We start from the raw sequence: 57,671 nt of genomic DNA on the forward strand, positions 1-57,671 counted from the left end.
ACTCCCGCTTGCGCGTTCGTTTGGTCGTCAAATCCAATCCCAGATTAGCTTGTCTCATGCCCAAATCGTCGCAGTCGACGGCATATTTGGCAACTCAATTCCTGCATGATTTATGCAGACCTTCCCTAACTCGGCAAGGAAGAAAAATGACAGCGCACCCCTTCAGGCAATCACTGCTTCTTAAAGGCGTCACCCATGGCGCAGCGCCCATCCCTCTCGCTACTCGAATCGGAAATATGATTTTTTCTTCCGGTGTAATGGGCAAAGATCCCGCAACCGACAAGGTCGCGCCAGAACTAGATGCTCAAGTCCGTTTTGCGTTCCAGCATATGAAGCATCTGGTAGAACTTGGGGGAGGTACGCTCGCGAACATCGCCCACGTGACGGTGTTCGTGACAGACGACGGGCCGCGAAAGCTGATCAATGACGAGTGGATTCGATTGTTTCCCGATGAGAACGATCGTCCGGCCAGGCATATGCTCGTCTATGAACTCCAGCATGGCATGCAATTGCAGTTGGAGTTCATCGCCGTTCTCGGCGAAATCGAGGATTGAGGGGATGATTGATCAGCGATCGCCAAAAAACAGGAGTGGACCGCTGGGCGGCAGGCGATAGAAGACGCCCCCCGGCGCGCTAACCATCTTGCCCTTTCGGACGACCGGTTCTTACCTGAGCAAACTCGGATATGGCGTCGGTCGAGTGGCGCACGAGCGGCCTCCGTGATCAGCCCGATCTGGGTTTCGCATTTGCCAATAGTTCCAGCATCTGATGTGTCGTCCTCACGTCAGCGAAAACAGACGCGAGGCTGGTCAGAGCCCCGGTATGCTCGGCGTCCGTTAGGGCTGCCGTAGCATCAGACACAAAGAAAACCCGGTAGCCCTGCGTCGCTGCATCACGGGCCGTTGACTCGCAGCAGATGTTGGTTAGCGCACCTGCGATAACCACCGTGTCCACGTCGCGAGCCCGTAAGATATCCGGAAGGTCGCTCGATCCCGGTGCCATGGCACTAAAGAGGGATTTTGTCAGGCAGAGATCCTCCCGCCGCTTGCAAATACCGTGCGCAATGTGAGACTGTGTGCCGTTATCACCTAGCCTATCGAGCAGAAGCTGTGTTGTCGCCGCCGAGAGAAAGTGCCGGTAGTATGCACTCCGCTCCTCCACGTCCTTCGCATTCACACGATGCTTCGTGAAGATTATTGGAACGCTGGCTTGCCGCATCACCGCGGTCAAACGGTTGATGGTCGGCACAATCTCGATAGCAGATTCGACATTCGCACCGGTGGCGGAAAGAAAAAATTCCTGCATGTCGATAACGAGCATTGCCGTTTTTGCGGTGTCGATCCGCGAGAATGGATGCAGACGCCCTCGCGACTTCTCAATACGCCGTACGATGGCATCAGGAATACTAGAGGAATGCATCGGATTGCCTCCACTTATTAGAATTGGCTTGGGACATCAACGCTGATCCATTGTGCAGGACCAGGCGCATAACGATATATACGCCCGGCTTCTCTTCGCTACCGCGCTACTGCCGGCGACGCTTCACGCCTTTTTGTCTTCAGGTTCGAAGCGAGCAGATAAGACGCGGCAAAGGCGATGAAAGCGGGAACTGCACCGAGAAAGAGAATCTCGTGTGGCTGGAAGCGATTCTGCAGCAGCACACCACTGATAATTGGTCCGAGCGCTCCACCCAGACGTCCTATAGATACCGCCCATGCAATCCCGGTGGCACGGATTGCAGGCGGATATATGATGGTGGCAACACCGTTCAATGCTATCTGACCGCCCAGGACGCACAGACCGAGCGCAAGAATGGACGCCATCGCCCAGATCATCGATCCGCGGGCCAGTCCCAATGAAACGAAGGACAACCCGCCTACCGCAAAAAGCACCATGAAAAGAGGAAATGGCTTGCCCCACCTGTCAATAATCCGGCTATATGCGAGCGCCCCGACGATAGCGCCGGTCTGCAGTACCGCGCCGGCTGACACCGAAGACTGAACCCCGATGCCGGTCTCGTGGATGATGGTTGGCAACCATTGCTGGATACTGAAGAGCTCCAGCAGATTCATAAAAAATATTATCCAAAGCAAGAGCGTCTGGGCAATCCTGTCCCCAGAGAAAAGCTCTCGCACTGTGCCCTTGCGCTCTGGCGATGTTGCGGCGATGAACCGGATATGCTGATGGTTGACGAACATGTCAGGTCGGATCCGTCTCAATGCCTTCCTGATACGCTGTTCCGGAGCACCCGACGACAGGAGAAATTCAAACGATTCTGGCATCGCTACAATCAGCAGGAGCGCCAGTATCGCGGCGAGGGCTGCCCCAGTGTAGAAGATGGAGCGCCATCCATATGCTGCGATCAGCCAGCTCGCAAGGATTCCCCCCGCACCCGCACCGGCTGAATAACCTATCGTGACCATCGCAATTGCAAACACTCGCAAGCGGGTCGGAACAAACTCCGAAACCATGGTGTACGCAAGCGTAATACCGAGCCCGAGTCCAAATCCCGCGGCAAACCGGTAGGCGAGCAGTTCACTCGACCCGGCTGCACGACCCGAGAGGTATGTGAATATCGCAAAGATAACCACTTGGGCAATCAGTACAGGGCGACGTCCCACTCGATCGGCTAACGGGCCACCGACAAGCATGCCGAACATCCCACCTATCAGCGCGATGGAAAACACCCATCCGAGCAATGCCGGGGCGATGCCAAGCGCCACTCGCATAACCGGCGCCGCATAGGCGGCGGCAAGCGTATCGTACCCGTCAACTGCGCCGATCAACACGCAAAGAACAACAACCACATAGCGCATGAATGTCATGCTGCCATCCTTAATGGCAGCAACGTCAACCCGTGTCTCTTCCATATTTCCTCCTTTATCTCTGAGCGATATTTATTTATGTTCAAAACGGTCGCAATGCAGGCATCGTTACGCCCAACACCAGGTTTGCGAAAGCGCCTCTAACAGACTAGTCTGGTTTGGCTCAAGACATGAGATCCGATCTCGTAGCCACCGGCAACTCGCCATCAGGGCGCTGTCTCAGAATCGATTCATCCCTAGAACGACGTACGAACGCCGATTGCCGCAGCAAACTGATTGATACCCGGGCCTCCACTCGGCGCGGCGTTCTGCAAACCGAGTGTGCCTGCACTTGCGTTCAAGGTATAGCCGAGGTCAGCATAGATGGTGGTGCGTTTCGAAAGAAGATAGTTCGCCCCGATCTTAAACGAGTTGCCGCTTCTGTGACTATCTTGCCTGTCCTGCAGGCGAAGATAAGCGAAAGTAAGCGCCACATCAGCGGCGACACCATACTGCCCCGTAATAGCGATCCAATCCTGGCTTTCGCCTGTCGACGGATTTCGCAAAGCGGTAAATGCAGCACCGACTGCGGTCAAAGCCGAGAGACGATAGACGCCGCCGAGATTGAAAGAGCGTCGCACCAGATTGTCGGTGAGTCCAGACGGGTCGTTTGCGTCGAGGTAGGCAGCAGTAAGCGCGACTGGACCTGAAACATAGTTAAGCGAGGCCGACCGTTCTCTCTGGTTCTGGATGTCACCGGCTTTCCCCCCCTCGCTATACATCGCGCTTGCGGTAAGTCCGTGGATCCGAGGCGAAACGTACTTGACGGCATTATTCGCCCAATAGCATTGCCAGCCCGAAAAGCCACTCGCACCCTGCCAGCAAACAGTGTTCATAGAACCGAAATTAGAGAATCCAGACGCGTCGCTTGCGACAAGCGATAGTTGGAAAGGGGTATAGAGCCGTCCGAAGGTCACCTCTCCGTACCTGTCAGAGCTCAGACCTACGAGCGCACCGCGATCGAACAGCACAGATGATGTAGCAGCCGGCACGCCGCCATTTGTTCCCACGCCAGTCGTGTTCAGGAAACCCGTTTCGAGCTGGAATATCGCTTTGAAGCCACCGCCCAAGTCTTCAACACCTTTGAAGCCTAGCCGGTCGGACTGATCGATGCCAGAGCTTGTCGAGATCACATGCTGCCCTGTCTTATTTGCGCCCGTTTTATAGATCACCCCCGTATCGACGATGCCGTACAGGATCACGCTGGACTGCGAATACGCAACAAGCGGAGTCAGCGCAAAGAGCGACGCCGCCATGAGCTTTCTCAAAGCCATTCATGTCTCCAATTTTTTTATATGTAATGCGAAATAATATGAACAAATTACTGAGATTCGAAACACCTCGAAGCAGGCCACTGCAGATCCCTGCGGGTTCGTCCAGTCCGGGACATCCGGAAGCAATTGGCCCCCCCGGCTATCCGTCACACCGTGGTCCGCAACCGAAGCATAGATCAATTATTTGAAAAATGGAAATAGCTTCCATATAATTGAGTGCAGACCACTTTTCCCGAGCACGGGAGAAGCCGGACCCCAGAAGTCCTACCTCAGGAGATACCCTTATGTTGACCGCTTCAGACAACCGCTTGCTGACCCTCGTAGAAGGCGATGCGCCGATGGGGGCGATGCTTCGCTCTCACTATTGGGTGCCGGCGGCGATCTCGGAGAAACTTGTTTCTGACGGCGCTCCGCTCCGAGTACGTCTTGTCGGGCGCGACTACGTGGTTTTCAGATCGACGGACGGTCGAGTTGGCTGCTTTGACGAGCGCTGCCCCCATAGAAGCGCGTCCTTGGCGCTCGCAAGAAATGAGGACAACGCCTTGCGTTGCATTTTTCACGGCTGGAAGTTCAGTGTCGATGGCAAATGCGTTGAAGTCCCCACTGAAGTGAGTGACCAGAAGCGGTTTTGCGAGTCTGTACCGATCAAGGCGCATCCGACCCGCGAAGCGTCAGGAATTGTATGGGTGTGGTTGGGCGACAGCGACCCGGCCGTCTTCCCGTCCTTTGAGTTCATGGGACTACCTGAGTGTCAGCGGGTTCCGATGCGGCAGGCTCTTCACTACAACTGGCTGCAAGGCGTCGAAGGAACGATGGATTCCGCTCACGTAGGGGTGCTCCACACATCCTGGCTACGGGAGATTGCCCGTGGCAGTGGACACGCACACGCGGCCGGCGAGAATCGGGCACCTCGATATGAAATTGATGAGCAACCTTACGGGTTTCGCTATGCAGCCCACCGATCGCTTGAAGAGGGCGGCATCTATACCCGGGTGAATGTTTTTGTCATGCCGTGGTTCGGATTCATCTGCCCCGGCGACAAGCCTGACGGCGACCGCACTGCAATCTTCTCGGTGCCCGCCGATAACGAGCATTCCGTACATTGGATGGTGAAGTACAACCCCTACCGCGAACTCAGCTCTCCGTATCAGACGATGTTTTCAGATCCGGCCAACTGGCCGCCAGCGCCCGGAACGCCTGAAAATGTGTGGGGGCAAGATCGTGAATTGATGCGCCACGGCAGTTTCACCGGTTTCACTCATGTGACGACAGAGGATTTTGCAGTCGCGTCAAGCGCGGGTCCTATCGCAGACCGGACCAACGAATTTCTGAACTCGGGTGACCTCGCAATCGTGCGACTGCGCCGACAACTCTTGAATGCCGTTCGGGAGTTCGAAGACGGTAGGCAGCCAACCCTCGCCGATCACGCGGCGATCGACTACGGCAGCATTCGACCCGTAGCTGACAAGATCGCGAAAGAGTCCGACTGGCGCTCAATCACTGCCTAGCACTCGGGCGCTGGACGCTTGAACCGGCCGAGCGCCACCAAGAATTTCGATTGGTCGAGATCCTTTTCGCGCTTCGCCTTCACCACGATCTCATTAGAAAGGAAATTTCTCAGATGCCGGATGCGAAAACACACGTTCAGGCAACACCCAGAATCGCTTTGGTTCACGCACTGCGTGAGTCGATGGACCCATGCATCCAGGCCTTTGCGCGAGATTGGCCGGAAGCAAACATCGTGAGCCTGCTGGACGACTCACTTCCTCAGGACTTTGCCGACGGAGCCTCCGCCTCTGACCTTAATGGGCGCTTCGCGCGATTGACCGACTACGCTGCCACCGGAATGTCGACTGATAGCGCGCGAGTCAGCGGGATCCTCTTTACTTGCTCCGCTTTCGGGGAGTCAATCGAGCTCTCGAAGAAGCTTGTCCAGATACCGGTGCTCAGTCCGTTCGAAGCTGCGTTCGAAGAAGCCATCGCGATGAACTGCTCAGTGGGCCTCGTTGCTTCGTTTAGTCCCGCGCTTGCCGTCCTACACGCGGACTTCAAGCGAATCGCGACCTCAATGAACTACAAACCACGTGTTTCGGGGATTTCGGCGGATCGCGCACTCGATGCGCTTAAGGGAGGTCATCCCGAAGAACATGATCAGATGGTCGCCGAGGCGGCAACTTCTCTCAAGGATGCAGATGTGTTGATTCTTTGCCAGTTTTCTCTTGCACGAGCGACTGGCCTGACAGAGCAGGCAACTGGCAAGAAGGTGCTCAGCACGCCGGCCAGCGCCGTACGGCGGCTTCGTGATTTGACCGGTCGGTTTGTTTGAACCCGGTCACTTTCTGGACGTCGCCCGGTAGCGCAAATGTATGCGCCAAAAAAATGGAAATGACAGGCGTAAAGAAAGCGGCTGCCGGTGGATGAAGCGAGAGGAACGCTCTATCCGCTAGCAACACATGTAGCCGTTAATCAGTCAATCGGAGTATAGGAGGCTTTATGATCATCGACGTGCATGGACACGTTTGCGCATCTCCCCGGCTTTACAACTGGTTAGTGCTTCAGCTTGCAAGTCGCTCGACCTACGGTACGCCACCACCGACTTTCTCCGACGACGAGTTCCGCGATCTGCCGGATACGAAACGGAATATCGCGGCCCTTGACAAGGTTGGAACCGACATTCAGTTGCTCTCCCCGCGGCCCTTCTCGATGTTTCATGCAGAGAAGCCAGCGCGCATTGTTCATCGGTGGATAGGTGCGGTAAATTCATACATTGCCCAGAGTTGTCGTGTTCATCCGACCCGCTTCGCAGGAGTAGCAGGCCTCCCACAACCGACCGGGGAGCCGATTCAGACTTCGCTGCCAGAACTCGAGCGTTGCGTGAACGAATTTGGCTTTGTTGGATGCCTGCTGGATCCAGACCCGGGCGAAGGCGACAATTCAACGCCGACGCTTGGCGACGAGTATTGGTACCCGCTCTGGGAAAAGCTAGTGGAACTGAATATTCCAGCGCATATTCACTCCTCCGGAAATCGATATGGACGCGAGACCTATAGCCAGCACTTCATCAGCGAAGAAAGCCTGGCGATACTGTCTCTCGTCAATTCCCGGGTCTTCCTTGACTTCCCAGCGCTCAAGATTGTCGTCTCCCACGGCGGCGGCTCTGTTCCCTACCAAGTTGGACGCTGGCGTGCAGAACGCCTACATCCTGTCATGGCCAAAGACATTCCGCTGAAAGAGAGCTTCGATGAGAGCCTCAAGCGACTGTACTTCGATACGGTACTCCACTCAAAGGAAGCATTGCAGCTCCTGATCAATCTTGTGGGTCCCGAAAGGGTTATTTTTGGCACGGAAAATCCGGGCTCCGGAACCGCACCGAATCCTGACACAGGGCGGAACTTCGACGACATCAAACCGTTGCTCGAACTGGTGGTTGGCATTAGCCAAAGCGACCGCGAAAACATTTTGTCGGCTAACGCCTTGCGTGTCTATCCACGGCTTCAACGCGTTGTCGAGGCTGCCTGAAATTGTAAGCGCGTCGCGTCGTTCGCGTTATGAACGCGGCGCCCTACGGGCGCGACGAGGGGTTTGGGCACCGGGCCGAAAGTGGCCCGGCTGCGAACTATCTACAAGAACAGAAGAGAGTGAAATCATGAGATTGAAGGGAAAGACAGTCCTCGTAACGGGCTGCGGCTCTGCGGAGCCCGGCTGGGGAAATGGCAAAACAATCGCCGTGCTTTTCGCCAGGGAGGGCGCAAACGTCTTCGGTATTGACTTAAACTTGGAAAGTGCGAATGAAACTAAAACCCTGATCGAGTCCGAAGGAAACCAGATGTCAGTGGCCAGTTGCGACATGGTCGACACGATCGCGGTTGCCGGGATGGTCGATGCCTGCGTCGCAAAGTACGGCCGCATCGATGTACTCGTCAATAATGTGGGGAGGTCGGAGCCTGGCGGCCCAGTCGAGATGTCCGATGCGATCTGGGACTCGCAACTCGACATTAATCTGAAAAGCGCGTTCCTTGGCTGCAAGCACGTATTGCCGATAATGGAGCGCCAAGGCGCCGGGTCGATCATCAATATTTCATCGGTCGCAGGGCTGAGGTACGTGGGCAAACCACAGGTGGCCTACAGTGCTGCGAAAGCGGGGTTAATGCAATTCGCGAGGGTCACTGCCGTGCTCTATGCCTCGCGAGGAATTCGCATTAACAGCGTCATCCCAGGTCTCATGCAAACGCCGATGCTGCAGCGGCTCGCCGAGAAATATGCTGGGGGCGATGTTGAAGCCTTTGCGGCGACGCGCAATGCCCAGGTACCCGCGGGTCGGATGGGCGATGCATGGGACGTAGCAAAAGCCGCGCTTTTCCTTGCCTCCGACGATAGCTCATATATCACGGGAACAGAATTGCTAGTGGATGGCGGACTTACCGCAGCGACCCGTTAGTATGCGGCAACAACACGGCCAAGCTCGATATGGCCGTGACGGGGTCGCTGCTGCGCTCACTGCTCTGAAGGCGGACACAGCACGTGCGGCGAAACTGCCTCACGCACTTTCTTGAGCTATTCCTTCAAGCGGATAGATCTGCTGCTCCGCAAGCTCGGCCATTCGCCGGAGCGCCGGCCCCCAGCGGTCAACCAAAGCGTCTTTGGACAGGATTGCAGACGGAGCCGTGCAATTGATTGCGAAGTGATATCGCTTCATGCGCGTCAAAAAGGGGACGCTGACGGCATTGATCGAAGTCGCGTATTCGCTAATGTTGATACAAAACCCGTCTTTGTCGACCTGACGCCACGCACGCTTGATACGGCGGTTCAAATCCGGCCAAGCAGGGCTATTCGCAGCCTCCAAAGCGTCCATTGTCCGCAGCCGCTCATCTTTGTCCATGCCCCAGAGGCAGCACCAGCCGATACTCGTGCGTGCAACAGGAATTTTCAATCCGACAGATATGTTTCGGGTCATTGCCGCGACACCTCGAGCAACCTCCAGGTAGATCATGTCTTGCCCATCAAGGGCAGCGAGGCTGACCACACCCCCGCTTTCGGCGGCGAGTCGGGTCATCAGGGGACGCACTGCTGCAATCGCTCGTATGTTCGACAGGAACCCGTAGCCGAGATCCAGAACGCTGGAACCCAACTGATATCGTCCGAAACTCGGGATGTAATGGAGATACCCCAGCTTTTGTAACGTGAATGTGAGCCTCGAAATGGTCGAGTTCGGAATGCCCGTACGTTCCGCCAGTTCAGCATTGCCAAGATATACTTCGCCTTGGCGAAAAGCCCGCAGTACTGCAAGTCCGCGCGCTAGCGCTGTGCTCGTACCTGCTTCAAGTTCTTCATCCGCCGCTTCGCTTTCTGTAGCGACGCCGGCAGGAACTGTACGTTGCAACTTTGGGCGTGCCATGTTTAGGTATAGTAGTTCGTTCGACATCTTGAGATTCGGTCAGATTATATCGCACAGAAATCGTCCGAAACTCATACTGGGGTACACCACCTGGCTGCTTCGAGGTCTTCATCTACATGCCCTGTCGAGCTGCTGTGAACGATACCATCGCCTTTCATCCAGCCTGGTCATGTGCCCTCGCCACGCTGGAATCATCGGCGACCGGTTCGCCTGGTCGGCCACTGCAGCGTCGAGATCCTTGGGCAACTCTACACGGCATGCTGGCTCAGCCAGAGCCATCTGGCCCGGGTCACCCAATCCGAAAGCGCTTCGGAATAGCTGCGACTGGAGCGAGAACCATTGCTAGGCTCCCGACATTGCCGAACCATACCCATATATCCGGTGTTCGAGTCAAGCAACTTGGCGGAGCACTGAGGTTGGTCGGAAACAATCGATACCAACGTGATAGTCAGCGACCTGATTCAGATAGTAGCGCTGCGTCAGCGCAACGGGCGACAGGCAGTCGAGACGGGTCTACGTAAGTAGGGCGATTCCAAAGTAGTTCGATTTATTCGCTGACAACGCGTCCTGTCTGTTCAGACTTGATTCGGAGTATTGACGGAGAAATCCTGAATCAACAGGTTCGGCCCCACCAGCAGATTGTGTTCCGCTTGGTGGTCGCCTTGGGTTAGCGTTTCTGTTTGCAGCATTGCCCGGACTTTTCGCACACCCGTTTATGCGGTCAACCGGGCATAGTTGACGCCCGGGCCGCAACCGCGGCTGCTGAGGTCAAGCTACCTGGGTCGCCATCGCGGGGAGGAAAAATCCGGCTGAGCGCCGCGCAGGCAGAGTTCGCTGCCACGAAGCCGACACTGACGCCAGAACGCGCCGCCGCGAGCGGCAGGCCCTGCAGTTGCAAGCTGAGCTGCACCAGCCTAGCCCCACGCTGATCGTGTGACGGAACGCGATGACGCGTTTGAACCGGGACAACGCCCGGCTGCTCGCGGAAGGTCTCGCTGCGACCGCACGGACGAGAGAACTCGTGATGCTCGCCAATCGGCTACAGACCGCCCTTGAACGGGTGCGCGGCGCTATCCGTTTCGCTGAAGGGATACCTTCGGAGAAGTTAAGTGGCCGGCCGCGCCGATCGCAGGGAACGCGCGGCAGTTAGATTTGCGGAGCGCTGCTGGGTAGGACACCTTGAAGAGCGGAAGAGGAATCACGGCAAGTGACGACGACGGTATTGCTCGTAGGGGGTAGTGGGGGCTGACTGTTAGTTGCGTTTAACAACCCAACCACGAAGGGATACATGGGCCGGATCGTGCCCGGACTCATTTGACTTCGTAATCGGTCCGTACTCACTGCGACTGAAGCCCGAGATCACCCTCACTTATCCGATCAAGCCGATCTGCTACCTAAAAGCTAGACGGAAGATCGCCGATGCTATCCCGGGAAGCCAGCGGCCACGGCCAACCGCCAGAATGGGGAAGGCACCATTGTGCTTATGGACATGCGAGGTTAGGGGCGCTGGAGCAGATCCGCGCCCTGCTTAAGATCGTGGCAACACGTTGCTTGTGACAGCCTTCGCCAGAGCCGCTACCCCGACTGGCCATGATCCACCTAATCGCACGGGGAATACGCGGATACTGCAAAGTTAAGAAAACATCGATCGACGATTACGTCGTCCTGCAGTAGCAAATCGTCCCGGTCAAACTTGTTTAGAAGACCGCGGGGAACTCTGAACCCTGGAGTCAGTGACATGCTGCGTTTACTCAGAGTCCGTATGGCACGCGCACGCCGGGTTCATCCGCAGGAAAATCCTTCGTGTTGCGCGAAACCAGCAGCAGCGAATTTACCTGAGCTGATGCCCACACAATTGCATCGGGAAGCCGGATCCGCGTGTACTTGCGAATTTCAACCGCCCGGTTCGCGATCGCAGTGTCTAGTGCGATCACGTCGAATGATCCAAGCCACGCACGAATCGCCGTGTCGTCGTCCGGCGCTGTTCCAACGAGTACCTCCATCCAGGTAATCGTGCTGATCGCCTTGTACTCGTATCGTGAAAGCTCTTTTTTTGCTGAGCTGATGCCACCGAGATAGTCGATCAGAATGTTGGTGTCGAAAAGCGCCTTTACCATTCCGAGCGCAGCTCCTGTTGGTATTCGAGACCATCGACCTCTTTGCCCTTCCACAGGCCGAAAACGTCAGTCCCGAGGGCTGCCTTATGTTGCAAGATATACGCCTCGATCGCATCACGGATTACAGCGGCGCGTGGGCGTTGTTCAGCCTCCACGAGCACTGCCAACTCTTCAACCTGCGAGTCGGGCAAGTCAATCAGAATTCGACTCATTAGAATCTCCGTTTCATGATATACATATCGTATATCATGAAACGGAGATTCTGCAAGCAGAATTGCGGATTCGTGCGACCTCCAGATACCCTGTTACCGACGTCGTCCGCAACAGACTTAAAGGACCCGGCCGGAAATCAGATGCCCTGCACCATGATGGCGCCGAGGCACACCGGGTTAACTCGACGTGCTTAACTCCAGAGACGCTGCATAGCCCCGAGAAGGCCTCGAGTGCCGTGAGCTCTACGCCATTAGGTCGCAGGTCACGGCCAGCGCGCATTGGACTGCCTTTATGCAGTCCATTCTCGATTCCCGCTTACTGATGCAGACATCGAGAACTTGCCCCCAAGCTCTCGCACGACTAGCTGACGCGGCCCGTTGACGTGTAATACGTGCGCAACCAGGGCCTCGTACTCTGCGTCAACCTGACGTGCATGGCCTTCGCAAGCTTGAGAATCGCCCAGCACCAGTGGATAGCGCAGAACTTCCTCCAGCGGTAAACGCTTATAGGCCAGCAGCGGATGCCGCGCCGGTACCGCCACCATCAATGGATCGTCCCAGACGGGTTCAGCGATGATTCCATCGCCTGCATCGTCCGATTGCGCAAATCCCACGTCATACAGGTCGTTGCACAACCCTTTGATCTGTTGCGACAGTGGAACCTCAGACAGCCGTATCTCGATTTCCGGTTCCTCCTGACGGCACAACGCCAAGAAGGTGGAGAAGCGCGACGTCGTGATGCCGTCTGAGAGTGCGATCCGCAACTGGCCGTGAAATCCGTTGGCTACGGCTTTTACGCTGTCACGTGCCTGTTGCAAGGCAGTAAAGACACGTGGCACGTGCTCCATAAACAACTTTCCCGCACGAGTCAGGCGTGTGTTGCGCGTAGTGCGAACAAAAAGGTCAACGCCGAGGTCTTCTTCCAGCTCTTTGATCGCTCTCGATAGGGGGGGGACTGCTCGATATGCAGTCGCTCTGCCGCACGTGCGAAGTGAAGCTCTTCCGCGACCGCCATAAAACATCGTAGATGCCGGAATTCCATGGCGTCACCGAATAATCAGAGTTTGGAAATACAGCCTCGCTCAGGCTGTAAGGGCCGCTGCGACGATGAGTACGCAAAAAATGCCGACGGCGAGTTTTGGCTCCCAGTAATCCATGAAGAGGAAGGTAATTGCTAGCCAGGCAAATGCCACCGCAACAGACAAGACTAGCGCAGGGGTCTCGCTAAGCAGGCCGATGGCTCGCCAGGCCACCCAAAGTCCAAGCAACCCGAACGCCACCTGTCCTAACGAGAAGGCAGAGTTCAGCCCGTAATACAGCGTCGTCTCCACACTGGCAGCGCGTTTGCCTCGCAGGTACTGGGAAACTACATCAATGATGAAGTGCAACGTGCCGCTTAGGGCCAGCCAGCCATAGGCCGTATAGACAATGTATTTGTGCATGATTAGGTCTCAGGTAGGTCGGAGAGTACCCGCCGCCGCATCGTTGCAAGGGCTGACTCCATGAAATGACGATAATCGGTTTGAACGAACGATCTGATGAACCAACCATCTGGCCAAGCTCTGGGCCGAAATGAGTACGTCCATCGGACGTGCGTGTTTTGTTGATTTCCTGAGAACGCGAATTCACCGACGGCATAGGACGTGTAGCGGCCGATTTTATTGGTGAGGTTCCAGACCTCATACTGAAAGAGGTTCGGCATCTGATCCACGATAATTTCCTCGACCGCACTGTTGCCATCGGTGAATTCGATGCGCCTCCGATCTCCTGGTTTGGCCCACATCCCGGTTAGGGACTCGGTACGTGCCACCCCTGGTACCCCGGGCGTCCCGACGAGGTACGGGGCCACCTCAGGCGCACCGCTGGCAGCGAACCACCGCGTGAACACTGCAAGCGGTACCGGAAGATCGGATTCGACAGTCACGGACTCATAGCTCGCGCCAACCTCGACGGGCGGACGCGGCATGTCACGCTGCACCTGATTCCTCTGTTCGGCCGGAAGCCCTGAATCGACGCCGGCGAGCGTAGAGCATCCGGCCAGAAACGCGGAACCGATCATCGCTGCATTGACGAACCAGGTGTGGCCGTGGCACCGAGACATGGCAATCAATCTTGCGATGCGACAGGATTTGCAATCGGGGGCTTAGGTGCGGCCTCGCGGGTTCGGAAGAACCAAGCTGGATATTCCTTGGGCAATTCGCTTACCGCATTGAGTTGGGTCAGTTCGTCGGCCGAAAGGGTGATCTCGGTTGCGCCCACGTTGTCATCCAATTGTTCGATACGCTTGGCGCCGACGATCACACTACTGACCTGCGGCTGGTGTAGCAGCCAGGCGAGTGCTATCTGAGCTACCGTCGCGCCTTTGGACTGCGCGATGGTTTCAAGAACGTCGATCACGTCATACGCTTTCTCTACGTTGACCGGCGGGAAGTCAAAAGTCTTGCGGCGGCTGCCGTCTTGCGCTTCCTTGGCGCGACCGAATTTGCCGCTCAGCAATCCTCCAGCGAGCGGGCTCCACACGAGAAGGCCCAATTTTTCGGCTTTCGCGAGTGGCACGATTTCCCGCTCGACATCCCGTCCCGCGACGGTGTAGTAGTTCTGAGATGTGACGATCTTGGCGAGGTTGAGACGCTCCGATATCCCAAGCGCGCGGGCCATCTGCCAGGCTGCCCAGTTGGAGACACCTACATAACGGACGAGGCCCTGACGGACGAGTGTATCGAGAGCCGATAGGCTTTCCTCGATCGGCGTTGCTGTGTCGAAACCGTGAAGCTGATAGAGATCGATATGGTCGATCTGAAGCCGCTTCAGACTGCCCTTCACGCTATCGAGGATGTGAGCACGCGAATTGCCGTTGTCGTTAGGGCCAGCGCCCATAGGCCCGTAAACCTTAGTGGCGATGACCACATCCTCGCGCTTGACGCCAAGGTTCTTCAGCGATTGTCCGACCATCTCCTCCGCCGCACCTGTGGAGTAGATGTCTGCCGTGTCGATGAAGTTGATTCCATGCTCTAACGCGCGTCCAATTAGCCCTTGTGCCTCGACTTGCGAAAGTGCCCCCATGTTGGCCCATATGCCCTGTCCGCCGAAGGTCATGGTGCCAAGGCAGAGTTCCGAGACGAATAGGCCGGTGTTGCCGAGTGTGTTGTATTTCATGATGTCTTTTCTCCAAAAAAGTTCTGCGATTCGAACTCAGGCGGTTTTGGTTGAAACGCCTTGGCTGCGATGTTCACGAGAGATAGGAAAAGCGATTGCGGGTAGAAAGCTTGCCGGCTTTTAAGCCTGCCCTCCGCCACTGAGTAACAAATGTTGGCCACTTACAAAGGCTGCCAGATCACTGGCGAGATATTCGGCAGCGTTAGCAACGTCTTCGACCCGGCCCATGCGGCCCATTGGTCGGGAGGACTCGACGTAGTCTCGGAATTTCTGATCCACGCTATCCGTGAAAACGCCGGCACCTTCGATTGCCGTGGGAATAATCGAGTTGACGGCGACGCCCCGGTGACCAATCTCCATTGCCAGGACTTCGACGAGATGGCGAGCCGCCATCTTGCTGCCGCTATACAGCCCCGTTCCCGGCACCGGCATCGAAGTGCTGCTCGAACCGATGTAGATAATCCGGCCATGGTCGACGATGCGTCTGGCCGCCATTTGAAGGGTAAAGAAAGCGCCCTTCGTGTTGATTGCGAACAGCCTGTCGAAATCTTCTTCGGTGAAATCCACGATTGGCTGATCGACGATCTCGACGCCGGCGTTGGCAACGACGATGTCGATCACACCGAAATGGTCGATTGACGCATCAAAGAGACGCTCGATATCTGCGACCTTGGACACGTCGGCCTGGATTGCAATAGCAGCGGAGCCTGAGCGCTCAATTGCTGCCACTGTGTCTAGAGCGTTTTTCTCGTCGCGCGAATAGTTCACCACCACCTTGGCGCCCAGCGAGCCATATCGCTCAGCAATCGCGCGTCCAATGCCACGGGCTGCGCCGGTGATTAGTGCTACCTTGTTCTCAAGTGTTGTCATTATCTGCTTTCCTTCTAGGGACTTTCCGGAGCGCTGGCGCAATCCCGGGTGCATTTGCCATCCTGCCAAGTCAATCTGTGGCCACGGTCAGCCGTGATTGTGGCGTGGCGTCTGGATTACTGATCGTTATGCGTCTCAGGCAGAATCATGAGACGGCCTGTCGGGAAAACGGGTGCACATTGGAGAGATCCACACTATCCGCACCGAATGTCATCCCCGTCAGTTCTTCGGAGACATCCCAAAGCCGAGCGGCCATGTGTTGCAAGTGTTGCAGGCGACCGAGTGGCTTTTGCCGCTGACGTTGCAGCCAGGTTCGGCGAAGCGTTCGATGCGCACCGGGTCATCGTCGCAGGCCTCGCGTGCACGGTGCGACCCAAGCCCGTCGTCGCGCTGCATCGCGCGCTGGATCTCCAATTCGGTACGCGGCCCCAGCCATTCGGTCGCCAGCTACGATACGCAATAGCCCATTCCCTCGGCGATGTGGTCGCGGGGTCTCCTTACCACGTAGGACGACGTGCATGTGCGGGTTAAAGGTGTTCCGGTGATCGACGGCGACCCAGGAAACCCCGACGCCCTGGCAGTGGACAACCGCATCAGGTGCAGATTCAACGCCCCTAAATCGCCCGCCCATCACGACTCGCGCGCGGTCACACTCGCTCGGACACGCGGTGGATTTACTGGGCGACGACGTCAACTAGCCTTGAGGCGCCGCCCGTCAACCCAAGGTCGTTTCAATGAATCAGCCCATCCCGACGATCAGAGATACATGCCCCCCGATACCTCGATCCGCTGGGCAGTCACCCAGCGATTTGCATCCGAAAGCAGCGCGGCGATCATCGGTCCGATGTCCTCCGGAAGACCAGCCCGACCGAGTGCGGTACTTGCGGCCACAGCCTTGTTGAACTGGGGATTGTCCCGGACAAGGCCACCGCCGAAATCCGTCTCGATCGCGCCCGGCGCAACCACGTTGACGGTGATTCCGCGACTGGAGAGTTCCTTCGCCATGTAGCGCGTCAACACTTCGACGGCCCCCTTCAGCGACGCATACACGGCGCTACCGGGCCCCGTGAAGCGGGCCAGTCCGCTGGAAAGATTGACGACCCGGCCGCCGTCCGCAATCACGGGAAGAAGCTGTTGCGTCAGGAACAGCACGCCCTTGAAGTGAATATTGCAAAGCTGGTCGAAATCCGTCTCGGTGACCTGGCCGATCGGCGCGGGATGAAAGGTGCCTGCGTTGTTCACGAGAAAGTCGAAGTGCTCGCGCGACCATTCGCGCCGCAGCGCATCCTGCACCTCCGTAACAAACGTTCCGAACGACGCGATATTGCCGGCGTCGAGCTGGATTGCGGCAGCGTTGCGGCCCAGTGCACGGATTTCGGCCACCACACTATCGGCCTGAGCCTGATTGCTATGGTAAGTAATGATCGAATCCGTACCTGCTGCAGCCAGCGCTAGCGCCGTCGCCCGCCCGAGGCCGCGGCTGCTACCCGTGATGATGGCGACCTTTCCCGTTGCCTTGACCTGAATCTGTTCCGACATCTGATCCTCCGAATTAGTGAGTTCCATGGATAGGCAGTATGGCCAGTCCCACGGAACATCGCTTGCCGGAATTCGCATATTTTTTGCCTAATACTCCACAGGCGCTCACCAGCCAGATTTCCGGGAATAGAATCCATTTGCACTATCCCATCCGGCTCCCCGCTCCCGAGACCGCCATGCCGACCAGCCTGACAGATACGCTGAACCGTTATATCGACACCAGTACCGGCGACGACGAAGCCGTCGTCACGCCCGTCGAGGGGCTTTACCTGATGCGTTCGCGTAACGAGTACCTGCCCCGGCACGTGGTGTACAAGCCTGCCCTCTGCCTGACGGTACAGGGAGCGAAGCAGGTATTGTTTGGCGACCGGCTGTTCGATTACGGGCAAATGCAGGCGCTGGTTGTCAGCGTGGAACTGCCGGGGATCGGTCGGGTTACCCGCGCCAGCACAGCCAAACCTTATCTGGGCATCATTCTGGAGTTTGACCTGGGAGTGCTACGCGAGGTCCTCAGGCTGCTCAACCCGCCGCCCAGACCCGCCGGGGGCAGCAGCCTCGGAGTTTTCGTCATGGATATCCAGGGGTCACTGGCCAACTGCATCGAGCGACTGGTGCAACTGTTGGTCACACCGCAAGCAACGCCCATCCTGTACCCGGCGATCATGCGGGAGATGTCGTACTGGCTGCTGACAGGCAACCATGCCGGCGAGATCTGCAAGCTCGCATCACCGAACGGCTATACCCAGCGAATCGCTGACACGATTGCGCGCCTGCACAACGACATCACCCGTTCCGTGCGCATCGAGGAACTGGCCGAGACGGCGCAAATGAGCCCTTCGGCCTACTATCAGCACTTCAAGTCGCTGACGTCCCTCACGCCGATCCAGTATCAGAAGCAGTTGCGCCTGCTCGAAGCTCGCCGGCTCATGGTGGCGGAAGGTGCCAACGTGACGAGCGCGGCCTATCAGGTTGGCTATGAAAGCATCTCGCAGTTCAGCCGCGAATACGCGCGGATGTTCGGCATACCGCCCAAACGCGACGTGGCCGAACTTCAGGCTGCCGAGAGCTAGTATTGTCGAAGCAGCGCGCACGCTCCACCCTGCAGACCTCCCCTTATCACACGCACGGCCTCACTGGGATACCGACATGTACAGATGGTTGACGATCGCTGCTTACGGCTGGCTCGCACTCGGCGGCACAAGTGATGCGCAGCAGGTCGAAGGGAGACGCCGAGGAGTCTGATCGGCTCGATGGGCATGCCACATGTGGCCGGGGCGCCATTTCGGATCGAGAATTATAAGAGCATTCAAAGCACGGAATTCCGCCCTCCCGTACGCGACACGACTTCGCTGAGCGTCGCACGTCGGTATCGGTTTCGGCCGATGCCAACGCAACGGCGCCTCAACGCGCCCTTGGGGGCTGAATCCGTTATGTATGTCCTTAGGACCGCCCAGCCGCGCCTGAATGAGCCATCTTCAATTCGAAAGTGCTACCGTGAGTTCCGCCACGACCATCAACAGATCGCCGACGAAACCGTAACCGGCCACGTTGAAGATCTGCGCTTCCTCGTCCTTGTTAATCGCGACGATGACCTTCGTGGCCAGATGCTGGATCGCACCCGAAATGCATCACCGCGATGCGGTGTATAACTGCGGCGCTACGGTCTTGGACCCGATAATCGTTCGACACATAGCCCGCGTCCACTCCCGAGCGAGGCGCCGAGTGCCGCGTCGAACTTGTCCGCCAGCGACTCCAGCACCTTCTTGTAGTTTTCGCCGGTGCCCAGACCGCAACCACCAGAAACGATGATTGACGCGCTCGTGAGTTCCGGGCGGTCGAACTTCGTGACTTCGCGGCCGACGAACTGCAAAAGACCGCTGCCTGCTGCCCCCTCAATATTCTCCACCGATGCGCTACCATCTTCTGCCGCGACCCGATCGAAGCCCGTCGCGCGAACTGTAATGACCTTGATCGGGCCTTGTGATTGCACGGTTGCGATAGCGTTGCCTACGTAGCGGGCACTCGAACGTATCGGCGCTGTTTACCACAATGATATCGCTGATCCGCGCGACATCAAGCGTCGCTGAGACTACGGTATTGCCTGTGTTTCACAGGCACCCACCGCTTAAAAGCCGCGCGTCGTATTTTCGTTCTGTGCATGTTTCCACATACCCTGGGTCGGTAACCAACGGATGTTCCGCAGATTTCTGCGATGCCTGATTTCGCAATGCAGCATGCACGGCGAACGTCCACCGTCGAATCCGAATACCCAAAAAGCGAGACGCCGATGTATCTGGGTATCTCAAAATTCGAGGACGATGCAATCATTCAGGGTGCAGTGCGGCCACTGACGCGGGAAGACAAATCTGCGTCGATGGCGCCGCGACACCGGTGTCGGTGCCGTTACTCCGCCTTTACCCTGACAACGCGACCGCCATCGGTATAGACGACATCGAAGAACAAATACGGCAAAACATCCGCAGAAATAAACGGTTCACTTTCCCTGGGAAAATGCCGCTCGCCAACCAGTGCTGGCGAACCCACTCCCCCGGTCTTGAAGCGGATAGCCGAACCGGTTGGTCATACCGGGGATGGATTACGCTCAGCCGTCCCGCGCTGATGCCAGTACGGATAGATCGGCGTGACCGCACTCGCTTCGTCGAGACGCCTTTTCTGGTCATCGGTGAGCATCCAGCCCACCGCACCGAGGTTGTCCCTCAACTGCGCTTCGTTACGCGCGCCGATAATCACACTCGCCACTGTCGGCCTCTGCAATACCCAGTTCAGAGCGATCTGTGGCAGGGTCTTGCCCGTTTCGGCAGAGATTGCGTCCATAACGTCGATCACCCGGTACATCAGCTCATCATCAACCGGCGGCCCAAACCTCGCGGTTTCGTGCAGGCGACTGACAGCAGGAATGGGCTGTCCACGCCGGATCCTGCCGGTCAGACGCCCCCAGCCCAATGGACTCCAGACAATGGCCGACACCTGATGCCTCAGACCCAGCGGCATCAGCTCCCACTCGTATTCCCTTCCGATCAGCGAGTAGTAAGCCTGATGCGCCACATAGCGCGGCAACCCGTATTTCTCCGAGACGGCCAGCGACGATGCCAGATGCCAGCCGGAGAAGTTCGAGACGCCGACGTAACGGATCTTTCCAGCCTTGACCAGGTCATCCAGTACCCCGAGCGTTTCCTCGACAGGCGTAAGCGCATCGAAATTGTGAAGCTGGTACAGGTCGATATAGTCTGTGCCAAGACGTTTGAGTTGCGCTTCTACCGCCCTGATCAGGTGGAAACGGGACGCCCCGACATCGTTGGGGCCCGTACCGGAACGGTCGGCTCCCTTGGTCGAGATGATGACCTGATCGCGACGGCCCGCGATCGCGCTGCCAAGAATCCGTTCGGACAGGCCGCCGTTGTAGACGTCGGCGCTGTCGAACATCGTGACGCCGGCTTCGATGCAGATATCGAGCAGCCGCCTTGCCTCTGACTCGTCGGTATTACCCCAGTGGTTGTCGCCGAATGTTCCGGTTCCGAAACTCAATGCCGGAACCTTGAAACCACAACCGCCAAGTAATCTGTTTTCCATGCTGTCTTCTCACGAATGTTGAATGCTGTCTTCCCTGCCTCCACGGTGCGGCCCGCCCGATGCCGCTCACTACTCAGGCTGTGCGAAGGCAAGCGGCACTCTGGCTTCCCGCTGGAGCGACCGATGCGCCGCCTCGATGATGGCGCGAACACTCAGGGCGTCCTCCAGACTGGATAGCGGGGGTACATCATTCGCCAGGCATTCGTCGAAAAAATACCGCTGTGTATGATAAAAGCTGTTCTCATACGCGAAATCCTGCACGCCCGCAACATCGTCCTCTCGCCGCACGCTCCCCCATGCCGACGCGCCCGTGCCTTCCGCGCCATATGTCTTGATCAACAGGCTCCACGGCTCACGGCCAATATCTTCCGTCGCCCACGACGCCCAAAGATGACCTACCGTGCCATTTGCATAAGCCAGCGTCAATCCGACCTGATCGTCCACACCATTTTCAAAATGCACGTTCGATGCCGTCGCCATGACCTTTTGAGGCGTCCCACAGAAAAACAGGCTTGAATAGACAAGATGGACCATCATGTCGTCAAGCACGATGCCCGGAATCGCCATGGATTGCGGCTGCCGCATGTGGCTGAGCATCCAGAAGCTCTGGGGCCGCCCCAGCTTCCCGGACACAAACTGCTGCCGCATGCGTACAACATCGGGGGCATAGATATAGTTGTGAAACGGCATGCAGGTTCGCCCCCGCCTTGCAGCAACCTCCATGAGCCTGCGGATTTCATCCGCATCCTGCCCTACAGGCTTTTCGACCAGCACATGCTTTCCCGCTTCAAGCGCCCGCACGGAATACTCCAGATGGGTCTGCGATGCAGAAAGCACGAAAATGGCGTCGATGTCAGGATCCGACAGGAGCGCCTCCACGCTGCGATAGGCCTTTACTCCATGCGCCGCGGCAAATGCCGCGCAGTGTTTCTCCGTTCGTGACCAGACACCCGCGAGATGGGCGTTACGGATTTCCGCCAGCGCCGTGGCATGACGCCTCGCGCTATTTCCTGAACCGATAAAACCGACTTTGTACACTGTTTACCCTCGCATTTTCCGCGCCATTCTTCTATCGCAAGATGACGCAGATTCTCAATTCAGCCTTGCCTCACGCCGGAAGACGATGTCCGAATCTGCCTGTCCGTACCGTGTTCATGACCCTGCGATTTTGCCCGTCACACTGGGACGACCCAAGACGTACTGTAGGACACTCCGAAAATTGCTGCATCGATGCTATTCTGTTTGCCGTCAAACGAAGACTGCCTGATTGGCGGCCAGGAAAAAGCGACGGGCAAAGTCGCTCCGACGATCAACGTCCTTTTCAGCCAGTTCGTCCATACACTGACAGATCGCGATGTTCTTTTCTGCTTCGCTGGGCGTCATTTCCGCGGTGCTCCAGTCATTCATTTTCATCGTCTACGACCTTGCGGGGAAGCGTCTTCGCGAACACGGCGTGGCCGCACTCGAGTTGTCGTCCCTGCTGAGGCTCGCACTGCTGCCTTCGTTGTGCCTGCTCGCGGCCACCTGGCAGACGGCCGACATCAAGTTGATCATCGCCAACCGGGCTTCCTTATGGTCCTTTTACGGCTACCTGACGGCTTCATTGCTGTTCCAATGGGTGTACTTCCAATATCTGCACGTTTCCCACTCCCTTGCTGTCGCGAGCGTCACGCGCAACGCGATCGGTCTGCCGCTGCTCATGATATGTGGGGTAGTAATCAACCGAGATAATCCGACGGTGTGGGGAATCGCGGGACTCGGATTCATGATCGCCGCCTCGCTCGTTCGTCCCGGGCGGGCCAGAACCGATTCCAGTCAATACATTGAATCGGCCAGAACCGTCGTCGCGCTTGCTACCGCATTCGTCATCCTGGTGGCAATCAAGGATCCGCTCTATCGTTTCTGGCTGCAAAGATCAGGATCGCTCCTTCTGGCGACGGCGCTGTACATGACTGCGTTCACGGCAGCGCTGAACCTCTACTTCTGGGCTCGTCCACCAAAACGGACGATTACCTGGAAATCCTCGACACCAAAGATACGATGGCTTCTACTCGCCGTCCCCATGCTCTGGTTCGCCGGAACTATTCCGGAGGGCGTTGCATTCGGCCTGTTGCCGGCCTATTCGGCCATCGCGATCGGCAGTGTCGCATGGCTGTTCACGATGGCCAGCGACATTTATTTCGGCCGCCTCGCCATGACGGCAAGATGTGCACTCTTCGGCGGCCTCGTAACACTCGGAGTGTTGCTTCAGATCCTCGATCGAAGCAGCTCGTAACCGGTCGTCACTGCGCCTGTTACCCTGTCGGTGCCGGTTAAGCGGGCTTCTGCATGGCACGGCTTCATGCTAGGTGCCAGCGCCAAAGCACAACACGATAACAACCCATCTCCATGGGTCCATGCCAAACAGGACCAGGAAGAATTGAGCAGCGGCCGGGGAGCGTAAAATTACGTCGGATATGCGCGCCCACGTCGATCGTCATGGAAAGCAGCCGCCGCAGCGCCACATCATCCCAGGTAGCCGCCTCCGGATGCTCCTTCGCCATCAGCGCGAAACGCTCGATTGCAATCGACGCATTCGATGCGTGATAGCTCGTGATCGACCCCGAGTGCCCCGTTGTCAGCAGCTTCAGGAAGTCATACGCTTCACTGCCACGCAGCTCGGCAAGCAGCACGCAATCAGGACGCGTACGCATCGTGCTTGCGATGAGATCCGCCGGTGTCACCCGGGCCTGACCGCGGCCCCCCTTGCTGTAGAGAAGATGAACGCAGTTCTCGATGTGATGGATGGTCGTGCCCCACTGCGCAGTGGAAGAAGCACCCGCCGGGGCTAGTGCGACACCCGCGTTCGCGGCCGCCGTCTGGATAGTCTGCGCGAGTCCGGTTGTTGCCCCCTCGATCACTGTCACCACCTGCGACTGATAGATACCGGCACCCAACGCAAAGGCGAGAATGATGACAACCTTCAGGCCGCGCCATGCAAATGCCGGAACCGACTCATGAGCCTCGCCGCGTACCACCGCGAAGCCATACGCGATGACCCAGATCGTCACGGCTGTCGTCACCACAGGCACCAGCGCACTGGACAGCGCCGACGACACCCTGGTCACATAGGTCAACATGCCGTTCTCGAGCGTGCCGCCGACCGCTGAAAAAAGGCCGCTCATCGCGCCCCCTTCCCGACGTACGCGGAGTACGCGAGGGCAGCGCGTTCAACGCGCCTGAGCCCGCGCGACGCTTCGTCAGTCGCTCATGAAACACCGGCAGCCATGCTGCAGGATCATCGCCAACCTCGGCACGGATCCCGTCGAGCAGCTCGACGTTGTCCGTCGTCCCCGACAGCACGTCGAGCACGTCGCCCAGTCCCGCGAGGTCCAGCCTGCCAATCGCTGAGTGATGGCCCTGCTTGACGAGGAACAGGCGGCTGTTCTCACCCAGGGTACGGACAATATTGAATTCAGCCTCGGTCAACTTGAAGCCATACACGTAGTCGTCGTAATCGGCACGCGGGTTCGGCAGGAAGAAGAACGTCGCGGTCTGCTCGATCAATGCGCGCGCGATGTCGCTGCGCAATACGTCGGCCGGCGACTGCGTATCGAAGATGCCCAGGCCATTCTGCTTGCGGATCGTCTTCTGTTTGTTGTTCGCGAAGTCGGAAAACACCGGGTCACCCAGGCGCTTCCAGAATTCGGTCATCACGTAGACGAAGCGCCGGCCATCGATCAGGCTTTCGGTCAGGTGCAGCAGGTACATCGTGACCGACACACCCAGCCCCTGTGCCCGCGCAATGACCTCACGTTGCGGAAGGTGCAGATAGCCGTGCCTGTCGCGTGGGTCAGGAATCAGCCAGCCACTCAACCTCGCCTGAAGCCACCTGCCCTGTGCCTGCTGCAGCGGCGTGGACTGAACCATGACCGGCAGCAGTCCGATCAGGCGCAGTTGCGAATTGAGCCGCGCGCGGATATTACGGATGCCGTAGGTGCCGTTGATCAGTTCCGCCACGCTGTCGATGCATTCCGGCGAAAGCACGACCGGGCTGACCACTGCATCGACCAGCGCCGCTGCGCACACGGCACGCAGGTCAGGCAACACCGGACAGTCGATCAGGCACACATCGGACCAGGGCGATGCGATCGCGAGGAGGTGACGCAGATTCGCGTAATAGCGCGCCCGGACCGGGTCGTCGCACGAAACCAGGCCCGCGATTTCGCCGGCACACGGCACCTGAATGCTGCCGGTGCGTTCCGTCGCACCCGGACGGCGCCGATCCATTGCCTGGGCATCGCCCGCGACGTCAGCCTGACCGCCCCGGCCCAGCAGTTGTGCGCTGCAGGCAGGCTCGGCAAGATCGAGCACCAGCACCCGCTTGCGCGACACACGTCGCAGGTAATGGGCGAACTGGCAGGTCAGCATGGTCCTGCCGGTGCCACCCTTCGCAGAAACGATCAGAAGTGACTTCATGGTCCATCGTCCTAAGCAACACCCGCTGCTATCGATGGACCTGCGATAAAAAAGAACCCGCGGCGCCGGAGGGGTTGACCGCAGGCTCAACGGGGGATCATTGCACCAGAAAGCGCAAAGCCTGCGAATGCAGGCTTTTGCGATTGCGTCACGGCACACCACGTCGTCGCACAGACATCGATACTGCGGGGCCGCTAACGCGTACTCGGTCGTGCATCGCACGTCGACCGGATCAGATTGTCGACTTCACTGTAGGCAGCAACGGAGCCTCATGCAAGAGGGTCTGGCCGGTCGCAGGAGAACCTGATGTCCACCGTGTTCCACTGCGGTCCACCGTGTTCCTGAATTTTTTTATCCGCATGCTACGTGTCCCCGGATTGACCATGTACCGGAACGCCGGACTCACGGTCAGACCCGCGTCGGCCTGTTCAAGTCGACATCGCCAGGGAGGCATCGATTCCCGCACAAGCATCCAATGCCCTCGCCGTGTTCGCCGAACAGGCTGCGCTGATCACGAACGAAGACTGCAGCCTGCTTTTTGAATGGGTTGAACCTGAATCAACTCCACACGACATCCGGTTCTGCGATTGCCCTACTCCCGCTCGTCCTGGCCTTCCTCGCAGCTGCCCTTCAACTCCTTGATATCCAGCTCCCTGGCCAGCACGCGACGCGCCCCAGACAGTTCCAGTTCGTACAGACTCGCCGGGCGTCGGGGTATGCGTAGCCGGCGGCACACGACCTCACGACTCACGCGCCACAAATAGACCATCCTGAGCATCTCCCGATGCCGAGGTAACAGCCGCTCCCATGCCTGCGTTACGATCAGGGCATCCGCAGGGTCGTACGGCCCTCGGCCAGCGTTCCCCCAGTTCCACAGTCGGGCATCGAATGCCGGCTTGCGATCATTCGTCGGCATGGCCGTCTTCTTCCGGGCCGGGGTCACTTACCATCTTTTCTGCGCGGTATCTGGCGGGATCGGCCAGAAAGACCTTGATGTCCTTGAGCCGCCATCCAACGCTACGCCCGCCTAGCGACACAGACCGCGGAAATCGCCCCACGCGCATACGCTTGGAGATGCTGGATCGAGACAGACCCGTTTCCCGCTCCACCTCACCTCGACGCAGGATTGCCTGCTCGCTTCTCTGCCGCTCGTCCATGTCCGCTCCTGCCGTGGCCGACTCGATACAGCAGGAATTCAAGCAAAGCGAATCCCGGCAGGCAAACCCGCCATTCCGTCAGAGGCACCGTCAGGAGATACCGTCAGGCGGTATCGTCCGGATTCCGGTCATGGTGATGCCGCCGGTCCGCATCTCGGAGTTTCTCCGGCCGGATGGCGGCGGCGTACGTCTGCCCGGTACGCGATGGCTCATGCCCGGGCTGCTCGCGGTAGTTCAGCCTGCGATCGATCGCGCGCGCAACTTCAGTCGACTTCGGCGGATGCCGTTCGTCAAAATCCGCGTAGTAGGTATTCATTGCCTCGATGAGCACCCGGAGCTCACGCGTCAGATACGGCAACGTAATGACCACCGCGTTCGGGGAACTTGAGGAAGCAGTGACGACACCGACATGTGATGTCATCGCATCCTGGTTGGCGTTCCTGGATTCCAGTTCCAGCTCGAGCTTTTCCTTGACCGCCTGATAAAGCGATGCAGTATCGATCAGCGTGTTACGAAGGTGCGCGATCTGCTGCTCACGTACCTTCAACCGCTCAGAGAGTCGACGGACCTCACTCTCCGCCTGTCGTGCGCGAAGCTGCGATCCGCTATCAGATGTGGGCTCTGATGAAACGCTCAGGATGGCCCAAGACTCATTTTGGTTGTTGACGTCTTCCACGATACATCTCTCATGATCTGCCGTGCAGCGTTGCACGGACTTCTCGGTCGGCCTGCTCCCGGCTTGTGGCGCGATGCAGGACAGCGACCAGAGAAAGATCCGCATGTACCCCGTGGTGATGCTCGATTGGTCATGTTGAAAGGAAATGACTGTGACGCAAAATCACTATGTGCATCTCTACATGACAATTGGTATGAATTAAATATACACATATAGGGCGGCGACCTTTATGTGTCAACCATCGTGCGCGACCAATCAAGCATCTTGAAAGCGTCGATTACGGACAAAGGAGTCAATTACGGACGCTGGATCGGCAGCAGCCCAGATTCGGGAATCTCGCGTACCGCCGCGACGAACCGAGTAGTCCATGCGTCGCCATGCTAATTCGAGCGCACCGTAACAAATGCGGTCAGCCCAAGATTGAGCTTGGTCAGATCGCAAAGCACGACCTGCCGATAAATGACTCCACCCTCCTGCAGCTTCTGCAACTGACGCCAGCAAGGTATCGGCGACAGGCTGACGATTTTCGCCAGATCATTAAGCCCGATCGTCGCGTCGTCCTGAAGCAGCGCAAGCAGTTGGGCATCACGTTTGCCCATATCGCCAGAAAGTTAGAAAATATTTTCAATGATGTCCCTCATCCCAGTATTTTTTGGAAGCAAATTCCCCGGCCTTGACGATAGTCTTGCAGCATCAAATGACTTCAATCGAGAGCATGAGCGAACATAGCGACCTGCATTACTTCGACTACGCCGCAACCACCCCGGCCGACCCACGGGTCATCGAGTCGATGTTCGACTGTCTGGGCGCCGATGGCGTGTTTGGCAATCCCGCTTCGAGTTCGCATGCCGCGGGTATTGCCGCACGCGACAAGGTCGAGCACGCGCGACAGCAGGTTGCCGATCTGATCGGCGCAGACGTGCAGGAAATCGTCTGGACATCCGGTGCGACCGAGTCGAACAACCTGACGCTGAAAGGTTATGCCGACATGGCCACGGCGCGCCGGCATCTGGTCACGAGTCAGATCGAGCACAAGGCGATTCTCGATACGATGGCCAGCCTCGAGAAGCGCGGTATGACCGTCACGTACCTTCATCCGGCGGACGGAGGTGAAATTACCGCCGAGGCGGTCGCGCAGGCGATCGGGCCGCAAACAGGTCTGGTGTCCCTGATGCTCGTCAATAACGAGATCGGCACGCTGACCGACATTGCCACCATCGCCCCCATCGTTCACGCAGCAGGCGCGCTGCTGCACGTCGACGCCGCGCAGGCACTCGGCAAGACGCCGATCAATGTCAAGGCGCTCGGCATCGATTTGATGTCCATGTCCGCGCACAAGCTGTACGGACCGAAAGGCATCGGCGCCTTGTACGTCAGCCGCGAGGTCGCCGAACGAATTGCACCGCAGATGCATGGCGGCGGTCATGAGCTCGGCCTGCGGTCGGGCACGCTTGCGACGCACCAGATCGTCGGCATGGGCGTGGCGTGCGAGCTGGCTGCGGAAAAAATGGCCAGCGACAACGAACGGATTGCGGGACTGAGCGAGTACCTGCTGGATGCCGTACTGGCGCTTGGGGATATCACGCAGAATGCGCGCCTTGCGCGCCGCATTCCCCACACGCTGAGCCTGACCGTTAATTTGCCCGGTTTCCAGACGACCATGCTTGGCGAGAAACTGGCGGTGTCGTCGACTTCGGCATGTAACTCGGCCGCGGGCAAGCCTTCCCATGTCCTGACCTCGATCGGCCTCGATGCCAATGCCGCCGGCCGTACCGTCCGTCTGAGTTTTGGCCGTTATACCGCCCGGGAGAACGTCGACTACGCAATCGAATGTTTTCGGCACGCTGTGGAGACCTGCCGTTCGAAGGCCGTCGGCACAAGGATCTCTCCCGAATTTGCGATCGCACCTCAATTGACGCTCGACGATCTCCAGGCTGTACGCAATCAGGGTTTCAGGACCATTATCTGCAACCGGCCGGATGGCGAAGAGCCGGGGCAGCCGACGTTTTCCGATATTGCAGAAGCCGCTGGCCGGCTCGGCATCGAGGCGCGCTATCTCCCGGTTGTGAGTGGCAAGATCGGCGAGGACGATCTCGCCTCGTTTGCGGGGTACATCGAGAGTTTGCCCGCGCCTGTGCTGGCCTATTGCAGCACGGGAACCCGGTCCGGAATGCTCTGGAACATGTCGGAACCACGGCGGAAATGACGACCGGGCAGTCAAATCCAGATCGAAGGCGTCCAATGAGCACGGCATCAAGCATGTTGGTTGAAGGTTTTTTCGACCCGGCAACCAGCACCGTCAGCTACATCCTGCTCGATACGGCGAGCCGCGACTGCGCACTGATCGACAGCGTACTCGACTACGATCCGAAGTCGGGACGAACGCGTACCGAAAGCGCGGACCGCCTGATCATGCGTGTGACCGAGCTAGGCGCGACCGCACGCTGGTTGCTGGAAACGCATGTCCATGCGGACCATCTTTCGGCGGCGCAGTATCTGAAGTCGCGCGTGGGTGGCTCGATTGCGATCGGCGCCCGGGTACGGCGCGTGCAGGACGTCTTTGGCGGGATGTTCAACATCGGGCACGGGATTTTTACCAGCAGTTGTCCGTTCGACCGGTTGCTCGATGACGGCGATACCTTGCCTCTTGGCACCTTGTCGATTCGCGCCCTCGATACGCCAGGCCATACCCCTGCCTGTATGACTTATGTCGGTGACGATGGTGATGAACGCGTGGCATTTGTTGGCGACACGCTATTCATGCCTGATTACGGTACAGCGCGCTGCGATTTTCCAGGTGGAGACGCACGTGCACTGTACAGATCAATTATGCGAGTACTAGACCTCCCGCCCGACACACGCCTCTACACATGCCACGACTACCAGCCTGGCGGGCGCGACGTGGCATACATGAGCACGGTCGCCGAGCAGAGACTCGCGAACGTGCATGTACGCGATGGCGTTACCGAAGACGGTTTCGTTGCGATGCGCAGCGCGCGCGACGCGACCCTCGACATGCCGGTGCTGATGTTGCCGTCGGTGCAGGTCAATATCTGCGCGGGACATTTACCCGACCCCGAAGGCAATGGCGTGCGCTATCTGAAGATTCCGCTCGACGCGATCTGAACGGTTACGACGCTTGAATAACCTATGCTGATCTCCTTGATACTCGGCAGCTTAGTCGGCGCAGTACTTGGATTGACCGGTGCAGGAGGCGGTATTCTCGCTGTCCCGGTCCTTGTCATCGGCATGGGGTTGCCCATGCAGCAAGCGACACCGGTGGCACTTATCGCGGTTGCGGGCAGCGCGGCAATTGGAGCACTGGAAGGGTTTCGCCAGGGACTGGTCCGCTATCGCGCGGCTCTTCTGATGGCAGTGGCCGGCGTGCCGCTCACGTCGCTTGGCGTGAAGCTCGCGCATATTCTGCCGCAACGGGTATTGCTCACGCTATTCGCTCTGACGATGCTTGTCGTCGCGGGTCGATTGTTGCGGCAAGCATTGGGTGCAAAGCGCGGTGTAGCGCGCACCTCGTCATTGTGGGTGGGCCGGGTCAATCCAGAGACTGGGAGATTGGTATGGTCCTGGCGGGTAGGTCTGGCGCTCGCATCGACGGGTGCGGTAACAGGTTTGCTGACCGGACTGCTCGGTGTCGGAGGGGGCTTTGTGATTGTTCCCATGCTCCGCAAATTCACCGACGTGTCGATGCACGGTATTGTTGCGACGTCGCTCATGGTAATTGCGCTTGTGGGCACCTGCGGGATGCTTGTCGCGCTGGCCGCCGGAGCGCGGACACCGTTTGAGTTGACGCTATGGTTTAGCGCGACGACGGCGCTTGGGATGGCAGGCGGGCGTTGCGCATCACGCTCTCTCTCCGCTCGCCACGTACAGATCGTGTTTGGATCAGCGCTCGTGTGCGTCGCGCTTGGTCTGCTTGTGAAGGCGAGACTTGGAGCCTGATGGCTCAATGCTCAATTCCGGCGCGTGTCAGGAATACTTTTCTGAGACGGCTGAAGTTCTAGTCGCGTTGCGCCTGGCAAATGGGAGTGTCTGAATTTTTGTGTGCAAGGCAGATAAAAGCCTGCCGTCTGGCAGGTCGTCAATTGCATTCTACAAATGAATCCTGGTGAAGCGATCCTCGTAGAGGATCGCGAACTGGTTCATCGCGGCCTTCCAGTCGTGAGCCGCCCGGCTCCAGTCAGCCGTGATATTACGTAACGCCAGCCACAGCAATTTGGTCGCGGCCTCGTCCGTCGGGAAGTGGCCACGTGTCTTGACGATCTTGCGCAGCTGGGCATTTACACTTTCAATGGCATTCGTAACCGGCATGATATAGCCGGTGCCTCACGGTCCCGCGCCGTGCATTTCTGGCGTATGGTGTGACCATCCGGGACAAGGGGCACCGGGGAGCACTTCGGGTGGGCAGGCCGTTGTTATACGATGAGCCGCGAGCTCGTGTTAGTAGTTGGCCGCCCCTGCGACCCGCCCGGTTGCGCTGCGAGCGCGAATCCGTAGTTGTCGTGCTGTCCCACCGGCTCCCAACATTCATCTGAATGGGAGAACGGTTATGCGAATCGTAGGACTGGATGTTTCGCGCTCCGTGGCCGAGATCGCGTATCTGGAGGACGGCGTGCTGCATGCTGGTGGCCGTGCCGGGCTCAGACGCGACGAACTGGAGCGCTTTGCCGCAAGCCTGCGCAGCACCGATCATGTGGTGCTCGAAGCGACGGGCAATACCGCCGCCATCGTCAACGTACTGCGCCCTCGCGTCGCGCGTGTCGCAATTGCGAATCCACTGCTGGTACGGCTCATCGCCGAGGCACGCGTCAAGACGGACAAGATTGATGCGGCAGTGCTGGCCCAACTGTACGCAAGCCATTTCCTGCCGGAAGTCTGGATGCCCGACGAGAGCACCCTGGCGCTACGCCGACAGGTCTCGCGCCGGTCACAACTCGTGCGGCAACGCACGAGGCTGAAGAACGAAGTTCATGCGGTGCTGGCTGCGCATCTGATCGAGCGGTGCCCCGCTACTGATCTGTTCGGCAGGAAGGGACGCGTATGGCTCACGGCCCAACCGCTGCCGATGGACGAGCGTCTGGGCGTCGAGCAACGCTTGCGGGAGCTGGACCGTCTTGGGGAGGATCTGCACGAGGTCGACAAGGCCCTGGCGCAAGCCAGTATCGGCGACGAGCGGTTGCGCAGGCTGCTGACCATCACCGGCGTCAATGCCACTGTGGCAATCGGCCTGCTGTCGGCAATCCGCGCCGTTGAACGGTTTCCCAATCCGGAGAAGCTGGTGAGCTACTTCGGGCTGAACCCGTCGGTCTATCAGTCGGGCCCAACGCCCGCCAGGCACGGTCACATCACCAAGCGGGGACGTTCGTACGCGCGAGGATTGCTCGTCGAGGCAGCCTGGGGCGCAGCACAGGCGCCCGGCCCTCTGCGCGCTTTCTTCCTGCGCGTACGCGACCGTCGCGGCCAGCAGGTCGCCATTGTCGCGACGGCACGCAAACTGGCGGTCATCGTGTGGTACGTGCTCACGCGCAATGAGCCGTTCGCCTGGGATCGTCCAGCCCTGACCGCACACAAGCTGCGCGCCCTGGAGTTGCAGTCCGGCATGCCGGCACAACACGGCTCGCGCAAAGGATCGGCTGCCGCTTACAGCCTGAAGAGCGTACGCGACCAGGAACGGGCCATAGCCGAGCAGGCCGAGCGCACCTATCAACGCCTGTTCTCACGATGGAAGCAGACGCGTCCCAACAAACGCGAGGTACCACTGGTGTGGCCGGGAACGCCGACCTCATAAAAATATCAAGCAGGGGCTTGTCGATTTCATCCGTGGTGTAAATCACTTTGCGCACCGCAGGCGGAAACGCAAAGAAGGGAATCACGCGATCCCAGGCCCGACGCCAGGCGGCTACTACCGTCGGGAATCGCTTACCCCATTCGCCCTGTTCGAACGCGTCCAGTTCGGCTTGTGCGGCTTCAGCCCCTGCAGCTGTGTAGATCGGTTTGATGGCAGCCGCCAGCCCCCTTCGATCCTTCCAGCTCGCGTAGTCCAGCGAGTTGCGGATCAGGTGCACGATGCACGTCTGCAGGGTGGTGGCTGGAAACACCGCACCCAGCGCTTCAGGCATGCCCTTCAGTCCATCGGTGACCGCGATCAGGATGTCCTGCACGCCACGCACCTTCAGGTCGCTGAACACCTTCATCCAGAACTTCGCGCCTTCCGTATTCTCGATCCACAGCCCCAGGATGTCCCGTGTGCCGTCAGGCAGGATGCCCAGCGCCAGATAGATCGCCTTGTTGCGCACCAGTCCTTCCTCGCGGATCTTCACGCGCAGTGCGTCGAAGAACACCACCGGGTACATCGGCTCGAGCGGGCGTGCCTGCCAGGCACCCACCTCGTCCATCACCGCATCGGTCACCGAGCTGATGAATTCCGGTGACACTTCCGTACCGTACTGCTCGACCAGAAACCCCTGGATCTCGCGCACCGTCATGCCGCGCGCGTACATCGCGATGATCTTGTCGTCAAAGCCCGTAAAACGCCGCTCGTGCTTCGGAATCAGGATCGGGGCAAAGCTGCCGTCGCGGTCGCGCGGTATCTCCAGGCGTAGCGGACCGTCGTCGGTCAGCACCGTCTTGCCGCTCTTGCCGTTGCGCTGGTTGGTCGCATCTTCGGGCCGCACGGCGCCGGCCGGATAGCCCAGATGGTGTCCGAGTTCGGCACCCAGTGCGCGCTCGATCAGTGCCTTCTTGAACGCGGCTGAAGCGGCGTGCACCGCCTCGGCCGTCATCGGCCCCTTCACGAACTGGTCAATCAATTCCTTCGGAATCGACGGCAACGCCGTCTGGGCCTCGGTGGCCGTCTTCGGTTTGCGTGGCATACATGCTCCTTGAGCTACATGTTATGCCTTACACACAAAATTTATGACAGGCCCTGGCAAATTCATAGGCTTCGCGGCAACTACCACTATCGCTCGATGCATAGCCGTCACCACAGGCATTCGTCGCACAAAATCGGCGATGCTCTTCGCCAACCATCGATCATCAGCGTTAGACGATTCGGCCAGAATGACTCCCACCGCACACCCTTCGGACAAAGTAGGCAGATATACATCGAATGCCGCCGATCAATCAGGGCCCGGCCGCGACCTCCCGCGAATCTCCACACCTCACACACATACTCGCCATGTCGGATGGTCGCCGACACACTACGTCATACGAGAACAAAAGATGCCGACAGATCAGGCCGACTGGGTTGCCGGTTGATGCGCGGGATCTGCCGCTTGCCCGTCGAGTACCGGATCTTGTGGCGCTTCACCACCGTACTGAGCGGTCCACAACCGCGAATACACGCCATCGCGTTTCAGCAGCGTCGCATGGCTGCCGTCCTCGACGATGCGCCCGTTGTCGAACACCAGGATGCGATCAAGATGTGCGATCGTGGACAGACGGTGCGCGATGACGATCACGGTACGCGCCCCGGACAGGTCGTCGATGGTTTCCTGGATCGCACGCTCGGTCACCGAATCGAGGCTCGAAGTGGCTTCGTCAAGGATCAGGATCGGCGCATTCTTGGCGATCACGCGCGCAATCGCGATACGCTGGCGCTGGCCCCCCGACAGGGTCACGCCCCGCTCGCCGACCAACGAATCGTAGTTCTGGTCCAGCGACTGGATGAAACCGTCGGCATGCGAGCGCCGCGCGGCATCCCGAATGACAGCATCCGATGCCTCGATATCGCCGTAGCCGATGTTCTCGGCCAGACTCCGGTGAAACAAGCCCGGGTCCTGCGGAATCAGTCCGATCTGCTCACGTAAGGAGTCCTGTGTGACGTGGCGGATATCCTGTCCATCGATCTCGATTCTGCCGGACTGCAGGTCGTACAGACGCAGGATAAGATTGATCAGCGTCGATTTTCCTGAACCAGAGAATCCCACCAAACCCACTCGCTGACCTGCCTCGATAGTCAGGTTCAAATGCTGGAAGATCGGCCTTTCCGGCTTGTAGCCGAAACTCACGTCGCGCAGAACGACCCTGCCCTCTTTGATGACAGCCGCCTTGGCATCAAGCCTGTCCGTGACTTCGATCGGCCGGACAATAGTCCGCACACCGTTTTCGACGTTGCCAGCAAACTCGAAAAATTCCAGGAAGCGGCGGCTCAGATTGCGCGTGTCACTGATCACGAGCAGCGACAGACTGGTCGCCGTCACGAATCCGCCAACCCCGATATGACCGTCGCGCCACAGCGTCACGGAGAAATAAAGTGTGGCGATCTTCAGCAGCATTGCCGCCAGAAACTGGAACCAGCGCACCAGTTCCATACGCCAGCCGCTCGCATGGGAAATCCGCATCTCGCGATCAAGGAAACGGCCAAGATACGAGATTTCGTACGTGAAGCGTGAGAACAGTCGCACGCTCGCGAGATTCGATACCACATCGACAATCTTGCCATTGGTTTCGCTGCGTGCCGCCGCGCTTTTCCGTGCATAAGGCTGGCAACGCTTCGCGAGGAAATAGGAAATCGCGACGAATACGATCGACCAGCCCAGCATCAGGACCGCGAGGGCGATCGAGGTGTGATACAGCAACACGGTCGACACACTCAGGGTCACGAAAATCGGCAGGAAATCAAACAGCACCGCCCACAGCGTCTGGCTCACGCCCATGCTCGTTTCCGAGATCCGATGTGCAAGCGATCCCGCAAAATGATTGCTGAAGAAACGGTGCGAATGGTTCTGAAGATACGCGTACATATCGCTAGCCACCGCTGCGCGTAAACGCGGGCCCACCCATATCTGGCAGGCGCCGCCGACACGCGCGAACACGACCTCACCAAACGCGAGTGCGCAGAACAATGCAAGAGGGCCATGCAGGATCTGCGAGAACAGATCCTGCGTCGCGTGTGCGCCGAGCGGCGTGAGCACATGAGAGACCGTCTTCACAATCGTTCCAATTGCATAAGGAATCAGAATGGACGTCGCGGCCGCACCAATTTCAACCAGCACGATAATCGTGTACCAGATGCGGAAACGCCATACGAAATGAAGAATGAAGCGAAACGGCTCACTCGGTAACGGCGGCGTGTTCTGCGTAAATAAATTCTGACCTGCCATCCCGGATATCTGCCTTCTGGTCGCTGAAGCGAAATATAAAAAATGAAGTGTACGGTTCCGAAACGATCGAACCGCGCCGGGCGGCGTCAGTCGGTACCATTGCCATGCCGGGATATTTTTCAGACGATTCCCGTGCAAGCCCTCTACGCAAATCACCACCGATCCTCAGTAAATGCATGGCCAGAACGCCACACCAAAAGCCGCAGGCCGCGTGTATCAGGAACAACATGCTGTCGTCTCCATAGGACAAACGCCCTCAACCGGACAAGGCCCGCCATATGACCGCGCGGCTCGCCATCAGGCGAATGCCGCCAACATCGAAACCGCGCTCCATCGCAGTGAGTCTACGAGTCCATATAGAAAAAATGTTTCCAATCTTCGCAGGCATATCAGTCGGTATGGGAAAATAATTGCAGAAACGAAGCCTCTACGGAAAACGCATCCGCCACATGTGTCATCGCCCGCTTAAGCGGGCGACAAAAGAGGTCCATCTCACAAGGCGGATAGGGTTCAGCCGGCAGCGATCCGGATCAGATAGTCGGTGTGATAGGTCACCGTCACGGGAAGCGTTTGAGCGATCTGCCTGATGGCAGCATTAGCGTCATCCAGCAGGAATAGTCCGCTCACTTTCAACGCGGCTGCGTCGTCCGACAGCAGGATCAGCCCTCGAAAATACGGCTTGAGCGCGCCGATGACTTCACTCAGCGGCCGATTCACGGCCGTTACATAACCATTGGTCCAGGTGATTTCCGCATCGGCCTGGACGGTATCGAGCAGGCACACGGACTCGCGCCGCATCCGCGCGACTGAACCTTCGCGGACAATCAGGGAATCGCCCGACGCCGATTGCACGCGTACTTTCGAATGCGTGACGGCAACGGTGCTTCCAGCGTCAGACAGGCGTACACAAAACGCCGTACCCAATGCACAGGCAGATCCATCGCGCGTATAGACGACCAATGGGCGATCAACATCCTGCGCCACCTGCACAAACAGCTGACCGCGCAGCAGTCTGACTGCCCGCTCGGTCGAGCTGGAATTGACATCAACGGCGGAGTGGGCGTCCAGCATCATCGTCGACCCGTCAGCCAGCGCGACATGTTGCCGGCGGCCGATGCCTGTCGCGAAATCAGGATCAAGCGAATCGAGCAGGCCAGTCTGCCTGACGAGGTAAGCGGCGAATCCGATAGTGACTATCGCGCCCAACGAGCCTTGCAGCAATTTGCGGCGTGACTCGTTGGGCGCCGTCAGCACCTTACGCGCCACCGCGCCACCGCGTTCTCGCACGGTGGCGAAAAGATGTAGCTGTTGCTCGACGTTTTCCCATGCACGTCGATGTAGCGGGTCGGCACCGCGCCAGCTTTCGAACTGGCGCAAATCTTCGTCGCTCGATGTCCCGGCAGACAGGCGCACGGCCCACTCGATAGCGGCACGATGCGCGATATCTGTTGTCTCTGACTGCTTCATGAAGATTGCACTTGAAGACAATGCGTCAATGCCTTCGTCATGTATTGACCCACCATGCTGATGGACACGCCGAGTTTAGTCGCAATCTCCGCGTACGTCATTCCCTCAAGCTGGCTGTAGATGAATGCGAGCTTCACTTTAGAGGGCAGCCCGGAGAGTCGCCTGTCAATCTCAATCAGCATCTGCAACATCTGATACTTTTCTTCTTCCGACTGGACGGCATGCTCCGGTACGTGCGCAAGTTCGCGCAGGTAAGCATTTTCGAGGTCGCGACGACGCCAGAAATCGAACACAAGCCGTTGGGAGATAGTCGTGAGCAGCGCCCTCGGCTCACGCACCGTCTGCGTGTCCTGCATCGAAACGAGTTGAACGAACGCCTCCGAGCTCAAGTCTTCGGCGACAAACTGGCATCCGGTCTTTCGCCATAGCCGTGCTTTCAGCCAGCCATAACTACGCCGAAATTCTTCGCCGAGCAGCCGCGACGCGTCGCTAGCTGTCGTGCTGAACTCGCCCTGTCCCTGCTGCGCATTTCCCATACATCGTCCATATCCTGCCGTGCAAGACCGCCGAGACCCGAACCCAAACGCCTGTCGAACGACACCATTCCAGTCGCACCTGCGAGTAAAAATAGCATTTCAAAATATATCCGTAAGCCAATTTTTTCACGGATAGATATGTGAAAAACAACGGTTCGTTCGCGGCAACCTTCGGAAATACAGCACCGGATGCATTTTGCTTTCAATACGCCTACATGCTGCCAGGTCGATCCGGATTCCGTCTGTCCTCGAATGCCTCGGTCAACCACCGGGCATGTCCGCACGATGCAGCCGGAAAAAATTTATCGTTTGTACTGGAAAAACCGCACGCCCGATTCACAAAGTGATCGGGGCGCGCAATGCTCGCATCGCATGATGCGATGGACCGATGCCATGCGTACCTATCGCCAATTGAGGGACGCACGCATGCTAGACAAGACCGACAAACGCCTGCTCGCGATGTTGCAGGAAGATGGCACCTTATCGGTGGCCGAGATGGCTGCCCACATCCCTTTGTCAGTGACGCCATGCTGGCGTCGCATCCAGCGCCTCGAGAAAGAAGGGTATATCCGCCGCCGCGTCGCGCTCCTGGAGCCCTCGCTGCTGAATCTCGGCGTGACCGTCTTTATCGAGATCCGTATCTCGCAGCACTCTCCGTCATGGCTCGCGCACTTCTCGGCGACGATTCAGCAGATTCACGAAATCGTCGAGGTGTATCGCCTGAGCGGTCACGCCGACTATCTGCTGAAGGCGCTGGTACCCGATATTTCGACCTATGACGGCGTCTACAAGCAGTTGATCGCCGGTCTCGAACTGGTAGACGTGCGCTCGTCTTTCGCAATGGAGACCATGAAGTGGTCTACCGCTTTGCCCCTTGACTATGCCATGTAAAAACTTGGCGTCCATACGCTCCGATCGTGGAAATTTTTTGCGCGACGGGTAGAAATCGCTCCCATGTTTAAAAACCTATTCCCGAATTGGCTTCATACACTGGGACCGTGCCCTCTCCCTCGGTCATCCGAGCGTAGTCGGCAAGACCTTTTAAAGCATCGGCGCGACTTTACCGCAGCGTAGTTCCGAATCGAGCATGAAATGAATTCCAATATGGCAAAGCCGAACCACGTACCGCAAGCAGGCCGCTCATTCATGCCGCCCACCATGGTCGAACCAGTCCATCGGGTCGCGGCACACTATTCGTCCTCGACCGACGCGGCCAATCGCAATGAGAGGCGTCGCAGTGCCGTCGCAATTGCGATCGCGATCGCATTGCATCTCGTTGCGCTCTATTATCTGACCGCACACACCGTACCTATCGAATTAACGAACATGCCCGGCGGCGGCACGCCGTCAATCAGCGTGTCGCTGGTCGCCGCACCGCCAGTTCCTGCGGTCGCCAGGCCAGTCGCGCCAGAGGTGCCGAAGCCGGTCGCGCCACCTGTGCCTCGTCCGGTCAAATCGAAACCGGTGCTCGCCACACATCGTGAGTCGCCGCGCGTCGTCACGCAACAGGACAAGCCGGATCCGCAACCCGAGCCGCATGAAGCACAGCCGGCGGCACAGCAGGCCCAAGCCACACCGCCAGCAGCTGTTTCGACCGCTACACCAACGGCTGCCGCGGCCAGCGACAACAGCAAGATGATGGCCTTGCCCAAGGCCATCGACTCTGCCGCCTTGCACCAGTTGCAGTGCCGGATCCCCGCACCCTCCTATCCGCCTCGAGCAAAGCGGCTCGGGGAAGCAGGCACCGTCCAGGTAAGGGTCACGATAGGAACGGATGGGCGCTTCTCGGATGCCCGTGTCGTGGCGAGCAGCAGTTACGAGGATCTGGATAACGCCGCCATTCAAGCGATTTCCAGCGGAACATGTCAGCCATATCGTCAAAACGGGACCGCAATGGCCGTCACCGCAGTACAGCCCGTCTCTTTCAATCTCGACGACTGAGCAAAACCTGTTCGTTCGTCGCAACCTGTCACAACGTTTTGGAGCTTCGCTATGCAACACTACGGAATTAGTAACGTCTGGCTCGGCGGCGACTTTGTCACCCGGGCCATCGTCATCGTGCTGACAACCATGTCAGTGCTGTCCTGGGCGGTGATATTTGCCAAGGGATTCGGACTCTCCCGTTTGCGCGGTCAAAGCCTCGTTGCGCAGCGCAAGTTCTGGACGGCCGCCAGCTACGACGAAGGCATCATGTTACTGGATTCGCACACTGAGAATCCCTACCGCGAACTCGCGCTCGCCGGGCGCGAGGCGAGCGAACAACTGTTCGACGAACAGCAACTGCTGATCGGCAATCTCAACCGTAACGAATGGGTCGCACGCTGCCTGAAGATTGCGCTGGACGATTATGTCGCGCGCGTGCAGCGCGGCACCGCGATTCTTGCGTCCATTGGCAGCACGGCGCCGTTTGTCGGTCTGTTCGGCACTGTTTGGGGCATCTACCACGCACTGATGGCAATCGGCATGTCCGGGCAGGCAAGCCTCGATCACGTCGCGGCTCCGGTCGGCGAGTCGTTGATCATGACGGCCTTCGGTCTGTTTGTCGCGATTCCCGCCGTCCTTGGCTATAACGCCGTAGCGCGCGGCAATAAAAGCGCCGTGCATAAGGTCGTTCGCTTCATGCACGAGTTGCACAGCTATTACGTCACGGGCGGCAAGACAAACAACAAGACAACCGACCCGACCCGACAGCAAACAGGTGCGCCGCGAGTCGCGCTAGCCGGCGGACACGCCGGTGCACGCTGATTTTCCAACAGACAACCGAGCGGAGCATACGCATGTCCATGTTTCTGGAGGACGGTCCAGACGAAGGCATGATGAACGATATCAACATGACACCGTTAATCGACGTCATGCTGGTCCTGCTCATCATCTTCATCGTGACGCTGCCGGCCATGAATCGCGCCATCAAGGTAGATCTGCCACAGGTCGCCACGACTCACGACATATCGCACGAGCAAAACGTCGATATCTCGGTCGATGCGTCGGGCACGATTTCCTGGAACAGGGTTCCGGTCGACGATGCGCAACTGAACGCAGACGTGGCTCAGGCGGCTTCTGCCGCGACGCAGCCGACCGTGCGCATCTACGCAGACCGGCGAGTCGCCTATGACCGCGTGGCGCACGTACTGGCAGCGGCGCAGACAGGCGGGCTGACAAAGCTCGACTTCGTGACCGATCCAGTTGCGCAACCCGCCGGAGCGAGCAAGTGACTTTGTACACACACAACACCGTGAGCAACGGGCAAGCCGGGCTGGCAGACGCGGACTTTGGCCTGGAGTTTTCCGGCGCCCAGCTCGCGGCGCTCTGCGAAGACGTGATTCAATTGTCTCGTCGGCATGGCGCCACGGATGCCAGTGTCAACGTGGTCGAGCACACGGGTCGATCGATTGGCGTGCGCGATGCGCAGGTCACCGAACGCACCACGCATTCGGCCCGGCGCATCTCCGTCGTGACATGGCTGGGTCATCAGGAAGGGCGTGCCTCATCGGCCGATCTCTCCGCCGCCGGGCTCGCTGCAATGGTAAAGGCGGCATGCGCCGGTGCTCGGCATGCCGCCGCAGACCCATGTTCTCAAGTTCCTGAAGGAAACCGTGCAGCAAGCGCGATCCTGGATCTGCATCTGGCCTATCCATGGCATGTACCCACGGATGTGCTCGTCCAGCATGCTCTCGATATCGAACGCGCCGGGTTCGATGCTTCGACCCACACCCTGCAATCCGAAGGCGTTGCGATTCGCAGCAACGTGTCGCAGACCTGGATCGCGACCACGCGCGACTTTTCGGACGGGTATATACAGTCGACGCACTCCGCCAGTGCGACTTTCCTGGCCGTTGACGAACACGGCAAACAACGCGCCAGCTGGTCGCTGACGCACCGCAACCCGCTGAAATTCGGCGACTTCGCGCCGATCGGCAGAGAAGCCGCCCTGCGGAGTATCTCGCGACTCGGAGGAAAGACGATCTCGAGCCGAAAATGTCCGGTCGTGTTCGACAGTACGGTTGCCGGCAGCTTGCTCTCGGCCTTCGCGCGCGCTGCCGCTGGCACAGCCTTATATCGCCGGATGTCTTTTCTGGAACGCAGGCTGGGCACTCGCATAGCGGCCGCCCATCTATCGATCGTCGAACAGCCTTTTCTGCAGGATGGCTTGCGCTCGCAACCGTTCGACAGCGAGGGAGTCGCCGGAAGCGAGCGCCACGTCGTACGCGACGGCATGCTCGAAGGCTATTTTCTCTCGGCTTATTCGGCAAGACGGCTCGATCTGAAGCCCACGGGCAACGCGGATGGGCCACACAACCTGCGGTTCGACAGTACTGCGAGGATAACCGGCGGCCTCGCGTCGCTGTTACGCAAGATGGGATCCGGGCTGCTGGTCACAGGCATGATCGGCGAAAGCCTGAATCCTTTGACCGGTGACTATTCGCGAGGGGCATTTGGCTTCTGGGTCGAGAAAGGAGAAGTCGTCGCGCCGGTGGAACGCGTCACGATCGCGGGCAATCTGTGGGACATGCTGGGCGATCTTGTCGCCGTAAGCGACGACGATTTCGACAACGGTGGCCTCATCAGCGGCTCCGTTCTTCTTGCGGAGATGGCCGTCGGTGGACAGTAGGAAGCGGGCCGTACCGCCTTACCGCTGACCCGATCATCCAGTTTGTTACTCACGATCGAAATATAAGAATCCATGCAAAAAATCGATGTCCTGCTGAACCGCTTTGAACTCCATAAAGCGCAACTAAGTACCGCGCTCGGTCAGGCAATGACGACTGCGTCGGATTTCGGCGATCTGTATCTGCAAACGTCAACGCACACAACCTTGTCCCTGGAAAATGGCGACGTAAAAGCCACTACGTTTGATCGCAAACACGGCTTCGGGCTGCGTGTCGTTCAAGGAGAACGTACAGCGTTCGCCCACTCCAGCAGATCGGACGATGTTTCATTGCGTGAGGCATCGGCGATCGTGCGAGCGGCGACTGCCGCGGGTGGCTCGACACAACCGATCGTCGTCGCCTGCTATGCGGCCCCAAGCCGATACGACTCGCCAGATCACGACGCGTCGACGGACACCGAGGCGCAGGTGCGCCTGCTGCGCCAGCTCGAGAAGATCGCACGCGCATCCGATGAACGCGTGGATCAGGTCTTTACGACGCTGACGAATACCTGCGAAGAGGTTCTCGTTCTGCGCAGCGACGGCAGGTTATGTGCCGATATCCGCCCGATGGCCATGCTCGGACTCACGGTCGTCGTCCGCGAGGGCGCCCGCAGCGAACGTGCCAGCAGCACGGTCGGCGGCCGTCGCGATCCTTCGTCGTTCGACGAGGCCGCGCTGGAGTCGCTTGCCCGCAGCGTCATCGAATGTGCGGTCGTCAATCTGGGCGCACAGAGTATTACCGGTGGCGAGATGACTGTCGTCATCGGTCCAGGTTGGCCCGGTGTCTTGCTGCACGAAGCAGTCGGACACGGGCTGGAGAGCGATCAGACACGTCGCGGTGCATCCGTGTTCTCCAATCGGGTCGGCGAGCGTGTGGCCGCGCCCGGCGTCACAGTGGTCGACGATGGCACGATCGCCCATGCCCGCGGCGCCTTGTCGGTCGATGACGAGGGTAACCCCTCAAGGCACAACGTCCTGATTGAAGACGGCATTCTGCGAGGCTACATGCACGACGAGCTGAATGCCAGGTTGATGGGGGTGGCGGCTACCGGCAACGGCCGACGCGAGTCGTACGCGCATTTGCCAAAGCCCCGCATGACCACGACGTTCATGCAACAGGGTGCGCTCCACGCGGAGGAAATCATTGGTTCGGTCAAAAAGGGCTTGTATGTGGCCGATATGCAGGGGGGTCAGGTCGACACCATCAGCGGCAATTTCGTGTTCGCGACTGCAAAGGCATTTCTGATCGAGGCAGGCAAGCTCACGCACCCGGTGAAAGGCGCGACGATTATCGGCAATGGTCCCAAGGCCATCATGAACATTTCAAAGATCGGCCGGGATTTCGCCTTCGATCCGGGACGTGGGGTATGCACTAAAGCAGGCCAGAGCGTGCCGGTCGGCGTCGGCCAGCCCACGCTAAAGATAACGGGGTTGACCGTGGGTGGCAGTGCGTAATGCTGATTGGACGTAGAGATCAGCCTTCCTGAAGGGATGTTCCGAAACTAAATATTCTTGTGCACTGGAAATATGACCTCACCGATCGACAAAGTATCGTAGTCGAAGTATCGAGATCTCGCTTTCTGCTCAAGCAGCGATTCATTGCGCTCCTGAGTCGAAATCTCAAGCCGACCGCAGGGTTTTTCAAAGCATCGTAACTGGGCAATCAAACATTAAATTTTGTAAGGATTCCAAATGAAAATATTCGGGGGAAGCAATTGGAACCGTGCATCGCTGGGTCTCGCGCTGCTGGTCGCCTGCCAGGTTCCATTGATCTGTCAATCGGCCTATGCCCAATCGCCAGCGACCGCGCCGATGGCAACGTTGAGTTACGACATTCCGGCGGGACCGCTGGACAAGGTGCTCGTCGCCGTGGCGTCGGTCAGCCGGCATCCGATCTCGTTCGACCCAACCCTGACAAGCAACTACAAGGGCGGCGCCGTCAAGGGAAATCTCACCGTGGAACAGGCCGTCGACAGGGCCCTGGCCGGCACAGGTCTCGAGCGCGCAACAACCCCCGACGGTGCGCTGACTGTGCGTGCGAAAGCTACCGCCGCGGCTGCCGGTGTTGCCGCAGCCCCAACGCCAGATGGAGCACAAATGGCGGTGCTTCCACAGATTAACGTGACAGATACGTCCGCGAAGGAAAGCGTCACCACTTATACGGCCGCCAACAGCAGTTCGGCAACGCTCACGGACACACCGACGAGCGAGACACCGATGGCTGTACAGACCGTTACGCAGGCTGTGATGCGCAGCCAGCAGGCAACCAGCGTGGCAGACGCGCTGCGCAATGTCAGCGGTGTAAGTATTGATCCGGGCCAGGCTGCGCAGTCGACCATTATCCTACGGGGCTTTGCGGCGCCCGTGTCAACCGACGGCCTGGTTACCAATAACGCGAACGGGACTGGATATCAGAACGGGCTGGATATTCCGCTGATTGGAGTAGAACGGATCGATGTCGTTAAAGGCGCCGATTCGATTATCAGCGGAGGCACGAACCCGGGCGGCGCAGTCAACGTCGTGCGCAAGCAGCCACAAGCTGATCCCGTCTATGAGTTTGAGACGCAGGTCGGATCGTACGGTGACGTTCTGATCGGCGGCGACGCCGGCGGTGCGATCTCAAAGGATAACAACCTCAACTACCGGTTTATCGTGAACGGAGAGCGGACCGGGGAATCGTATGGTGGAACGGTGGGAAGCCGCAATCTGTACATCGCGCCATCCATCGGGTACCAGACGGCCGACACCAATTTCGTCGTCGGCTTCGAACAGAACACGCAACACCAGCCGCTGCCCTACTACACGGTATTTCTTGACGGGGAACCGGCGCCCATCACCCACGCGTTTGGAGACGAAAACGATCACATTCGCACCAATTCCAGTACGGTCTACTACGATTTTTCGCAACGTCTCTCGTCAGCCTGGTCGGTCAAGAGCAAGGCCTCCTATAACGCAACGGTCACCTCCTTCTACTACACGGAGGGCAGCGTCCTGGACGATCTCGGCGATGCACTGTTTCTCCCGGTCTCTTCATCGGCTCATCAACGCGCATGGAGCTTACAGGAAAGTCTGGAGGGGAAATTCCACACCGGACCGATCAGCCACGACTTGGTCGTCGGTTTCAACTACCAGAGAAGCATCACGACTACCGCAGCCGGGGTCGATCTGACTGGCATTTTTCCTGGCAGCATATTTACAAGTACGCCGCCGGAGGATGCGGTTCCTACCGGTAACGGCGGGACTGCTGCCCAATTCGGGTATTCCAACCAGTTCTACCTCCAGGATCAGTTGAAGTACGAAAGATTCCACCTCCTCGCAAGCATTTCGCATGGACAGTCGTGGTCTAACACCTCGACGAGTTCCTCCACCAGTAGTGCATGGAGCCCAAATGTCGGAGCGCTATACCAACTGACTGGTGACATAGCTGCCTATGCGAGCTATCAGAAGACCTTTACCCCTTTAGGTCAGGTCGTTTTGGTGGGCGGTGCAGCGCCTCCTGCCGCAGAACAGGGTAAGAATGTTGAGGTCGGTCTGAAAGGGAATTTTCTCGACGACAGGGTAACCGCATCGGTAGCGCTGTATCGAGCCGCGCAAACGAATGTCGCCCTCCAGGATGGGGCCCTACCGGGTTTTAGTCTGATCGATCCCGCCGGCTATGTCACAAAAGGCGTTGAACTGGACATCAGTGGTCAGATTACCAATGGACTCAAGATCATAGCGAACTACACGTACAACGCTCAACAGAACCCGGCGAGTTCTTCCTTCCTGGAAGCCGCCCAGGAAGCAAGACACAAGGCTTCCCTGTGGATGGAATACGCATTTCAATCGTCGGCCCTGCAGGGATTCGGTCTCAGCGGCGGCATCACCGCAAGATCGTCATACCAGGCGGGCCAGACGATTCTTACCAACCCGATCGTTCGTGTCCCAGGCCAAGCGATCACCGACGCCAGTGTTTTTTACAGGTCGAAGAAATGGACCACGACGTTCGGGGTCAAGAATATTTTTAACCGCTTGCAATACGACGCCAATGGAGAAGATGAGTTTCTCGACATCCTTCCGGGCCGGACGTTTGTGCTCACCAGCATCTACCAGTTTTAGCTCGCTCGAAGGCGTCCCGGAAACGGATCCCGCTTTCCTGACGGCTAGCCCAATCATCGAGGCCTGCGTCCCCTAGCATGATCAAGCAAAACCCCACCGTCGTGCCTCAACCCGCAACGCTCAAGGCGTGGTGGGCACTTCTGCGCCCATATTGGACGTCCGACAGAAAACGGGGGGCAATGGCATTGTTCGCCACCCTGTTGATCCTGACATTTTCGCTAACGTATGTCCGGCTCGCATTGACAGTCTGGATGGGCCACTATCAGCAGACAGTCATCAAATACGACGCTGCCGCGGTACCTTCGCTGCTCCTTGGCTTCCTGGCAATTCTGGGGCTGGACATCGGGGTGAACGTCGCGGTCAACTTCGTCAATCTGGCGCTCGGGATCAACTGGCGTAGCTGGCTGACCAAACGCTTCCTGCAACGCTGGATGGGCGGCAAAGCCTTCTACTGGATCGAGCAGGAGCAACTGGTCGACAACCCCGACCAGCGCATAACCGAGGATATCGATCAGTTCGTTACCGCTTCGTTGACGCTTTCTCTCGGTCTCTTCGGAACGGCCACACAGCTGGTCGTATTCACAAAGGTGCTCTGGATCAAGTCCGGCCCATTGGCGTTTTCGCTATTCGGTAGCGTCATCCAGGTCCCCCATTACATGGTCTGGCTGGCAATCGTCTACGCCTTGATCACGTCGTTCATTGTCCAATTCGCGGGACGTCGACTGCAACCTCTAACGTTCCAGAAGCAGCAGGCGGAAGCAAACTTCCGTTTCACGATGACCGGTGTGCGCGAGCACGTCGAACAGATCGCCCTGCTTGGCGGTGGCCCGATGGAAATCGAACGCGCCGGACAAGCGTTCGACAAGGTTCGTTCAAACTTCTGGCGCATCCTCATGTTCAATCTGCGCTTTGAACCGGTTACGTTGGGCATTGCTTTTGTCTCAGGTTCATTCGCGAGCTTCGCTTTGCTGCCTCGTTACCTGAACCACCAAATCTCATTCGGCGACATGACGCAACTCGCCGCAACGTTTGGTCTGGTCGCCGCGTCACTGCAATGGTTCATCCATAATTTCGTCGCGCTCCAGCAATATCGGGTCGTCGTATCGCGTCTCGCGGGCCTCGACGGGGCAATCAATCTGGGTGGCCACCCTAGGGGACCACACTACGATCGCTCGGTGTCGGATGCCATTTCAGTGAGCGACCTTGATCTTCAGACGCCGCAGGGGCGCACGCTCGTTTCAGGTCTGACACTGACCTTGCGTCCTGGCGAGCGATGGATGGTTAGCGGTCCCTCGGGGGCAGGAAAAAGCACGCTGTTGCGCGCGCTGGCGGGGATTTGGCACTACGGGGCGGGACAGGTCACGTTACCGGCGAACGCCAAACTTTTCTTTCTGCCGCAAAAAAACTATATTCCGCCCGGGACCTTCAGGGCGGCATTGTGCTATCCGGCACAGCCACATGCATTCGACGACGAAACCTGCCGACGCGCGCTGATCGACTGCCAGCTCGGTCAATACAGCGACGTCCTTGATGAGGTCGCGCGTTGGGGTAACAACCTGTCTCCGGGCGAACAACAGCGACTCGGGTTCGCACGCGCGCTGTTGCAGCAACCGGACTACCTCTTGCTCGATGAATCGACCAGCGCATTGGACGAGGACAACGAGTCGAAGATGTACCAGTTGATCACACAACGGCTACCCGAAGCGGCCATCATCAGCGTGTCCCACCATTCGTCACTCGAACGTTTTCATACCCATGCGCTGCGAATCGAAAATGGGCAAGCACAGCAAACAAACCCAATCGTCGTCGCCTGATTCAAACTCAGGTGCAAACGAAGGAAGGACTCGATGCAAAAAACCTATCTGACAGCCACGACCGAAACGTTCGACGCAGTCGTTCTTCAGGCCACGCTCCCCGTCCTGCTCGACTTCTGGGCACCATGGTGTGCACCCTGCCTGTCGCTCGGCCGTGTCATCGAACAGATCATTCCCGAGTATGCTGACAAGGTTCTCGTGGTCAAGATCAATGCGGACGAAAATCCTGAATTATGCCAACGGCATGGATTAAGGAGTCTCCCGCGCCTGAGCCTTTACCAACATGGACAGGAAATCGAGATCATCGAGGAACGCACGCGCGCGCGACTCGAGCGCTATCTGGAGAGCCGCTTCTAGCTCAACGTCACGTCGCACTCGAATTCGGAAAGATTCTTGATTCAGCGCACGCCGACGCAGCGCATGCTGGATTGATCACTCAAAAACACCACCCATGACCACACTCCTGATCGATACAACCGACGCGACCTTCGACAACGATGTCCTCCGATCGACACTGCCCGTCCTGTTGGATTTCTGGGCACCGTGGTGTGGGCCGTGCAAGGCGCTCGCGCCAATATTGGAGCGCATCGCCATTCAGCACGAAGGCAAACTCAGGATCGTCAAGTACGACGTCGATCAGAACAAGGACAGCATGCATCGTTTCAAGCTGCGTGGCGTGCCGACACTGATCGCCTATCGTGCCGGCGAAGAAATTGGCCGCCATGCCGGCGGTAATGCTTCCGGCCTGAAGCTGTTGCTCGAGGCTCTGCTTGCAGGACCAGAACCGCAGATGGATCCTGGCACCAACACGTTCGGCAACGATCCGGATCGCAAAGCGCGTTGCATTGCCCGTATCGAGCAAGCCATCGCCGAGGGACGCCTTGGCGGTTCATCGCAGAAACATGGTAGCGACGACCTGCCTTCGACGATCGCCATCGGCCAGACATCTGACAGTGGCGACCCCGACGTGCTTGGCCTGCCGCCCGTGATCGATGCCCTCTACAATTACTTTTACGAGATGCTTGCCGCGGACCCGGGTGGCCGTCAATTCACCGCAGATTTTCTCCGTTCCATACCGGTCGGGGTGAACCTGAGCTCGGCCCCTCGCGACTACCTGCTCTGGATACTCAACGATGTGATGGGCCAGGTTCCCGCTGAAAGCGAAGCGGCGCCGTTGCTGGCCGATCTGCTCAATCTACATCGACACGATGCGCTGTCAGGCACTGTCCCGCCCGCTCAATGGGAGGCTTTGCAGGCACGCATCGAAGAAAAAGGCCCTGCAACCGGCAAACAAGACGCACTCATTCTGGCCGCCATCGCTGCGCTCGCGATGCCGGCCGCGAGCATTCCTGCCACCGCGTTTTTCTTGCTAATCCGGGTAGCTGTCTCGCTTCCTGTGCAGCAGATCGCATCCACATGGTGGACCGCAGAAGAGGCTGAGATTTTCGATCGGACGAATCGTTCGATGGCGCCGTTCATGCAGGCCCTTGGGCCCCGTCCAGAGGAGCCGCAAGCGCATACCGAGTACGAACGGAAGAAGCAGCAATTCATCGACGATGCGTGGGCCAAAGCTTATTCGATCTGTCCGACATTGGAAAAGCAACGGCAATTACGAATGGAGGCCATCGAAAAAGCCGGGCATCAGGCGCGAACCTCTCATGCGCAATACCTGCTCGAGCGCCTCGCCAACTCCTAATCGGTCAATCCGACATTTCCATTCCCATGCACCTCTCATCCCCGAAAATCTATAGCGCGTTTCCTGCCACTGACGTCGAGACCGGTGACGCGTCCAGGCAACGCTACATCGACAATCTTGAACGGGAGCTCCCACTCGCCACCCAGCGTCGCGCGGATAAACGAAAACGATATATCGATGCAATGAGGGCGCATATCCAGGCGGGCAACGATCCCAAGCAATTCGGGATACTGCATCCACAATTTCATCTTCCCGATCCGGACACAGCGTTGTTGTATTGCCTGTTCGGCAAGCCAAGCGACGTCGAATATGGCGCGTCGACACTTGGCGTACCGGAATCCGTTCTCCAGCTCTACTGCTTCATCCATGAAGAAAAGATGCATCAGCAGCAGGTCTTTGTCCAAAATGGTGTGCCTATCGATGCTGAAGAGAGCGCCGAGCGCTTCGGCGTCGAGTGGATAAGCGCCATTGATCCGGGCGACAATCTCTATCTCGTACCGGCGCGCCTCGTTCACTGGTTACTCAGTGATCCGGGCATTGGTATGGACGGCCTGGCGGTGAACCCGGAATTGCGTCTGGCAGTCGAGCACGTTGCGGCACTGCATCTGCGAGCGATTCAGCGCAATTCTCCAACCCGCGAAGAGTGGAAAAGCGTCCGGAGAGTACTGATGGAATTCGCGGATCGCGCACAGTCATCGTCCGAGTTTGGAGAAATTGATCGGCTGATCACGCAAATCGCTGAAAACTCCGCAACGGATTGCGCGGATTCGAATGTGATCGGAGAGGAAATTGTCATGCCCATCGCTCAACTGCACGCACAGATGCAAGCACCCGGTCTCGTCTATACCGCCGAGGAAATCGCTCTTAAAGAGCATATTGAGAAGCTCAGGGATGCACATTCCGAATCGCTTGCTGGGGAGCGCGCGCGTCCAGAGGTCAAAGCGCTCTATGCGAAGATGAATCTTCATCATAGTCAGGTCTTTGCGCTACGGGCCAAAATGGTCGGACACATCGCCGCCCGGTTTATAGGTATGACACGCGGCGTGTATGCGAATGCGTAGCAATGGACTCATGCTCCACATCGAACCCGCGCGAAGTAGACCTCATTCGAGTCTAGAAGACCGCACGCCGGATGAGGCATACTTCGCGACGCTGCCTGCGATCAAATTGGCAGCATGACTGCCCTGGACGTTCCACTTAAAAATCTCAGAAGACTGTCCGAACGATTGAGGCCACCTCCCCACTTCAGCATCTACTGCCGGTAGAGCCACGTTGTACTTCATTACTATGCTCCCGAGCCATGCCGCCGAGCAGAGTCCGTCCGATCGTTTGGTCATGACTAACAATTTCATCGACAACTTTCTGAAGATCTGGCATCGAGGGGTAGCCGGCGTCGCCGCGCATGATGCTCTGTTGGGCCAGACGACGCACGAGCTCTTTCATGAATGCGGCGCTCACGCCCTCGGTTTGCGCCACCGCCGCTTCGGCAACATCGCTGGGTATTTCGAGCGCTTTGCCATATAGCTTGAGCAACCGGATGCGACACTCCGCATCAGGAGGCGGCACTTCGATCGCCTGATCGATGCGACCAGGGCGATTGGAGATTGCCTCTTCAATGTCTGCTGGCCGGTTCGTTGTTAGGATGAAGAAAATCTGCGATGAAGGATTTAGGCCGTCCATTTCGTTCAGTAGGCGATTGAGCAGCGCCTCTTCTTTGGCCTCGCGCATTTGCGTGCGGTCGCGGCCGATGAGATCGACGTCCTCAATAACTATCGTGGCCGGTTGCAGCAGTCTTGCCATCTCGATATATTCGCGAAGCTTGCCGACCTGATTTGCGGTAATCAGAAATGTCGTGTGATTCTCAAGGTTCGACGCGAGATAACGGATGGTATGTGTCTTGCCTGTGCCAGGCGGCCCGTAAAGCAGAATGCCCTTTTGCAGCGACTGACCAAGAGTTGCAAGAGCGGCCCGCGTTTTCGCGAACTCGAACACGTGGAGGTCAAGCGAGTCCATCGTCGCTTTGGAAAGGATCACGTCCTCACGCCTGACCTTTTCCAGCCGGTGAACTGTGATACCCCTCGCTTCGCCGGCAAACTGCTCTTTGTCTTCGAAAGACAGAATCTTGTTGCGGTAGTATCGCGTGTTCGCGATCGCATCCGCTACGGCGGAAAAGGTCTGATCCACGAACACGGCGGTGTCTGGCGAAGGCCTAAATGCGATTTCAATCGACGCCGTCGGAGAGCCTTGTATTGGCCGATGCCGTGAGAAGTATATTGCCGCTCGCAAACCCTGTTCGTTCTTAATTAGCCAAAGCGTGTTGCCGAACACTGTCACAGATTCGTCCTCGCCGACATCGATCGAGTCATATCCTAGGGGTGTCAGCGCGAAGTCGGGAACTGCCATACCGGCCGGCTGGACAAAAAGTCCTGAGATCCTTGTCGGAGTTGGCCTAAAGCCTTCTAACTGATTGATTCCGAGCGGTTGGCTCTGAAAATCAACGACACATGCACTCAACGCGGCCTGAATGTCCGGGCGCATATAGTCCGGGTAGGTACGTATCGACGATGACAGTTCGCCAGCCGGGATACCGTCAAAGTGATCCCGTAGACTTTGCCACGCGTGCGTCTGTATAGCGGTGCTCTCAGCCACAAAGGCATCTGTGCCTTGCTTACCCATAGCTGCCCCATTATTGTTAGCGAATGGATAAAAGTGTACCGACAATCGAAGGAAATTTTTTTCTAAAATATTTTCGGAGAGTTAAAGGACGGTCTGCACAACCCGCTTTGAAGCGTTACGCTTCGTATCGAGCGCGGCGTTGGCGTTCAGATCTTTGTTGGCGAGTTGATCGTCAGGGTTTATCCGCGTCCCCGGAGCGCGCCAACCAGATATATGGACTTCTTCGGTCCGGTGTTTCAAGTTTTGCGCAAAGCTCTACGAGCCATCCATAAATGGCCAAGCAAACAGCGTCGTAATCTGGGCGGTGTTGTTCATCAAACCTCCATATCGGGTCTTCGGGTAGCCGAACTGCCTCTTGAGGATGCGAAGCGGGTGTTCGACCGTGGCCCGAATACCCGCCTTCAGGCGCTCGATCTGATCGAATATCGCGTCCAACGAATCACCCGGATCCAGTCTCCTGCGCTTTGCCGGTCGCATTGCAACATGCCAACGAACCGCGTCAGCCTCACAACGCTTTTCGATACCCTGATATTCGGCATCCGCGTACACAGCCGTTTCTTCACCATGCAGCAACGCCTGCGCATGCGCTTCGTTGACAGCTCGATGCCACTTGAACAACAGATTCGTATTGAGCCCGTGTTCCAGAGCCAGTCGGGCTACCGAGACGCCCGGTTCACATGCCTGCTTTGCGAGCTCTCGCCGAAACTCGATGGGGTAGTTGGGGGTACCTTTACGCGTTCGTCTCATTGCTGTCGCTATCTCGGGTGACAGTAGTCTCCACCATCGTTGGTGGGGCCTACTGTGTCCACTTTGGCGTTATCGGTCTAGAGGGAATGGCACTTACTTAAGCCCGAGGAGCGTGCCCATATTTTCGGACGCGCTCGCGTGCGATGTGACGAGGCTCTTTCAGCCATGGATAAGACTTCGGTCTTCGTTTTCGCATTCGTGGTTCGATACGACCGGGGCGATTCCCAACGCGAGACTGCGCGATCAGCCTGAACAGGAGACTCTGGCCGTGAGTTGCCGTCAGCCCCCTGGCCAGCCATTCAGTCCATAGCTGCACGGCGTGCTTGAAACTCAGTGTTCGCGGATCGGTGGCGTAGTGGCTGGCAGCCTGGGCCATTAGCAGCCGAATCACGTTGTAGGCCAGCAGATGGACCCAGATCTCCTTCTCGTTCATGTGGGCAGTTTGGCAATGCAGCACATCCATGCCCATCGTCGTCTTGATGTTACGTAGATCCAGTTCCACGTTCCAACGCCTGGCATACAACTGCGAGAGGTCCTGTTTGCTGGTCTTGCGTGCATCAAGCATCGTGGTGACCAGCACCCGGTGATGCAGTCTGCATTCGCGCACCATCAGTTCATCGGGGAAGGCCTGGTACTGATCACGCGTCATCCAGGCGGGGCACTGCCGGGGTTTGGGCCACGTCACAATGTGATCGCGCGTGCCCAGGGACTTGCCTCGCCGAAAGTCGGTGCGGCGCGCCCCATGCTGTTCCATCACGACATCTACTCCGGCGGCGATCATTGAGGCCATCAGAAAGTAGTGGCAGTACAAGGCATCGGCGACGATCACATCACCTTTGCGAAACGTGTCTTGCAGCATGCGAAACGCCGTCAGCTCCCCGCCGCCTTTGCCCGCGTACGTTCCGATACCCGCCTCCAGCACCGCGCCGCTTGCCAGACAGATCACCGCGACCAGACAGGCTAACGGAAATCCCACTCCTTCGGCCTGAGAACTGGACTGCGGGAAGCGGGCCTGGTTCGACGGCGTATCGGGCATCGAGATCCCTGTACCGTCAACCAGCTTGACCGGGCGCCCGCGCCACTTCCAGGTCGCTCTGGCCTGCTGGTGCAGTTGACGTCCTGTCTCGCGCGTCAACTCCCGCACCATCGTCAGCGGCAGTCTCTGGCGAGCGCGGCAGTAGCCTCCCGTACCCACACTCATGGGTCGCAGCCCGTCGGCAGCTCGCTGCGCGGCCCACCCGTTGACCGCCTTCTGACAGGAGGCGTCCTCTTCCAGCGCCTGGCGCATGAACATCGACAGTGTCACCGTCGGCGGATACAGCCGTTCCCGATGTTCTGGCAAATGCGCTTCCGTTATGTCCAGCAGCCCAGGGCTCGTCAGTATGTTGAAGTAGTCAACCGCCTGGGCCCTGCGTGCCCGGCTTTGAACGCCGCCTCGTGTTTGCCTCTGATGACTTCGTGCATTACGATCCATGGGGGCCGGTCCTTGGAATGAGACGGGTGTTTGCCTGGTAACAACCATCCTATCAATCCCTGGATCAGCCTCCTCCGTTTCTCTTCAAGTACTTACCCCCGTCTTCTCCTCCAGGCTGGCTTAAGTAAGTGCCATTTGGTCTAGAGGGTTCTCGTGCAACGCGTATCAACCTGCAGCACGTTACCGTTGGCACGTGAATCCGACGTATTGACAAAGTCCCCACCACAACGATAACGCCGTCGTTGCACCGCTGTTCTGTCTGCTGGACCTTGCGACGTACGCTACTGAAACCTTTGATCGGGGGTGATGGCGCGAAATAAGGCAGGTTCTGTTAGCCAGTCATTGCCTAGCCTGCGGGAGTCTCATGATCAACCTACTTCATCTGCCCACCGGCCGTCAGGCGGCTTGTGCGAAAGCAGCCGCGGGTACGCCCCCGCTCACGCCCGGCCTTTCGCGTTACTACCATAGCGGGTCTGCCAGCGCGCCGGGTCGCCGCGGCTGTGCAGAAAATATAGGCAGGCGAGCGTGACGGGTGCGATGAAAATCGCATCTCCCCAGCACAGCGCCATGATGCCCGCCTTCACGACGAGCATCACCAGCAGCGGTACTGCCACGACCATGCGTCCGAACAGAAAACCTGCCGCACACTCAAAGGCAAAACGCGCATACGGATACAGCAGCGAATTCACGACCAGCAGGCAGATCATCCAGAACGGAAGACGTGTAGGGTGCTCGATAAACACGCGCGCTATCACCGCCGGGATGACCAGTCCAAACAGAAATTGCCGCACGTAATACTCGCGCGACAGACCACCGAAAGTTCTTTCAAGCACGGGATGCATCGCATGCCTCTCTCTACTGCAGGGAACGCTTCACTCATATTAGTACACACGCGCCGGATGTCCATAGCTGTCTCGTCACGCAAAACGGCTTTCCGTATCTGACGCGAAAATGGCATCGCACTGAATGCCGATCAACCGGATCTGAGGGTGAAATCCTCCCGCAGCGTGGCGTGGCGGGCACCGTTCTGTACCCAGGAGTAATCGACCGCCAGCTCGACAACCGAGGCCCGAACACTACGCCACAGGATCCGGTTCACGGCCCGTCAACCCGAGCACCTCGCTTTCTCGCAATCGGCGACCTGGGCGGCCGTGTGCTCGGCTATTACTCGCTTGCGCCGACGTCGGCCAATTATGAACAGACACCGGACAGCGCCCGCAGGGGCCTGCCGCGCCCCGCAGTGCCGGGGTTTCGCCTCGGCCGCCTCGCAACGGACCGATATCAGCATGGCGCAGGCTTTGCACACAGTTGCTGCCGCAGCGGCCCTGCGATGCATCAAGGTGCCGGCGAAGTCGGCAGCGTTGCGCTGTTCATCGACGCCAAAACTGAGCGCGCCGCAAAGTGGTATGAAGACAGAGGGGCCGAACGGTTGACCGGCATACCAGAAGGCTTTCCCATCCCGATGGTCATTCCTCTTAAGTCGCTCGAAAACGCGCTGAGGGCTGCGGGCAAGCTGTAGCATCCCATCCACATCGTCGGCTCGAAAAGAGAGGTGTCGGACAGGCGTGCTTTTGGGTGCCGGGTTCGGAAGGCTGCGTACCGTGCGCGCGTCGCAACACGTCCTCACATTCGCTCGCGAGCGCCTTAATCTGCGTTCGGAGGTAAGCTCGAAAGTCCTGCATCTCCGGCGACAAGAAGCCGTCTTTTTCGATGCCTGTCATGGAGATTTTCCGTTACCTGGTGCGCGAGCATTGCGCCGAGATGGAGTTCATCCGCAACCTTCTTCAAGCGTGTGTCGCGAGTCCAGATGGTGATGCCAGGTTGCAGGCGCGCCGACACTGGCAGTGACGTGTCCACGTATCAGATCACACGATTGGACAACCCTTCGCGCTCGATCAGACAGAACGCCTCTTCCGGCGTTGCAACTGATGAGCGCGGCAGATCGAGCAGCGCGCCAAACACAAAATCACGGCCACGCAAACTACCGAGCAAAATCTCTCCTATCACGAACGGATGAGCCAACATGCGCTCCTCGGCGAGCAGGGCCATCAGCATAGGTTAGGAAACATTGAGATGGTCAATCCAGA

General features: G+C 58.2%; 48 protein-coding genes and 11 pseudogenes. 23 read left to right on the forward strand and 36 right to left on the reverse strand.

Annotated features, from left to right (window positions below):
- On the forward strand, positions 1-554 hold a 554-nt coding region (locus FQ755_RS18415; RefSeq protein WP_260858691.1), incomplete at its 5' end, for a RidA family protein.
- 169 nt (positions 555-723) lie between these two features.
- Here the strand turns inward: FQ755_RS18415 and FQ755_RS18420 are convergent.
- From FQ755_RS18420 to FQ755_RS18430, 3 genes are all read right to left on the reverse strand, one after another.
- The gene (locus tag FQ755_RS18420) at positions 724-1,419 is read right to left on the reverse strand and encodes a cysteine hydrolase (RefSeq protein WP_144156272.1); all 696 of its coding nucleotides are present in this window, start codon (positions 1,417-1,419) and stop codon (positions 724-726) included.
- Positions 1,420-1,517: 98 nt separating this feature from the next.
- A complete protein-coding gene (locus tag FQ755_RS18425; protein WP_144156273.1) occupies positions 1,518-2,870 on the reverse strand; it encodes an MFS transporter in 1,353 nt (450 codons plus the stop codon).
- 191 nt (positions 2,871-3,061) lie between these two features.
- Positions 3,062-4,138, reverse strand: a complete 1,077-nt coding sequence (locus tag FQ755_RS18430; RefSeq protein ID WP_144156274.1) for a porin — start codon at positions 4,136-4,138, stop codon at positions 3,062-3,064.
- A 284-nt stretch (positions 4,139-4,422) separates the two neighbouring features.
- Between FQ755_RS18430 and FQ755_RS18435 the strand changes: the two genes are divergently transcribed.
- The 4 genes from FQ755_RS18435 (at position 4,423) to FQ755_RS18450 (ending at position 8,576) form a co-directional block, all read left to right on the forward strand.
- Positions 4,423-5,646, forward strand: coding sequence for an aromatic ring-hydroxylating dioxygenase subunit alpha (locus tag FQ755_RS18435; RefSeq protein WP_260858692.1), 1,224 nt, complete (start codon positions 4,423-4,425; stop codon positions 5,644-5,646).
- A 50-nt stretch (positions 5,647-5,696) separates the two neighbouring features.
- Positions 5,697-6,464 carry an aspartate/glutamate racemase family protein gene (locus tag FQ755_RS18440; RefSeq protein ID WP_222105756.1) on the forward strand — a complete coding sequence of 256 codons (768 nt, stop codon included), beginning with the start codon at positions 5,697-5,699 and terminating at the stop codon, positions 6,462-6,464.
- Positions 6,465-6,631: 167 nt separating this feature from the next.
- Complete coding sequence (locus FQ755_RS18445) at positions 6,632-7,657, forward strand: amidohydrolase family protein (RefSeq protein ID WP_144156275.1); 1,026 nt, start codon at positions 6,632-6,634, stop codon at positions 7,655-7,657.
- A 127-nt stretch (positions 7,658-7,784) separates the two neighbouring features.
- Complete coding sequence (locus FQ755_RS18450) at positions 7,785-8,576, forward strand: SDR family NAD(P)-dependent oxidoreductase (protein WP_144156276.1); 792 nt, start codon at positions 7,785-7,787, stop codon at positions 8,574-8,576.
- A 99-nt stretch (positions 8,577-8,675) separates the two neighbouring features.
- On the opposite strand, the gene FQ755_RS18455 is transcribed toward FQ755_RS18450, so the two are convergent.
- The 10 genes and pseudogenes from FQ755_RS18455 to FQ755_RS18495 all read right to left on the reverse strand — a co-directional run bounded on the left by FQ755_RS18455 (position 8,676) and on the right by FQ755_RS18495 (position 17,427).
- Positions 8,676-9,560, reverse strand: a complete 885-nt coding sequence (locus FQ755_RS18455; RefSeq protein ID WP_144156277.1) for an IclR family transcriptional regulator — start codon at positions 9,558-9,560, stop codon at positions 8,676-8,678.
- A 1,724-nt stretch (positions 9,561-11,284) separates the two neighbouring features.
- Entirely contained in the window at positions 11,285-11,650 is a 366-nt protein-coding gene (locus tag FQ755_RS18460) for a type II toxin-antitoxin system VapC family toxin (protein WP_144156278.1), read from the reverse strand.
- Complete coding sequence (locus FQ755_RS18465) at positions 11,644-11,862, reverse strand: ribbon-helix-helix domain-containing protein (RefSeq protein ID WP_144156279.1); 219 nt, start codon at positions 11,860-11,862, stop codon at positions 11,644-11,646. Before FQ755_RS18465 ends, FQ755_RS18460 begins: the two co-directional genes overlap by 7 nt.
- Before the next feature lie 395 nt (positions 11,863-12,257).
- Positions 12,258-12,904, reverse strand: a pseudogene (locus tag FQ755_RS18470) (LysR family transcriptional regulator); the annotation flags it as partial.
- Between the two features lie 40 nt (positions 12,905-12,944).
- The gene (locus tag FQ755_RS18475) at positions 12,945-13,304 is read right to left on the reverse strand and encodes a hypothetical protein (RefSeq protein ID WP_144156280.1); all 360 of its coding nucleotides are present in this window, start codon (positions 13,302-13,304) and stop codon (positions 12,945-12,947) included.
- Between the two features lie 2 nt (positions 13,305-13,306).
- Positions 13,307-13,963, reverse strand: coding sequence for an SRPBCC family protein (locus tag FQ755_RS18480; protein ID WP_144156281.1), 657 nt, complete (start codon positions 13,961-13,963; stop codon positions 13,307-13,309).
- 5 nt (positions 13,964-13,968) lie between these two features.
- Positions 13,969-15,018 carry an aldo/keto reductase gene (locus FQ755_RS18485; RefSeq protein WP_144156282.1) on the reverse strand — a complete coding sequence of 350 codons (1,050 nt, stop codon included), beginning with the start codon at positions 15,016-15,018 and terminating at the stop codon, positions 13,969-13,971.
- 120 nt (positions 15,019-15,138) lie between these two features.
- On the reverse strand, positions 15,139-15,888 hold the full coding sequence (locus tag FQ755_RS18490) for an SDR family NAD(P)-dependent oxidoreductase (RefSeq protein ID WP_144156283.1): 750 nt from the start codon (positions 15,886-15,888) through the stop codon (positions 15,139-15,141).
- A 219-nt stretch (positions 15,889-16,107) separates the two neighbouring features.
- The gene (locus FQ755_RS37460) at positions 16,108-16,284 is read right to left on the reverse strand and encodes a hypothetical protein (RefSeq protein ID WP_186308582.1); all 177 of its coding nucleotides are present in this window, start codon (positions 16,282-16,284) and stop codon (positions 16,108-16,110) included.
- 360 nt (positions 16,285-16,644) lie between these two features.
- On the reverse strand, positions 16,645-17,427 hold the full coding sequence (locus tag FQ755_RS18495; protein ID WP_144157009.1) for an SDR family NAD(P)-dependent oxidoreductase: 783 nt from the start codon (positions 17,425-17,427) through the stop codon (positions 16,645-16,647).
- Positions 17,428-17,603: 176 nt separating this feature from the next.
- On the opposite strand from FQ755_RS18495, the gene FQ755_RS18500 reads away from it, so the two are divergent.
- The gene (locus FQ755_RS18500) at positions 17,604-18,497 is read left to right on the forward strand and encodes an AraC family transcriptional regulator (RefSeq protein ID WP_144156284.1); all 894 of its coding nucleotides are present in this window, start codon (positions 17,604-17,606) and stop codon (positions 18,495-18,497) included.
- Positions 18,498-18,902: 405 nt separating this feature from the next.
- Here FQ755_RS18500 and FQ755_RS18505 read toward each other — a convergent pair.
- From FQ755_RS18505 to FQ755_RS18515, 3 genes and pseudogenes are all read right to left on the reverse strand, one after another.
- Positions 18,903-19,517 (reverse strand): annotated as a pseudogene (locus tag FQ755_RS18505) (electron transfer flavoprotein subunit alpha/FixB family protein); the annotation flags it as partial.
- 490 nt (positions 19,518-20,007) lie between these two features.
- On the reverse strand, positions 20,008-21,018 hold the full coding sequence (locus tag FQ755_RS18510) for an aldo/keto reductase (protein WP_144156285.1): 1,011 nt from the start codon (positions 21,016-21,018) through the stop codon (positions 20,008-20,010).
- Between the two features lie 69 nt (positions 21,019-21,087).
- Entirely contained in the window at positions 21,088-22,056 is a 969-nt protein-coding gene (locus FQ755_RS18515; RefSeq protein WP_144156286.1) for a Gfo/Idh/MocA family protein, read from the reverse strand.
- Between the two features lie 316 nt (positions 22,057-22,372).
- Between FQ755_RS18515 and FQ755_RS18520 the strand changes: the two genes are divergently transcribed.
- Positions 22,373-23,293, forward strand: a complete 921-nt coding sequence (locus tag FQ755_RS18520) for a hypothetical protein (protein WP_144156287.1) — start codon at positions 22,373-22,375, stop codon at positions 23,291-23,293.
- A 178-nt stretch (positions 23,294-23,471) separates the two neighbouring features.
- Here the strand turns inward: FQ755_RS18520 and FQ755_RS38725 are convergent.
- From FQ755_RS38725 to FQ755_RS18555, 7 genes and pseudogenes are all read right to left on the reverse strand, one after another.
- A pseudogene (locus FQ755_RS38725) lies at positions 23,472-24,182 on the reverse strand (ATPase, T2SS/T4P/T4SS family); the annotation flags it as partial.
- A gap of 25 nt (positions 24,183-24,207) precedes the next feature.
- Positions 24,208-24,777: pseudogene (locus tag FQ755_RS38730) on the reverse strand (VirB4 family type IV secretion/conjugal transfer ATPase); the annotation flags it as partial.
- 129 nt (positions 24,778-24,906) lie between these two features.
- Positions 24,907-25,476: pseudogene (locus tag FQ755_RS38735) on the reverse strand (ParA family protein); the annotation flags it as partial.
- 592 nt (positions 25,477-26,068) lie between these two features.
- Positions 26,069-26,392 carry a hypothetical protein gene (locus FQ755_RS18540; protein ID WP_144156289.1) on the reverse strand — a complete coding sequence of 108 codons (324 nt, stop codon included), beginning with the start codon at positions 26,390-26,392 and terminating at the stop codon, positions 26,069-26,071.
- The gene (locus FQ755_RS18545; RefSeq protein ID WP_144156290.1) at positions 26,379-26,633 is read right to left on the reverse strand and encodes a helix-turn-helix transcriptional regulator; all 255 of its coding nucleotides are present in this window, start codon (positions 26,631-26,633) and stop codon (positions 26,379-26,381) included. Before FQ755_RS18545 ends, FQ755_RS18540 begins: the two co-directional genes overlap by 14 nt.
- Positions 26,634-26,736: 103 nt before the next feature.
- Positions 26,737-27,309 (reverse strand): hypothetical protein, encoded by a 573-nt coding sequence (locus FQ755_RS18550; protein ID WP_144156291.1) that lies wholly within the window; start codon positions 27,307-27,309, stop codon positions 26,737-26,739.
- Between the two features lie 380 nt (positions 27,310-27,689).
- Positions 27,690-27,908 carry an Lrp/AsnC family transcriptional regulator gene (locus tag FQ755_RS18555; RefSeq protein WP_260858694.1) on the reverse strand — a complete coding sequence of 73 codons (219 nt, stop codon included), beginning with the start codon at positions 27,906-27,908 and terminating at the stop codon, positions 27,690-27,692.
- 116 nt (positions 27,909-28,024) lie between these two features.
- On the opposite strand from FQ755_RS18555, the gene FQ755_RS18560 reads away from it, so the two are divergent.
- From FQ755_RS18560 to FQ755_RS18570, 3 genes are read left to right on the forward strand one after another with little or no spacing between them, the layout of a single operon-like run.
- Positions 28,025-29,515, forward strand: coding sequence for an aminotransferase class V-fold PLP-dependent enzyme (locus tag FQ755_RS18560; protein WP_144157010.1), 1,491 nt, complete (start codon positions 28,025-28,027; stop codon positions 29,513-29,515).
- Between the two features lie 53 nt (positions 29,516-29,568).
- Positions 29,569-30,435: an MBL fold metallo-hydrolase gene (locus FQ755_RS18565; protein ID WP_409937527.1), complete on the forward strand. Its 867-nt coding sequence runs from the start codon at positions 29,569-29,571 to the stop codon at positions 30,433-30,435.
- Positions 30,436-30,459: 24 nt separating this feature from the next.
- Positions 30,460-31,266 carry a sulfite exporter TauE/SafE family protein gene (locus tag FQ755_RS18570; protein ID WP_144156293.1) on the forward strand — a complete coding sequence of 269 codons (807 nt, stop codon included), beginning with the start codon at positions 30,460-30,462 and terminating at the stop codon, positions 31,264-31,266.
- A gap of 150 nt (positions 31,267-31,416) precedes the next feature.
- Here the strand turns inward: FQ755_RS18570 and FQ755_RS18575 are convergent.
- Positions 31,417-31,638, reverse strand: a pseudogene (locus FQ755_RS18575) (transposase); the annotation flags it as partial.
- A 235-nt stretch (positions 31,639-31,873) separates the two neighbouring features.
- On the opposite strand from FQ755_RS18575, the gene FQ755_RS18585 reads away from it, so the two are divergent.
- Positions 31,874-33,112, forward strand: coding sequence for an IS110 family transposase (locus FQ755_RS18585; RefSeq protein WP_144156294.1), 1,239 nt, complete (start codon positions 31,874-31,876; stop codon positions 33,110-33,112).
- A gap of 21 nt (positions 33,113-33,133) precedes the next feature.
- On the opposite strand, the pseudogene FQ755_RS18590 reads toward FQ755_RS18585, so the two are convergent.
- From FQ755_RS18590 to FQ755_RS18605, 6 genes and pseudogenes are all read right to left on the reverse strand, one after another.
- Positions 33,134-34,196 (reverse strand): annotated as a pseudogene (locus FQ755_RS18590) (IS256 family transposase); the annotation flags it as partial.
- Positions 34,197-34,556: 360 nt separating this feature from the next.
- On the reverse strand, positions 34,557-36,428 hold the full coding sequence (locus tag FQ755_RS18595; RefSeq protein WP_144156295.1) for an ABC transporter ATP-binding protein: 1,872 nt from the start codon (positions 36,426-36,428) through the stop codon (positions 34,557-34,559).
- A complete protein-coding gene (locus tag FQ755_RS37475; protein WP_186308583.1) occupies positions 36,379-36,657 on the reverse strand; it encodes a hypothetical protein in 279 nt (92 codons plus the stop codon). The genes FQ755_RS18595 and FQ755_RS37475 overlap by 50 nt, the downstream gene beginning before the upstream one ends.
- A gap of 281 nt (positions 36,658-36,938) precedes the next feature.
- Positions 36,939-37,682 carry a FecR family protein gene (locus FQ755_RS18600; RefSeq protein WP_260858695.1) on the reverse strand — a complete coding sequence of 248 codons (744 nt, stop codon included), beginning with the start codon at positions 37,680-37,682 and terminating at the stop codon, positions 36,939-36,941.
- Positions 37,683-37,748: 66 nt separating this feature from the next.
- Positions 37,749-37,895, reverse strand: a pseudogene (locus tag FQ755_RS38740) (FecR/PupR family sigma factor regulator); the annotation flags it as partial.
- Positions 37,892-38,431 carry a sigma-70 family RNA polymerase sigma factor gene (locus FQ755_RS18605; protein WP_144156297.1) on the reverse strand — a complete coding sequence of 180 codons (540 nt, stop codon included), beginning with the start codon at positions 38,429-38,431 and terminating at the stop codon, positions 37,892-37,894. The pseudogene FQ755_RS38740 and the gene FQ755_RS18605, both read right to left, overlap by 4 nt.
- 426 nt (positions 38,432-38,857) lie before the next feature.
- Here FQ755_RS18605 and FQ755_RS18610 point away from each other — a divergent pair, with 426 nt between their 5' ends.
- The 11 genes from FQ755_RS18610 (at position 38,858) to FQ755_RS18660 (ending at position 51,748) form a co-directional block, all read left to right on the forward strand.
- A complete protein-coding gene (locus FQ755_RS18610; RefSeq protein WP_144157012.1) occupies positions 38,858-39,322 on the forward strand; it encodes an Lrp/AsnC family transcriptional regulator in 465 nt (154 codons plus the stop codon).
- A 255-nt stretch (positions 39,323-39,577) separates the two neighbouring features.
- Positions 39,578-40,372 (forward strand): energy transducer TonB, encoded by a 795-nt coding sequence (locus tag FQ755_RS18615; protein WP_144156298.1) that lies wholly within the window; start codon positions 39,578-39,580, stop codon positions 40,370-40,372.
- 51 nt (positions 40,373-40,423) lie between these two features.
- Positions 40,424-41,176 (forward strand): MotA/TolQ/ExbB proton channel family protein, encoded by a 753-nt coding sequence (locus FQ755_RS18620; protein WP_144156299.1) that lies wholly within the window; start codon positions 40,424-40,426, stop codon positions 41,174-41,176.
- A gap of 32 nt (positions 41,177-41,208) precedes the next feature.
- Positions 41,209-41,643 carry an ExbD/TolR family protein gene (locus FQ755_RS18625; protein WP_144156300.1) on the forward strand — a complete coding sequence of 145 codons (435 nt, stop codon included), beginning with the start codon at positions 41,209-41,211 and terminating at the stop codon, positions 41,641-41,643.
- Between the two features lie 182 nt (positions 41,644-41,825).
- Complete coding sequence (locus tag FQ755_RS18630) at positions 41,826-43,040, forward strand: TldD/PmbA family protein (protein ID WP_222105757.1); 1,215 nt, start codon at positions 41,826-41,828, stop codon at positions 43,038-43,040.
- Positions 43,041-43,112: 72 nt separating this feature from the next.
- On the forward strand, positions 43,113-44,534 hold the full coding sequence (locus tag FQ755_RS18635; protein ID WP_144156302.1) for a metallopeptidase TldD-related protein: 1,422 nt from the start codon (positions 43,113-43,115) through the stop codon (positions 44,532-44,534).
- A 237-nt stretch (positions 44,535-44,771) separates the two neighbouring features.
- Positions 44,772-47,177 (forward strand): TonB-dependent siderophore receptor, encoded by a 2,406-nt coding sequence (locus tag FQ755_RS18640; RefSeq protein ID WP_144156303.1) that lies wholly within the window; start codon positions 44,772-44,774, stop codon positions 47,175-47,177.
- A 77-nt stretch (positions 47,178-47,254) separates the two neighbouring features.
- Positions 47,255-48,991, forward strand: a complete 1,737-nt coding sequence (locus FQ755_RS18645; RefSeq protein WP_144156304.1) for an ABC transporter ATP-binding protein/permease — start codon at positions 47,255-47,257, stop codon at positions 48,989-48,991.
- Between the two features lie 33 nt (positions 48,992-49,024).
- Positions 49,025-49,348, forward strand: coding sequence for a thioredoxin family protein (locus tag FQ755_RS18650; protein ID WP_144156305.1), 324 nt, complete (start codon positions 49,025-49,027; stop codon positions 49,346-49,348).
- A 94-nt stretch (positions 49,349-49,442) separates the two neighbouring features.
- Positions 49,443-50,687: a thioredoxin family protein gene (locus FQ755_RS18655; protein WP_144156306.1), complete on the forward strand. Its 1,245-nt coding sequence runs from the start codon at positions 49,443-49,445 to the stop codon at positions 50,685-50,687.
- A gap of 26 nt (positions 50,688-50,713) precedes the next feature.
- Entirely contained in the window at positions 50,714-51,748 is a 1,035-nt protein-coding gene (locus tag FQ755_RS18660) for a hypothetical protein (protein WP_144156307.1), read from the forward strand.
- Between the two features lie 184 nt (positions 51,749-51,932).
- On the opposite strand, the gene FQ755_RS18665 is transcribed toward FQ755_RS18660, so the two are convergent.
- The 5 genes and pseudogenes from FQ755_RS18665 to FQ755_RS18680 all read right to left on the reverse strand — a co-directional run bounded on the left by FQ755_RS18665 (position 51,933) and on the right by FQ755_RS18680 (position 56,426).
- Positions 51,933-53,363 carry an ATP-binding protein gene (locus FQ755_RS18665; RefSeq protein ID WP_144156308.1) on the reverse strand — a complete coding sequence of 477 codons (1,431 nt, stop codon included), beginning with the start codon at positions 53,361-53,363 and terminating at the stop codon, positions 51,933-51,935.
- A gap of 236 nt (positions 53,364-53,599) precedes the next feature.
- Positions 53,600-53,945 (reverse strand): annotated as a pseudogene (locus FQ755_RS37480) (transposase); the annotation flags it as partial.
- A gap of 60 nt (positions 53,946-54,005) precedes the next feature.
- Positions 54,006-54,110 (reverse strand): annotated as a pseudogene (locus FQ755_RS38220) (IS66 family insertion sequence element accessory protein TnpB); the annotation flags it as partial.
- Between the two features lie 97 nt (positions 54,111-54,207).
- Positions 54,208-55,584 (reverse strand): IS4 family transposase, encoded by a 1,377-nt coding sequence (locus FQ755_RS18675; RefSeq protein WP_144156309.1) that lies wholly within the window; start codon positions 55,582-55,584, stop codon positions 54,208-54,210.
- Positions 55,585-56,021: 437 nt separating this feature from the next.
- Positions 56,022-56,426 (reverse strand): hypothetical protein, encoded by a 405-nt coding sequence (locus tag FQ755_RS18680; RefSeq protein ID WP_144156310.1) that lies wholly within the window; start codon positions 56,424-56,426, stop codon positions 56,022-56,024.
- 170 nt (positions 56,427-56,596) lie between these two features.
- Here FQ755_RS18680 and FQ755_RS18685 point away from each other — a divergent pair, with 170 nt between their 5' ends.
- Positions 56,597-57,103 (forward strand): pathogenicity island protein, encoded by a 507-nt coding sequence (locus tag FQ755_RS18685; RefSeq protein WP_260858697.1) that lies wholly within the window; start codon positions 56,597-56,599, stop codon positions 57,101-57,103.
- Positions 57,104-57,324: 221 nt separating this feature from the next.
- Here the strand turns inward: FQ755_RS18685 and FQ755_RS38745 are convergent.
- Positions 57,325-57,639 (reverse strand): annotated as a pseudogene (locus FQ755_RS38745) (VapC toxin family PIN domain ribonuclease); the annotation flags it as partial.
- Between the last annotated feature and the right edge of the window lie 32 nt (positions 57,640-57,671).

The organism is Paraburkholderia sp. BCC1885, assembly GCF_900996235.1.
Taxonomy (GTDB): Bacteria; Pseudomonadota; Gammaproteobacteria; order Burkholderiales; family Burkholderiaceae; genus Paraburkholderia.

Bases quoted from the DNA above. Each gene is read 5' to 3' on its own strand.
- FQ755_RS18420 (WP_144156272.1), bottom strand. From the start codon at position 1,419: ATGCATTCCTCTAGTATTCCTGATGCCATCGTACGGCGTATTGAGAAG.
- FQ755_RS18425 (WP_144156273.1), bottom strand. From the start codon at position 2,870: ATGGAAGAGACACGGGTTGACGTTGCTGCCATTAAGGATGGCAGCATG.
- FQ755_RS18430 (WP_144156274.1), bottom strand. From the start codon at position 4,138: ATGGCTTTGAGAAAGCTCATGGCGGCGTCGCTCTTTGCGCTGACTCCG.
- FQ755_RS18435 (WP_260858692.1), top strand. From the start codon at position 4,423: ATGTTGACCGCTTCAGACAACCGCTTGCTGACCCTCGTAGAAGGCGAT.
- FQ755_RS18445 (WP_144156275.1), top strand. From the start codon at position 6,632: ATGATCATCGACGTGCATGGACACGTTTGCGCATCTCCCCGGCTTTAC.
- FQ755_RS18450 (WP_144156276.1), top strand. From the start codon at position 7,785: ATGAGATTGAAGGGAAAGACAGTCCTCGTAACGGGCTGCGGCTCTGCG.
- FQ755_RS18455 (WP_144156277.1), bottom strand. From the start codon at position 9,560: ATGTCGAACGAACTACTATACCTAAACATGGCACGCCCAAAGTTGCAA.
- FQ755_RS18460 (WP_144156278.1), bottom strand. From the start codon at position 11,650: ATGGTAAAGGCGCTTTTCGACACCAACATTCTGATCGACTATCTCGGT.
- FQ755_RS18465 (WP_144156279.1), bottom strand. From the start codon at position 11,862: ATGAGTCGAATTCTGATTGACTTGCCCGACTCGCAGGTTGAAGAGTTG.
- FQ755_RS18475 (WP_144156280.1), bottom strand. From the start codon at position 13,304: ATGCACAAATACATTGTCTATACGGCCTATGGCTGGCTGGCCCTAAGC.
- FQ755_RS18480 (WP_144156281.1), bottom strand. From the start codon at position 13,963: ATGTCTCGGTGCCACGGCCACACCTGGTTCGTCAATGCAGCGATGATC.
- FQ755_RS18485 (WP_144156282.1), bottom strand. From the start codon at position 15,018: ATGAAATACAACACACTCGGCAACACCGGCCTATTCGTCTCGGAACTC.
- FQ755_RS18490 (WP_144156283.1), bottom strand. From the start codon at position 15,888: ATGACAACACTTGAGAACAAGGTAGCACTAATCACCGGCGCAGCCCGT.
- FQ755_RS37460 (WP_186308582.1), bottom strand. From the start codon at position 16,284: ATGCAGCGCGACGACGGGCTTGGGTCGCACCGTGCACGCGAGGCCTGC.
- FQ755_RS18495 (WP_144157009.1), bottom strand. From the start codon at position 17,427: ATGTCGGAACAGATTCAGGTCAAGGCAACGGGAAAGGTCGCCATCATC.
- FQ755_RS18500 (WP_144156284.1), top strand. From the start codon at position 17,604: ATGCCGACCAGCCTGACAGATACGCTGAACCGTTATATCGACACCAGT.
- FQ755_RS18510 (WP_144156285.1), bottom strand. From the start codon at position 21,018: ATGGAAAACAGATTACTTGGCGGTTGTGGTTTCAAGGTTCCGGCATTG.
- FQ755_RS18520 (WP_144156287.1), top strand. From the start codon at position 22,373: ATGTTCTTTTCTGCTTCGCTGGGCGTCATTTCCGCGGTGCTCCAGTCA.
- FQ755_RS18540 (WP_144156289.1), bottom strand. From the start codon at position 26,392: ATGCCGACGAATGATCGCAAGCCGGCATTCGATGCCCGACTGTGGAAC.
- FQ755_RS18545 (WP_144156290.1), bottom strand. From the start codon at position 26,633: ATGGACGAGCGGCAGAGAAGCGAGCAGGCAATCCTGCGTCGAGGTGAG.
- FQ755_RS18555 (WP_260858694.1), bottom strand. From the start codon at position 27,908: ATGGGCAAACGTGATGCCCAACTGCTTGCGCTGCTTCAGGACGACGCG.
- FQ755_RS18560 (WP_144157010.1), top strand. From the start codon at position 28,025: ATGAGCGAACATAGCGACCTGCATTACTTCGACTACGCCGCAACCACC.
- FQ755_RS18565 (WP_409937527.1), top strand. From the start codon at position 29,569: ATGTTGGTTGAAGGTTTTTTCGACCCGGCAACCAGCACCGTCAGCTAC.
- FQ755_RS18570 (WP_144156293.1), top strand. From the start codon at position 30,460: ATGCTGATCTCCTTGATACTCGGCAGCTTAGTCGGCGCAGTACTTGGA.
- FQ755_RS18585 (WP_144156294.1), top strand. From the start codon at position 31,874: ATGCGAATCGTAGGACTGGATGTTTCGCGCTCCGTGGCCGAGATCGCG.
- FQ755_RS18595 (WP_144156295.1), bottom strand. From the start codon at position 36,428: ATGGCAGGTCAGAATTTATTTACGCAGAACACGCCGCCGTTACCGAGT.
- FQ755_RS37475 (WP_186308583.1), bottom strand. From the start codon at position 36,657: ATGTTGTTCCTGATACACGCGGCCTGCGGCTTTTGGTGTGGCGTTCTG.
- FQ755_RS18605 (WP_144156297.1), bottom strand. From the start codon at position 38,431: ATGGGAAATGCGCAGCAGGGACAGGGCGAGTTCAGCACGACAGCTAGC.
- FQ755_RS18610 (WP_144157012.1), top strand. From the start codon at position 38,858: ATGCTAGACAAGACCGACAAACGCCTGCTCGCGATGTTGCAGGAAGAT.
- FQ755_RS18615 (WP_144156298.1), top strand. From the start codon at position 39,578: ATGCCGCCCACCATGGTCGAACCAGTCCATCGGGTCGCGGCACACTAT.
- FQ755_RS18620 (WP_144156299.1), top strand. From the start codon at position 40,424: ATGCAACACTACGGAATTAGTAACGTCTGGCTCGGCGGCGACTTTGTC.
- FQ755_RS18625 (WP_144156300.1), top strand. From the start codon at position 41,209: ATGTCCATGTTTCTGGAGGACGGTCCAGACGAAGGCATGATGAACGAT.
- FQ755_RS18635 (WP_144156302.1), top strand. From the start codon at position 43,113: ATGCAAAAAATCGATGTCCTGCTGAACCGCTTTGAACTCCATAAAGCG.
- FQ755_RS18640 (WP_144156303.1), top strand. From the start codon at position 44,772: ATGAAAATATTCGGGGGAAGCAATTGGAACCGTGCATCGCTGGGTCTC.
- FQ755_RS18645 (WP_144156304.1), top strand. From the start codon at position 47,255: ATGATCAAGCAAAACCCCACCGTCGTGCCTCAACCCGCAACGCTCAAG.
- FQ755_RS18650 (WP_144156305.1), top strand. From the start codon at position 49,025: ATGCAAAAAACCTATCTGACAGCCACGACCGAAACGTTCGACGCAGTC.
- FQ755_RS18655 (WP_144156306.1), top strand. From the start codon at position 49,443: ATGACCACACTCCTGATCGATACAACCGACGCGACCTTCGACAACGAT.
- FQ755_RS18660 (WP_144156307.1), top strand. From the start codon at position 50,714: ATGCACCTCTCATCCCCGAAAATCTATAGCGCGTTTCCTGCCACTGAC.
- FQ755_RS18665 (WP_144156308.1), bottom strand. From the start codon at position 53,363: ATGGGTAAGCAAGGCACAGATGCCTTTGTGGCTGAGAGCACCGCTATA.
- FQ755_RS18675 (WP_144156309.1), bottom strand. From the start codon at position 55,584: ATGGATCGTAATGCACGAAGTCATCAGAGGCAAACACGAGGCGGCGTT.
- FQ755_RS18680 (WP_144156310.1), bottom strand. From the start codon at position 56,426: ATGCATCCCGTGCTTGAAAGAACTTTCGGTGGTCTGTCGCGCGAGTAT.